General features: G+C 63.4%; 58 protein-coding genes, 1 pseudogene and 1 riboswitch (1 of these 60 only partly in view). Of the genes and pseudogenes, 33 read left to right on the top strand and 26 right to left on the bottom strand.

The window, feature by feature from the left end; all coding sequences use genetic code 11:
• Window positions 1-66: the final stretch of an SDR family oxidoreductase gene (locus tag FQP90_RS17275; RefSeq protein ID WP_144652304.1), read on the top strand. 684 nt of this gene lie to the left of the window's left edge; the window shows 66 of its 750 coding nt (coding positions 685-750); the start codon falls outside the window, past its left edge; its stop codon occupies window positions 64-66.
• Between the two features lie 121 nt (window positions 67-187).
• Here FQP90_RS17275 and FQP90_RS17270 read toward each other — a convergent pair whose 3' ends face one another.
• From FQP90_RS17270 to purB, 4 genes are all read right to left on the bottom strand, one after another.
• A complete protein-coding gene (locus FQP90_RS17270; protein WP_089596607.1) occupies window positions 188-622 on the bottom strand; it encodes an acyl-CoA thioesterase in 435 nt (144 codons plus the stop codon).
• Window positions 623-696: 74 nt separating this feature from the next.
• Window positions 697-1,200, bottom strand: coding sequence for a GNAT family N-acetyltransferase (locus FQP90_RS17265; RefSeq protein WP_144652303.1), 504 nt, complete (start codon window positions 1,198-1,200; stop codon window positions 697-699).
• Window positions 1,201-1,329: 129 nt separating this feature from the next.
• Window positions 1,330-1,986 (bottom strand): histidine phosphatase family protein, encoded by a 657-nt coding sequence (locus tag FQP90_RS17260; protein WP_144652302.1) that lies wholly within the window; start codon window positions 1,984-1,986, stop codon window positions 1,330-1,332.
• Window positions 1,987-2,250: 264 nt separating this feature from the next.
• On the bottom strand, window positions 2,251-3,657 hold the full coding sequence (purB, locus tag FQP90_RS17255) for an adenylosuccinate lyase (protein ID WP_144652301.1): 1,407 nt from the start codon (window positions 3,655-3,657) through the stop codon (window positions 2,251-2,253).
• A gap of 165 nt (window positions 3,658-3,822) precedes the next feature.
• On the opposite strand from purB, the gene FQP90_RS17250 reads away from it, so the two are divergent.
• Both FQP90_RS17250 and FQP90_RS17245 read left to right on the top strand, forming a co-directional pair.
• Window positions 3,823-4,134 carry a hypothetical protein gene (locus FQP90_RS17250; RefSeq protein WP_144652300.1) on the top strand — a complete coding sequence of 104 codons (312 nt, stop codon included), beginning with the start codon at window positions 3,823-3,825 and terminating at the stop codon, window positions 4,132-4,134.
• The gene (locus FQP90_RS17245; RefSeq protein WP_167510512.1) at window positions 4,134-5,489 is read left to right on the top strand and encodes a hypothetical protein; all 1,356 of its coding nucleotides are present in this window, start codon (window positions 4,134-4,136) and stop codon (window positions 5,487-5,489) included. Before FQP90_RS17250 ends, FQP90_RS17245 begins: the two co-directional genes overlap by 1 nt.
• A 31-nt stretch (window positions 5,490-5,520) precedes the next feature.
• On the opposite strand, the gene FQP90_RS17240 is transcribed toward FQP90_RS17245, so the two are convergent.
• Entirely contained in the window at window positions 5,521-5,949 is a 429-nt protein-coding gene (locus FQP90_RS17240) for a phage holin family protein (protein WP_144652298.1), read from the bottom strand.
• A 72-nt stretch (window positions 5,950-6,021) separates the two neighbouring features.
• On the opposite strand from FQP90_RS17240, the gene FQP90_RS17235 reads away from it, so the two are divergent.
• From FQP90_RS17235 to FQP90_RS17215, 5 genes are all read left to right on the top strand, one after another.
• Window positions 6,022-7,140, top strand: a complete 1,119-nt coding sequence (locus FQP90_RS17235; protein ID WP_208760035.1) for a histidinol-phosphate transaminase — start codon at window positions 6,022-6,024, stop codon at window positions 7,138-7,140.
• A gap of 150 nt (window positions 7,141-7,290) precedes the next feature.
• Window positions 7,291-8,484, top strand: a complete 1,194-nt coding sequence (gene pdhA, locus FQP90_RS17230; RefSeq protein WP_144652296.1) for a pyruvate dehydrogenase (acetyl-transferring) E1 component subunit alpha — start codon at window positions 7,291-7,293, stop codon at window positions 8,482-8,484.
• Window positions 8,484-9,464: an alpha-ketoacid dehydrogenase subunit beta gene (locus FQP90_RS17225; RefSeq protein ID WP_144652295.1), complete on the top strand. Its 981-nt coding sequence runs from the start codon at window positions 8,484-8,486 to the stop codon at window positions 9,462-9,464. The genes pdhA and FQP90_RS17225 overlap by 1 nt, the downstream gene beginning before the upstream one ends.
• Window positions 9,465-9,518: 54 nt before the next feature.
• Window positions 9,519-11,060 carry a dihydrolipoamide acetyltransferase family protein gene (locus tag FQP90_RS17220; RefSeq protein ID WP_144652294.1) on the top strand — a complete coding sequence of 514 codons (1,542 nt, stop codon included), beginning with the start codon at window positions 9,519-9,521 and terminating at the stop codon, window positions 11,058-11,060.
• 88 nt (window positions 11,061-11,148) lie between these two features.
• On the top strand, window positions 11,149-11,745 hold the full coding sequence (locus tag FQP90_RS17215; RefSeq protein WP_144652375.1) for a phosphatase PAP2 family protein: 597 nt from the start codon (window positions 11,149-11,151) through the stop codon (window positions 11,743-11,745).
• 28 nt (window positions 11,746-11,773) lie between these two features.
• Here the strand turns inward: FQP90_RS17215 and FQP90_RS17210 are convergent, their stop codons facing one another.
• Entirely contained in the window at window positions 11,774-12,868 is a 1,095-nt protein-coding gene (locus FQP90_RS17210; RefSeq protein WP_244296819.1) for an amidohydrolase, read from the bottom strand.
• A gap of 206 nt (window positions 12,869-13,074) precedes the next feature.
• Here FQP90_RS17210 and FQP90_RS17205 point away from each other — a divergent pair, with 206 nt between their 5' ends.
• Complete coding sequence (locus FQP90_RS17205; protein ID WP_144652293.1) at window positions 13,075-14,478, top strand: APC family permease; 1,404 nt, start codon at window positions 13,075-13,077, stop codon at window positions 14,476-14,478.
• Here FQP90_RS17205 and FQP90_RS17200 read toward each other — a convergent pair.
• From FQP90_RS17200 to FQP90_RS17190, 3 genes are all read right to left on the bottom strand, one after another.
• Window positions 14,475-14,786, bottom strand: coding sequence for a hypothetical protein (locus FQP90_RS17200; protein WP_144652373.1), 312 nt, complete (start codon window positions 14,784-14,786; stop codon window positions 14,475-14,477). The genes FQP90_RS17205 and FQP90_RS17200 overlap by 4 nt on opposite strands.
• 172 nt (window positions 14,787-14,958) lie before the next feature.
• Window positions 14,959-15,387: a universal stress protein gene (locus tag FQP90_RS17195; RefSeq protein ID WP_144652292.1), complete on the bottom strand. Its 429-nt coding sequence runs from the start codon at window positions 15,385-15,387 to the stop codon at window positions 14,959-14,961.
• Window positions 15,384-16,691 carry an aminotransferase-like domain-containing protein gene (locus FQP90_RS17190; protein ID WP_144652291.1) on the bottom strand — a complete coding sequence of 436 codons (1,308 nt, stop codon included), beginning with the start codon at window positions 16,689-16,691 and terminating at the stop codon, window positions 15,384-15,386. The genes FQP90_RS17195 and FQP90_RS17190 overlap by 4 nt, the downstream gene beginning before the upstream one ends.
• A gap of 111 nt (window positions 16,692-16,802) precedes the next feature.
• Here FQP90_RS17190 and FQP90_RS17185 point away from each other — a divergent pair, with 111 nt between their 5' ends.
• The 3 genes from FQP90_RS17185 to FQP90_RS17175 all read left to right on the top strand — a co-directional run bounded on the left by FQP90_RS17185 (window position 16,803) and on the right by FQP90_RS17175 (window position 19,287).
• Window positions 16,803-17,651: an isocitrate lyase/PEP mutase family protein gene (locus FQP90_RS17185; protein WP_144652290.1), complete on the top strand. Its 849-nt coding sequence runs from the start codon at window positions 16,803-16,805 to the stop codon at window positions 17,649-17,651.
• An 87-nt stretch (window positions 17,652-17,738) separates the two neighbouring features.
• Entirely contained in the window at window positions 17,739-18,767 is a 1,029-nt protein-coding gene (locus tag FQP90_RS17180; protein ID WP_144652289.1) for a hypothetical protein, read from the top strand.
• Entirely contained in the window at window positions 18,748-19,287 is a 540-nt protein-coding gene (locus FQP90_RS17175; RefSeq protein WP_144652288.1) for a hypothetical protein, read from the top strand. Before FQP90_RS17180 ends, FQP90_RS17175 begins: the two co-directional genes overlap by 20 nt.
• Window positions 19,288-19,417: 130 nt before the next feature.
• On the opposite strand, the gene FQP90_RS17170 is transcribed toward FQP90_RS17175, so the two are convergent.
• Complete coding sequence (locus FQP90_RS17170) at window positions 19,418-20,053, bottom strand: GerMN domain-containing protein (RefSeq protein WP_244296818.1); 636 nt, start codon at window positions 20,051-20,053, stop codon at window positions 19,418-19,420.
• Window positions 20,054-20,400: 347 nt separating this feature from the next.
• Window positions 20,401-20,967, bottom strand: coding sequence for an NAD(P)H-dependent oxidoreductase (locus FQP90_RS17165; RefSeq protein ID WP_090824260.1), 567 nt, complete (start codon window positions 20,965-20,967; stop codon window positions 20,401-20,403).
• A gap of 128 nt (window positions 20,968-21,095) precedes the next feature.
• On the opposite strand from FQP90_RS17165, the gene FQP90_RS17160 reads away from it, so the two are divergent.
• The 9 genes from FQP90_RS17160 (at window position 21,096) to FQP90_RS17120 (ending at window position 31,502) form a co-directional block, all read left to right on the top strand.
• A complete protein-coding gene (locus tag FQP90_RS17160; RefSeq protein WP_208760034.1) occupies window positions 21,096-21,701 on the top strand; it encodes a TetR/AcrR family transcriptional regulator in 606 nt (201 codons plus the stop codon).
• Window positions 21,702-22,028: 327 nt separating this feature from the next.
• Window positions 22,029-23,012, top strand: a complete 984-nt coding sequence (locus FQP90_RS17155) for an ABC transporter permease (protein ID WP_144652286.1) — start codon at window positions 22,029-22,031, stop codon at window positions 23,010-23,012.
• Window positions 23,012-23,980, top strand: a complete 969-nt coding sequence (locus FQP90_RS17150; RefSeq protein WP_144652285.1) for an ABC transporter permease — start codon at window positions 23,012-23,014, stop codon at window positions 23,978-23,980. The genes FQP90_RS17155 and FQP90_RS17150 overlap by 1 nt, the downstream gene beginning before the upstream one ends.
• A complete protein-coding gene (locus FQP90_RS17145; RefSeq protein WP_144652284.1) occupies window positions 23,980-26,139 on the top strand; it encodes a dipeptide ABC transporter ATP-binding protein in 2,160 nt (719 codons plus the stop codon). Before FQP90_RS17150 ends, FQP90_RS17145 begins: the two co-directional genes overlap by 1 nt.
• A gap of 76 nt (window positions 26,140-26,215) precedes the next feature.
• Window positions 26,216-27,943, top strand: a complete 1,728-nt coding sequence (locus tag FQP90_RS17140) for an ABC transporter family substrate-binding protein (protein WP_144652283.1) — start codon at window positions 26,216-26,218, stop codon at window positions 27,941-27,943.
• Window positions 27,944-28,149: 206 nt separating this feature from the next.
• Window positions 28,150-29,220 carry a Gfo/Idh/MocA family protein gene (locus FQP90_RS17135; RefSeq protein ID WP_144652282.1) on the top strand — a complete coding sequence of 357 codons (1,071 nt, stop codon included), beginning with the start codon at window positions 28,150-28,152 and terminating at the stop codon, window positions 29,218-29,220.
• 117 nt (window positions 29,221-29,337) lie between these two features.
• Window positions 29,338-30,057 carry a hypothetical protein gene (locus FQP90_RS17130; RefSeq protein WP_144652281.1) on the top strand — a complete coding sequence of 240 codons (720 nt, stop codon included), beginning with the start codon at window positions 29,338-29,340 and terminating at the stop codon, window positions 30,055-30,057.
• Window positions 30,058-30,144: 87 nt separating this feature from the next.
• Window positions 30,145-30,696: an RNA polymerase sigma factor gene (locus FQP90_RS17125; protein WP_144652280.1), complete on the top strand. Its 552-nt coding sequence runs from the start codon at window positions 30,145-30,147 to the stop codon at window positions 30,694-30,696.
• Window positions 30,693-31,502: a hypothetical protein gene (locus FQP90_RS17120; RefSeq protein WP_144652279.1), complete on the top strand. Its 810-nt coding sequence runs from the start codon at window positions 30,693-30,695 to the stop codon at window positions 31,500-31,502. Before FQP90_RS17125 ends, FQP90_RS17120 begins: the two co-directional genes overlap by 4 nt.
• Before the next feature lie 120 nt (window positions 31,503-31,622).
• Here FQP90_RS17120 and ald read toward each other — a convergent pair whose 3' ends face one another.
• Complete coding sequence (gene ald, locus FQP90_RS17115; RefSeq protein ID WP_144652278.1) at window positions 31,623-32,741, bottom strand: alanine dehydrogenase; 1,119 nt, start codon at window positions 32,739-32,741, stop codon at window positions 31,623-31,625.
• Window positions 32,742-32,950: 209 nt separating this feature from the next.
• On the opposite strand from ald, the gene FQP90_RS17110 reads away from it, so the two are divergent.
• Entirely contained in the window at window positions 32,951-34,165 is a 1,215-nt protein-coding gene (locus FQP90_RS17110) for a PucR family transcriptional regulator (protein WP_144652277.1), read from the top strand.
• Between the two features lie 81 nt (window positions 34,166-34,246).
• Complete coding sequence (locus FQP90_RS17105; protein WP_144652276.1) at window positions 34,247-35,167, top strand: AEC family transporter; 921 nt, start codon at window positions 34,247-34,249, stop codon at window positions 35,165-35,167.
• A 121-nt stretch (window positions 35,168-35,288) separates the two neighbouring features.
• Here the strand turns inward: FQP90_RS17105 and FQP90_RS17100 are convergent, their stop codons facing one another.
• Both FQP90_RS17100 and FQP90_RS17095 read right to left on the bottom strand, forming a co-directional pair.
• Window positions 35,289-36,536 (bottom strand): hypothetical protein, encoded by a 1,248-nt coding sequence (locus tag FQP90_RS17100; protein ID WP_144652275.1) that lies wholly within the window; start codon window positions 36,534-36,536, stop codon window positions 35,289-35,291.
• A 2-nt stretch (window positions 36,537-36,538) separates the two neighbouring features.
• Window positions 36,539-36,684: riboswitch (cyclic di-AMP (ydaO/yuaA leader) on the bottom strand.
• Window positions 36,685-36,813: 129 nt separating this feature from the next.
• Window positions 36,814-37,044, bottom strand: a complete 231-nt coding sequence (locus tag FQP90_RS17095; RefSeq protein ID WP_144652274.1) for a hypothetical protein — start codon at window positions 37,042-37,044, stop codon at window positions 36,814-36,816.
• Window positions 37,045-37,089: 45 nt separating this feature from the next.
• On the opposite strand from FQP90_RS17095, the gene FQP90_RS17090 reads away from it, so the two are divergent.
• Complete coding sequence (locus tag FQP90_RS17090) at window positions 37,090-38,154, top strand: ATP-dependent DNA ligase (protein ID WP_144652273.1); 1,065 nt, start codon at window positions 37,090-37,092, stop codon at window positions 38,152-38,154.
• Here FQP90_RS17090 and FQP90_RS17085 read toward each other — a convergent pair whose 3' ends face one another.
• The 7 genes from FQP90_RS17085 to ptsP form a co-directional block, all read right to left on the bottom strand.
• A complete protein-coding gene (locus FQP90_RS17085; protein WP_144652272.1) occupies window positions 38,155-38,430 on the bottom strand; it encodes a DUF6480 family protein in 276 nt (91 codons plus the stop codon).
• Window positions 38,431-38,544: 114 nt separating this feature from the next.
• On the bottom strand, window positions 38,545-39,366 hold the full coding sequence (locus FQP90_RS17080; RefSeq protein WP_144652271.1) for an alpha/beta fold hydrolase: 822 nt from the start codon (window positions 39,364-39,366) through the stop codon (window positions 38,545-38,547).
• Window positions 39,363-40,007, bottom strand: coding sequence for a maleylpyruvate isomerase family mycothiol-dependent enzyme (locus FQP90_RS17075; protein WP_144652270.1), 645 nt, complete (start codon window positions 40,005-40,007; stop codon window positions 39,363-39,365). The genes FQP90_RS17080 and FQP90_RS17075 overlap by 4 nt, the downstream gene beginning before the upstream one ends.
• A 4-nt stretch (window positions 40,008-40,011) precedes the next feature.
• Window positions 40,012-40,407 carry a helix-turn-helix domain-containing protein gene (locus tag FQP90_RS17070; RefSeq protein WP_144652269.1) on the bottom strand — a complete coding sequence of 132 codons (396 nt, stop codon included), beginning with the start codon at window positions 40,405-40,407 and terminating at the stop codon, window positions 40,012-40,014.
• Between the two features lie 42 nt (window positions 40,408-40,449).
• A complete protein-coding gene (locus FQP90_RS23365; RefSeq protein ID WP_167510511.1) occupies window positions 40,450-40,611 on the bottom strand; it encodes a hypothetical protein in 162 nt (53 codons plus the stop codon).
• 131 nt (window positions 40,612-40,742) lie between these two features.
• Complete coding sequence (locus FQP90_RS17060; protein WP_011776464.1) at window positions 40,743-41,021, bottom strand: HPr family phosphocarrier protein; 279 nt, start codon at window positions 41,019-41,021, stop codon at window positions 40,743-40,745.
• A gap of 32 nt (window positions 41,022-41,053) precedes the next feature.
• The gene (gene ptsP, locus FQP90_RS17055) at window positions 41,054-42,739 is read right to left on the bottom strand and encodes a phosphoenolpyruvate--protein phosphotransferase (protein ID WP_144652267.1); all 1,686 of its coding nucleotides are present in this window, start codon (window positions 42,737-42,739) and stop codon (window positions 41,054-41,056) included.
• A 129-nt stretch (window positions 42,740-42,868) separates the two neighbouring features.
• Here ptsP and FQP90_RS17050 point away from each other — a divergent pair, with 129 nt between their 5' ends.
• The 7 genes from FQP90_RS17050 (at window position 42,869) to FQP90_RS17020 (ending at window position 50,814) form a co-directional block, all read left to right on the top strand.
• A complete protein-coding gene (locus tag FQP90_RS17050; protein WP_144652266.1) occupies window positions 42,869-43,591 on the top strand; it encodes a TetR/AcrR family transcriptional regulator in 723 nt (240 codons plus the stop codon).
• A 66-nt stretch (window positions 43,592-43,657) separates the two neighbouring features.
• Window positions 43,658-45,697, top strand: a complete 2,040-nt coding sequence (locus FQP90_RS17045) for a PTS mannitol transporter subunit IICBA (protein WP_144652265.1) — start codon at window positions 43,658-43,660, stop codon at window positions 45,695-45,697.
• Window positions 45,697-46,845, top strand: coding sequence for a mannitol-1-phosphate 5-dehydrogenase (locus tag FQP90_RS17040; protein ID WP_144652264.1), 1,149 nt, complete (start codon window positions 45,697-45,699; stop codon window positions 46,843-46,845). The genes FQP90_RS17045 and FQP90_RS17040 overlap by 1 nt, the downstream gene beginning before the upstream one ends.
• Window positions 46,846-47,016: 171 nt before the next feature.
• Entirely contained in the window at window positions 47,017-47,967 is a 951-nt protein-coding gene (locus FQP90_RS17035) for a siderophore ABC transporter substrate-binding protein (RefSeq protein WP_144652263.1), read from the top strand.
• 25 nt (window positions 47,968-47,992) lie between these two features.
• The gene (locus FQP90_RS17030) at window positions 47,993-49,000 is read left to right on the top strand and encodes an ABC transporter permease (protein WP_144652262.1); all 1,008 of its coding nucleotides are present in this window, start codon (window positions 47,993-47,995) and stop codon (window positions 48,998-49,000) included.
• Window positions 48,993-50,042, top strand: a complete 1,050-nt coding sequence (locus tag FQP90_RS17025; protein ID WP_244296817.1) for an iron chelate uptake ABC transporter family permease subunit — start codon at window positions 48,993-48,995, stop codon at window positions 50,040-50,042. Before FQP90_RS17030 ends, FQP90_RS17025 begins: the two co-directional genes overlap by 8 nt.
• Window positions 50,043-50,055: 13 nt before the next feature.
• Complete coding sequence (locus FQP90_RS17020; RefSeq protein WP_144652261.1) at window positions 50,056-50,814, top strand: iron ABC transporter ATP-binding protein; 759 nt, start codon at window positions 50,056-50,058, stop codon at window positions 50,812-50,814.
• A 99-nt stretch (window positions 50,815-50,913) separates the two neighbouring features.
• Here the strand turns inward: FQP90_RS17020 and cycA are convergent, their stop codons facing one another.
• The 5 genes from cycA to FQP90_RS16995 all read right to left on the bottom strand — a co-directional run bounded on the left by cycA (window position 50,914) and on the right by FQP90_RS16995 (window position 54,768).
• Window positions 50,914-52,374 carry a D-serine/D-alanine/glycine transporter gene (gene cycA, locus FQP90_RS17015; protein WP_208760033.1) on the bottom strand — a complete coding sequence of 487 codons (1,461 nt, stop codon included), beginning with the start codon at window positions 52,372-52,374 and terminating at the stop codon, window positions 50,914-50,916.
• A gap of 163 nt (window positions 52,375-52,537) precedes the next feature.
• Complete coding sequence (locus FQP90_RS17010) at window positions 52,538-53,299, bottom strand: ABC transporter permease (RefSeq protein WP_144652259.1); 762 nt, start codon at window positions 53,297-53,299, stop codon at window positions 52,538-52,540.
• The gene (locus tag FQP90_RS17005) at window positions 53,296-54,075 is read right to left on the bottom strand and encodes an ABC transporter ATP-binding protein (RefSeq protein WP_144652258.1); all 780 of its coding nucleotides are present in this window, start codon (window positions 54,073-54,075) and stop codon (window positions 53,296-53,298) included. The genes FQP90_RS17010 and FQP90_RS17005 overlap by 4 nt, the downstream gene beginning before the upstream one ends.
• Entirely contained in the window at window positions 54,072-54,437 is a 366-nt protein-coding gene (locus FQP90_RS17000) for a DUF1048 domain-containing protein (RefSeq protein WP_144652257.1), read from the bottom strand. The genes FQP90_RS17005 and FQP90_RS17000 overlap by 4 nt, the downstream gene beginning before the upstream one ends.
• 1 nt (window position 54,438) lies before the next feature.
• Window positions 54,439-54,768, bottom strand: coding sequence for a PadR family transcriptional regulator (locus tag FQP90_RS16995; RefSeq protein WP_144652256.1), 330 nt, complete (start codon window positions 54,766-54,768; stop codon window positions 54,439-54,441).
• A 103-nt stretch (window positions 54,769-54,871) separates the two neighbouring features.
• Here FQP90_RS16995 and FQP90_RS16990 point away from each other — a divergent pair, with 103 nt between their 5' ends.
• Both FQP90_RS16990 and FQP90_RS23455 read left to right on the top strand, forming a co-directional pair.
• Entirely contained in the window at window positions 54,872-55,378 is a 507-nt protein-coding gene (locus FQP90_RS16990; protein WP_144652255.1) for a GNAT family N-acetyltransferase, read from the top strand.
• Window positions 55,379-55,471: 93 nt separating this feature from the next.
• Window positions 55,472-55,695 (top strand): annotated as a pseudogene (locus tag FQP90_RS23455) (hypothetical protein); the annotation flags it as partial.

Genomic DNA, 55,695 nt, shown 5'->3' with positions numbered 1-55,695 from the left:
GTGGGCATGCTTGAGCTCATGCCGACGTTCCAGGTACCCGGCGGCCTGACGTTTGACCGGCGCTAAGGTGCCCCACAGGTTCCGGTGACATCACTCCCGTCACCGGATATATAAGCTGGCGGCCGCGTTCTCGTGGCCGCCAGCACCCGTTGAGCAGCAGTTTGAAGGCGGTACGACGGCGGCAGGTTCAGTCTTCGTCCAGCGTTTCGGTCAGGTGATGCGTGGGGATGCGGTCGCGGTCGTACGTGATCTCCGTGTAGCCATGCGGCTGGGGACGACCGTCCGTGCCGAGGTTCACGAAAACGATCTCCTCAATGGTCAGGATCGGCTGCCGCGTGATCATGTTGCGGACCTCTGCCCGCATGGTCAGGGATGTCCGGCCGAAGCGCTTTGCCGTCAGCCCCATCTCGATCAGATCCCCTTGCACAGCGGAGCTCACAAAGTTGATTTCGGAGATGTACTTGGTCACTGCGCGGCCATTGCCCAATTGAAGGATGGCGTAGATCGCGGCCTCTTCATCGATCCACTTCAGCAGGCTGCCACCGAAGAGCGTGCCGTTGGCGTTGAGGTCCTCGGGCCGCACCCATTTACGGGTGCGAAAGGTGATGTCTGCTTTTTCCATAATCCGAGATTATCGAACCGGAGCCACTCTCTGCTTGATATTGCGCAGACGCGCCAGGCCAGTACCGTCCGTTCCTACGCCATTGCCGTGTGAGACGCACTGTGCGAGTCGAGGCGCTTGGAGTAGCAATACGATTCCTCGACCCCCACGTACGGGCCAAAGTTCGGCACCGATGCGAACCCTGCGCTCTCATAGAAGCTGCGGCCGTCCGACTGGGCCGAACCCGCTTCTGCGGCGATCACGCTGAATCCGTGGGAATGGGCCTGGGCCTCGAGTGCAGCCAGGATGGAACTCGCAACTCCCGAGCCGCGGGCGTAAGGGACCACGTACAACCTTTTGATTTCGGCCGTGTTCTCGTCCAGCATTCGGAGCCCGCCACATCCCAGCGGCTGTCCGGAGCATTTCTCGTAAGCAACAACGAAGACCGCCGTGTCAGCTTCCGAAGGCGGCGGGCCCGGCTCATGGTCCGTAGTTCCGAAGCGTGAATCCAGTTCTGCCTGCTGTGCTGCCCGGAGGTCGGCGCCCACGGGATTGGCCCACGTGACCTGCCGAATATTGAGCCGTGGGTTGGTCTGCATTGGTGCCTCAATTCGCCGGGTTTGGTCGGAGGGGTCTATGCGTATCAAGCCTACGGAGCGGTGGTTACCGTGGTGTTTCCTGCGCGTAAGCGTCGGGAGAAATGCTGGAGCGAAGGGGAGCAGCGTGCCTTACAGTGCCTCGCCCGTAGGGTCCTCGGCGGTTTGGTCTGCCAGAGCCATGCCACCCACGGGGATCTGGTCCCAGTGCAGCACCTTCCACCCATGGGCGGGGTCGCCGTCCAGGGCCACGATTCCGGTGTTGGGGAGCTGGTGCGTTTCGGCGAACAGTGTGTCAATGTCAGTGGCCCTCCTGCCTGCCCAACAGCGGATTGCGGCACCATGGCTGACGATCGCGGCTGTTGAGTGCCCTGCGGCTGCAACTTTCTCCACCGAAGCGTCGAAACGGGCGAAGAAAGCGTGCCCGTTGAAGGCCCCCGGCATCCGCACGTCCAGGTCACCGTCCGTCCAAGCGAAGACGGTGCTCATGTAGCGCATGTGAGATTCGTGGTCTGTCTTCTTTTCCAGGGCGCCGGCTTCGATTTCGTGGACGCCGTCCAGGATGGTTGGCTCCAATCCTGTGGCTTGTGCCAGCGGGGCCGCAGTGTGTTGGGTACGCAGCAACGTGGATGTATACAGGGCCTCGATGGCTTCGTCAGCCAAGGCTTCCGGCAAGGCCGCTGCCTGGCGCTTACCGAGCTCAGTCAGCCCCGGGCCAGGAAACGCCGTGTCCAGCTGGCCTGCGACGTTACCAGGGGTTTGTCCGTGCCTGATCAACAGGAGCTTCATGGTTGCTCCGCTCCTCACGTGTAGCTGCAGGGGGTGGCGGTGTTGCGCTCCAGCCCGTTTACCTCCACCCAACCAGCCCCTGGAGCCACGGAACAGCCAGACACGCCGTTTCGAGGTCAAGCGCGTGCTGTGGTCAGCAGCTGGGAAGGAGCAGACTTCCGCTGGAAAGCTGGGGCGCCGACGCGGGAGTGATACCGAGGGCGGTTAACGCCGACGGCGGACCGAGGCACCCAGCCCCGGCCCGCCGTCGTCGAGCGTTGAGCGTTACTGCAGGTGATCCACCAGTTTGTCGGCGATGCCCGTGTACTTGCCCGGAGTGAGGGCGAGCAGCCGAGCCTCGGCGTCAGCGGAAAGGCCGAGGCCCTGGACGAATTCCTGCATGCGGGCAGCGTCCACGCGCTGGCCACGGGTGAGGTCCTTGAGTCGCTCGTACGGGTTCTCCATGCCCTCGACGCCGGCAATCGCCTCGGCGCGCATGACCATCTGGATCGCCTCGCCCAGGACTTCCCAGTTGGTGTCGAGGTCGCCGGCCAGTACTTCCTCGGCCACGTCCAGAGCTTTGAGGCCCTTGGCGACATTGGAGATAGCCAGCAGGGAGTGGCCGAACGCGACGCCGATGTTGCGCTGCGAAGATGAGTCGGTGAGGTCTCGCTGCCAGCGGGAAGTGACCAGCGTTGCGCCCAGGGTGTCCAGGAGGCCGTTGGAGGTTTCCAAGTTGGCTTCAGCGTTCTCAAAGCGGATCGGGTTGACCTTGTGGGGCATGGTGGAGGAACCCGTGGCTCCCGCGACCGGAATCTGACGGAAGTAACCGATGGAGATGTAGCTCCAGATATCCGTGCAGACGTTGTGCAGGATGCGGTTGAAGCGGGCGATGTCGGCGTAGAGTTCGGCCTGCCAGTCGTGGCTTTCGATCTGCGTGGTGAGCGGGTTCCACGTGAGGCCGAGGCCTTCCACGAACGTCTTGGCGACGGTTTCCCAGTCGGCGCTCGGGACAGAAGCGACGTGTGCGGCGTAAGTACCGGTAGCACCGTTGATCTTGCCCAGGTACTCGGTCTTGGCGATGCGATCCAGCTGGCGGTTCAGGCGGTGTGCGATGACTGCCAGTTCCTTGCCGAGCGTGGTGGGCGTGGCGGGCTGGCCGTGCGTGCGGGACAGCATGGGTACCGAGCGGTTCGCTTCCGCCATGTCCTCGATCTGCTTGACGAGTGCGGCAGCGTTGGGCAGCCACACGTTCTCCACGGCACCCTTGATGCCAACAGCATAGGAGAGGTTGTTGATGTCCTCGGACGTGCAGCCGAAGTGCACCATGGCCGTGAGGTTCTCGATGCCGATAGCGGGCAGGCGGCGGCCGATGTAGTACTCCACAGCCTTGACGTCGTGGACAGTGACGGCTTCGATTTCGGCGAGTTCATTGACCGATGCGGCGTCGAATTCGGTGACGATCGCGCGCAGCTTGGCGTTCTGCTCATCGGACAGGGGACCAGCGCCCGGCAGGACGGACTGGCTGGTCAGGTGAATCAGCCACTCGACTTCAACGTGAACGCGATCGCGGTTCAGGGCCGCCTCGGACAAGTAGTCGACGAGGGGCGCAACAGCGGCACGGTAGCGGCCGTCGAGGGCGCCGAGGGCAAGGGGTTCGGAAGCGAGGGACACGCGAGGGGATTCAGCCATGGTGCCTATTCTTTCATGTTCCGTGGGACAGCCCGAGTTGGTGACGGGGTTATGTGGATGGCCATCCCTTTATCCACATAGCCGACGACGCCGCTTCCGTCGGGTTCCGCCGGTCCGTAGCGTTTTGGCTACCGATCAGCAGAACAATCCCTGGAGCAAACGGACATGAGTGTCGGCTTGATGCCTGCAGCCAACCCGCCCACCTTCGACCCCCTGGAATGTGCCTCGCGCAGCCATGAAGTCCAGAGACTGGCATGGCGTCTCACCACCTGTGTGGATCAAGTGGACGCCGTCCTGGTGTCTCTGCGGAGGACCCAGCTCGCGGACTGGCAGTCGCCGGCAGGACGCGCCTATCGGACCACCATTGCCCTGCACGCGTCTGCACTGATGCGGGCCAGGGAGTCGCTGGACGCAGCAGTTGCGCTCGTTCTCCGTCACTCCCAGAACGTCTCCGTATCGGGCGAGAGGGGTCCGTGATGGCTGATTCCGCCCCTGTGGGTGCCGGCGCGGCCCCGCTGCCTTCACCCCCGGCCCCGGATGGGACCCTTCTGATCAGGGGAGGAGTGGGCGGGATGTCCTTCCAGCTTGAGGAACTCCTTCGTGGCGCCAGCCAGCTCGACGAGCTGGTCCAGCAGCTTCTTGGGCTGGAAGAAGAAGCACTCCGTATTCAGGATGCCCTGGAGCCATTCCTATACGACTCTTATGATTCCGGCTGCCGTGCCGTCGACGCCGTGGCGGAGAGCCGGAAGGAGGTAGGGCGGGTCCGCCAGGAATTGGCGGGGGTCGGTGCAAGCGTCCGGGCAAGCCACCGGGACTATGTGGAGACGGAGGCCTATAACGCCCGGCCCCACGCACTGCGTCTTGATCAAATAAGGAGCTCCGGCATTCCTGGATTCCTGGCACTGGGGCGAGACCTCACTGAGGAGGGCTACAACCGGCTCATCCCCGATGGCTACAAGGCGGCCGACTTCATACGCCTGCTTCTTGATTCGCCACTGCTGACCCAGCACCAACCCCGTCCGGTAAGCATCGAGAAGATGGAAGAAGCCACCGAAGACGTACAGCCGACCATGGCAGAAAGCCTCCGGCGACTCGAGAGGCTGCATGCCCTGAACGATGGTGCAATCGAGGTCATTCAATTCGATAACAACGGGTCACCCTCATGGATGGTCCTGATTCCGGGAACCCAACCCCAGTCACCCTCCACAAACCCCTTTGATATCCAAGGAATCGGCGAAGCGCTGGGCTATGACTCTGAAGAGGTTGTTCCAGCCGTCGGCCAAGCGCTCCGTGAGGCGGGTGCTGCGGCCGGGGATCCAGTGGTGGCAGTGGGCCACAGCCAGGGCGGCGTTCATGCCATGAACCTCAGCCAGAACAAAGCGTTCTTGAACGAATTCGACCTCAAGTATGTTCTGACGGCAGGAGCCCCGGTTGGAGACATTACCCCCGAGCCCGGCATCGCCTCGCTCCATCTGGAACACGTTCAGGACTGGGTCCCTGGGACAGACGGCCGGATGAACGCCGATACAAAGGAGCGGGTGACTGTCACCCTGACCGACGAACTCCAAGCACCCGACGGAGAAGACCCGGGTCTGGGACCAGGACATGACCAAGAGAACTACGCGGCAGGAGCAGAGTTGGTCGCCGCCAGCCATGACGAGTCACTGCTGGCTTCAAGTGCTGCGTTTGCGGGCGTGGTCGGTGCCGGTGGCACGGCCAAAGTGACCCGTTTCAAACTGCAAAGGGCGCCCATGCCAGACCAGTCATCGGCGTTACAGCCTGCTTCGCCCCCAACGGTCCGTGAAACGAAGGCGGACGCGGGAAGCCGGTAGCGCTTCACCTGCGGGGGACGCAATCCTTCTGCTAACGCTTGCGTGCGCCTGGGATCAGGCCAGCCACCATGGAAATGATGCTGATGATGATGGACGCCAGGATGGCCGTCCAGAAGAACGAGTCGAGAGTGAGGTGCACCGGAGTGAAAGTGCTCAGCCATGCCGTGAGGTACAGCATCGCGGCGTTGATCACGATAGTGAAGAGTCCAAGCGTCAGGATGGTCACCGGGAGGGACAGCAACCGGACCAAGGGGCGAACGAAGGCGTTCACCACTCCGAAGATGAGTCCAATGAAGAGGTAGGCCAAGATAATGCCGGCTGTGTCCGCGCCTTGCGCCAGTCCCGCGTTGGAGGCGGCCGTTTCGGTGGCGGACGTGGAGATATCCATGCCTTCAAGCAGCCAAGTGGCCACCCAAAGGGCAAGTCCGTTAATCAGGACGCGAATAATGAATGAACCCATGACCCCATGGTTCCACACGCACCAGTTAAACAGCTCAGCGATGGCCGTGTGCAGGCAAGTAGGCTTGAAGCCATGACTACTACTGACAACGTACCGGAGGGCGTACTCCCTCGCCCGGTCGTGGACAGGCTCCCCAAATATGCGGCGGGTAAACCACCCGTCCCGATTGAGGGCCTTACCAGCTACAAATTGTCGTCCAACGAGAACCCGCTGCCTCCAATTCCTGCAGTGCTGCAGGCAATCGCAGACCAGTCCGATATCAACCGCTACCCGGATCCCCTTGCCACCAAGCTGCGCAACAGCCTGGCGGGCTTCCTGGATGTCCCCGCTGACGACGTCGTCACCGGTGCCGGCAGCCTGGGGGCACTGAACCAGATCCTCGCTACGTTTGCCGGCCAGAATGACGACGGCAAGCCCGACGAGGTCATCTACGCTTGGCGTTCTTTTGAGGCTTACCCCATCTGCGTTGGACTCGCGGGAGCAGCCAGCGTGCAGATCCCGTTGTTGGCCGATGGGCGCCACGACCTCGACACTATGGCCGCCTCCGTTACGGTGCGGACCAAGGTGATCCTCCTCTGCACGCCCAACAATCCCACCGGACCGATCCTCACCGCCGAGGAAACGGAACGCTTCATTCAGGCCGTGCCGCCCAATGTTGTGGTGGTCATTGATGAGGCTTACCAAGAGTTCGTTCGTGATGCGGACGCCGTGGACGGAATCAAGCTCTACCGCAAATACCCCAACGTTATTGTGCTGAGGACGTTCTCCAAGGCCCATGGACTCGCCGGCCTGCGTGTTGGCTACAGCGTTTCCGGTCCTTTGCTGACGCAACACCTCCGTGTGACCGCCACACCCTTTGCCGTTTCCCAAATCGCGGAACGCGCAGCCGTGACATCCATCGAGAATTTCGACCAGGTTGTGGAAAGGGTACAAAGCCTGGTGGACGAGAGAGACCGGGTAACGGCTGGCCTGCGGGCTTTGGGTTGGTTCGTGCCGGAAGCCCAAGGCAACTTCGTTTGGTTGAATCTTGGCGAGAACAGCGGCGAATTTGCGGCCCTTGCGGCGCAGCAGGCGTTGTCAGTGAGGGCGTTTGGAAACGAAGGCGTTCGAGTCAGCATTGGTGAAGAAGAAGCGAACACTCGATTCTTGAATCTCTGTGCAGGTTATACAAAGGCTCCGCAAGGTTCCTAGCGGTTAACAAATGCGCCAACCTTACTTACTGCCGATAAAGTAAGGGACGAAAGCCAAAAGTATGCCCGTTCCGGAATGCATTCCGGAACGGGCATATATCCCAGCGACAGACATTGCCCGGCGCTCCGCCGTGGCAAGCAAGGAGACGGAATGGGCTCGACACAACTGCCCCCCGGGACGGAAGAAACTCTCGCGGCGACCACCGCGGCAGCCGCCGCGCCAGGCGAACCTGTGGAAATGGTTCAGTTGCTCGGCCCCGACGGAAAACTGGGTACCGATCCTGTCTTCTCGGACTACGCCAAGCGCATTGATCCCGAAAAGCTCCGCGTCTTCTATGCGGACATGGCCAGGATCCGTCGTTTCGACCAGGAAGCCACCGCGCTCCAACGCCAAGGTGAACTTGCCTTGTGGGTCCCGCTGACCGGTCAGGAGGCCGCACAGATCGGCTCCGGGCACGCAAGCCAGCGCCAGGACTACATCTTCCCCACCTATCGCGAGCACGGCGTCGCGCTGGTCCGCAACGTGGACCTTGCCGAGCTTCTCAAGCAGTTCCGCGGCGTCTCCAACGGTGGCTGGGATCCGCGGGAGAACAACTTCCACCTCTACACCCTGGTTCTCGCGGCCCAGACCCTTCACGCCGTTGGCTACGCGATGGGCATCCAACGGGACCAGAAACTTGCTGCTGCCGCAGACTCCACGGATCCCAAGGCCGCCGTGATCGCCTATTTCGGTGATGGCGCCAGCTCTGAGGGCGACGTCCACGAATCCATGGTCTTCGCCGCGTCCTATGAAGCCCCCGTGGTGTTCTTCTGCCAGAACAACCACTGGGCCATCTCCGTGCCCACCGAGGTCCAGACCAAGGTCCCGCTGGCCAACCGTGCCAAAGGCTACGGGTTCCCGGGTATCCGTGTGGATGGCAACGACGTGATTGCGGTCCATGCCGTCACTGAATGGGCCCTTGAGCATGCCCGTGAGGGCCGTGGTCCCGTACTGATCGAGGCTTACACCTACCGGGTGGGTGCACACACCACGGCCGACGATCCCACCAAATACCGGGAGTCCGCAGAGGAAGCCGCGTGGCGCGAGAAGGATCCTCTGGACCGTTTGGAGAAGTACCTGCGCGCCGAGGGCCTGGCGGACGAAGCGTTCTTTGACCAGGTAAAGGCCGACGGCCATGAGCTGGCCAAGTACGTCCGCAGCACGACGCATGGCCTGGAGGTCCCCGACATCCGCGATGCGTTTGCCAATGTGTACGCCGAACAACACCCGCTGATTGCGGAGGAACTGGCCTGGTTCGAGGAATACTCGGCAGGCTTCGAAAGCGATGAGGAGGCAGCTAACTGATGGCAACCATGACCATTGCTAAGGCCATCAATGAGGGTCTTCGGGCATCGCTGACAAGCAATCCAAAGTCGCTGCTCATGGGCGAGGACATCGGGCACCTGGGCGGCGTTTACCGTGTCACCGATGGCCTGATCAAGGAGTTCGGCGACGAACGCGTCGTGGATACTCCGTTGGCTGAGTCCGGCATCGTGGGTACGGCCATTGGCCTGGCCCTCCGCGGATACTCACCGGTGTGCGAGATCCAGTTCGACGGCTTCGTCTTTCCCGCCTTCAACCAGATCACCACGCAGTTGGCGAAGATCCACTCCCGCAGCCTCGGCAAGTTGACCGTACCCGTGGTCATTCGAATTCCCTACGGCGGCGGTATTGGCTCGATTGAGCACCACTCCGAGTCGCCGGAGGCACTGTTCGCCCACACCGCCGGGCTGCGCATCATTTCGCCTTCCAACGCCCACGACGCCTACTGGATGATCCAAAAGGCCATCGAGTGCCAGGATCCCGTGATCTTCTTCGAACCCAAGCGCCGCTACTGGCTCAAGGGTGAGGTGGACGTCCAGAACCCCGGTCTGTCCGAGGACCCGTTCAAGGCGCACGTTGTCCGCGAAGGTACTGACGCCACCATCGTGGCGTACGGTCCCTTGGTTCCAGTGGCCCTCGCCGCCGCCAACGCAGCCATGGAGGACGGAAGGAGCATCGAAGTCGTCGATCTCCGTTCCATCTCGCCGGTGGATTTCGACACTGTGGAAGCGTCAGTCAAGAAGACCGGCCGCTTGATCGTTGCCCACGAGGCCCCGACCTTTGGCGGCATCGGTGGTGAGATTGCGGCGCGTATCAGCGAGAGGGCGTTCCTGCATTTGGAGGCTCCCGTGATCCGTGTGGGCGGATTCCACATGCCTTACCCCGTTGCCAAGGTGGAAGAGGACTACTTGCCTGACATCGACAAGATCCTCGAAGCGCTCGACCGCTCCCTGGCCTACTAAACCGCCCTGATCCTGCCCGCTTTGCTGCCGGGTAACCGGAAATCGAGGACCACTGTGACTGTAAAGAAATTCAACCTGCCGGACGTTGGCGAAGGCCTGACCGAGGCCGAGGTAGTGGCTTGGAAGGTCAAGCCGGGAGACGTCGTTGCCATCAACGATGTCCTGTGCGAGATCGAAACCGCTAAGTCCCTCGTCGAGCTCCCGTCGCCGTTCGCCGGCACTGTCACGGAGTTGCTCGTAGATGAAGGCATCACCGTGGAGGTCGGCACGGCGATCATCGCTGTCGCGGAAGGCCAGGACGGCGAAGCTCCGGCGACGGCCCCTGCGCCGGACGTGCCTGCCGTCGAAATGCCCCTCTACGGCAAGCTGCCCGCCGACGACGACAGCAACGACAACCGCCCGGCCGGTGGTCCGTTGGTGGGTTCAGGTCCCAAGGCCGACGCCGTCAAACGCCGGGCCCGCAAACGTCCGGCCGGCGCTGTGGTCGAGGCTGCCGCAGTAGCTGAAAACGCGGAGGGCACAGTTCAGGATCACCAGGCTGTCCTGGAAGCCAAAGCAGCCGAAGCGCCGGTACCCCACCGTACGACGCCGGCACGCGCCGTCGTCGAGCCTGTGACCCAGGTGCCGGACGGCCAAGCGCCGCAGCCCGCAGCTTCCCGGGGTGCGGCTATCAGCGGCACCATCAGTGGCCTGGTCAACAAAGTCCTGGCCAAGCCGCCGGTGCGTAAGTTCGCCCGCGATCTTGGCATTGACCTCGCAGATGTGGTGGCCACTGGTCAGCGCGGTGAGGTGACCCGCGAGGACCTGGTGAGCTACCAGGCGCAGCGGGACGCCGAACACGACCAAGCGGATAGTTTCTGGGGTGCGTCCAAGAAGCCCCAGGACCAGCGCGTGGAGCGTTTGCCGGTCAAGGGCGTACGCAAGGCGACAGCCAAGGCCATGGTGGAATCGGCGTTCTCCGCTCCCCACGTCAGCATCTTCGTGGACGTGGATGCCAGCCGCACCATGGAGTTCGTCAAGCGACTCAAGGTTTCCCGGGATTTCGAGGGCATCAAGGTCTCGCCGCTCCTCATTCTCGCCAAGGCAGTGATCTGGGCGGCTGCCCGCAACCCCAGCGTGAACGCAACGTGGGTGGATAACGCCGACGGTAATGGAAACGCTGAGATCCAGGTCAAGCACTTCATGAACCTGGGTATCGCGGCTGCAACCCCACGCGGTCTCATGGTCCCCAACATCAAGGATGCCCAGGACCTGTCGCTCAAGGAATTGGCCTTGGCGCTCAACGAGCTGGCCACCAAGGCCCGTGCAGGCAAGACGCAACCAGCTGAAATGCAGGGCGGAAGCCTCACCATCACCAATATCGGTGCCCTGGGCATTGATACAGGTACGCCAATCATCAATCCGGGCGAAGTCGCCATCATCGCGTTCGGAACCATCAAGCAGAAGCCGTGGGTTTTGGACGGTGAAGTCATTCCGCGCTGGATCACGACACTTGGCGGTTCCTTCGACCACCGAGTAGTGGACGGCGACCTGTCGGCTCGCTTCATGGCTGACGTAGCAGCCATTCTTGAAGAACCGGCGCTGTTGCTTGACTGACCAGAAGGCGGGCCCAACCTCGGGCCCCAACCCGGGTTCCGGCTTGGAGCCCGGGATCGGCATGCCCGGGCATATGCCTCCCCAGATGCTGACGGGTCCGTGGCGCACGGTTGCCCGGGTGTTGACTGAGGTCTTCCAGCCGCCGGCGGTGGTACTGGTCCTGCTGTTGATTAGTCCTGCCATTGAACCTGGATTCCCTGGGACGATGTGGTTCGGGCTGCTCGGAGCCTTGTTCGTTTGCGTCTTGCCGCTGTCCTACGTGTTGGTGATGGTCAAGCTCGGAAGGATTACGGACCACCACGTCAGCGACCGCAGGCAGCGGCCCGCGCTGCTGCTGATGGCGCTGGTATCTGTGGTGGCCGGACTGGTGGTACTCCAGGTGCTGGATGGGCCCGTCAGCGTTTCGGTGATGATCATCGCGCTGATCGGCGGCATCGCGGTCCTGGCCGTGGTTAGTGCTTTCTGGAAGATGAGCGGACACGCATCGGCCCTCGCTGCGGCCGTCGTCATAGTTGTCTTGATGTTTGGCCCCGTGTGGCTTCCGCTGCTGCTGCTCGTGCCGGCCGTGGGCTGGTCGCGATTGGTCCTGCGCGCCCACACCCTGGGCCAGGTCATTGTGGGCTCGTTGTTTGGTGGCGTGGTGATCGCCGGCTTGTGGTGGCTCTTGCGGGAGTGGATGCTCTAGCCGCTGGCCCGCTGGCCCGCTGGCCCGCTCAAGCCGGCAGGGACACCGTTCGTCCACTCCGAACAATCCGCAGCGGGGCGGGCCTGTCCACCACCAACTCAGGAATTGAGTTGGCAGCGAACTCAAGCCGGTCATCGGACCCGTGGCCGGAGAAACCGTTCACCGCGGCCGAGCCCACGAGTTCCGCCCCGGCGGCCGTGGCCATCCGGAAGCAACGTTCCAGTTCTTCATCGGTCAAAGCACCGGTACGGTAACCCAAGAGGTGTGCACGGTCCAGCATGCTGCCGGTGCCGAAGGGCGACCAGGAATCGCGGACTCCGTCTGATCCGAGGGCAACCCTGACCCCGTGGCTCTCCATGAGGTCCAATGCGGGGACTGGATCCGCACCCAGGGCACACGTCGCCATCCACATCCCTGCCTCCGCCATTGCGTCCAAGGTGGCCCCCAGCTCCGGTTGGGCGGGATCGCAGACAGCAAATGCATGCCCGATGGTGACCCGTCCCTGCAGGCCTTCCGCCAAGGTGCGCTGCGCGATCGCACGCACTTGCGCCAGTCCTTCCGGCCCCGCGTCGTGCAGGTGGATGTCCAGGTCCCTGCCGTGCTTGTTCGCGAGTCCGAAGACGGCGTCGAGATGGCCGTGAAGATCGCCGTCCACTGATACGGGGTCGATGCCGCCTACGAGATCGGCTCCCTCCGCCAAGGCGGCTTCCAGAAGCTCGAGGGTTCCGGGATTGCTCAGCAGGCCAAACTGCGGGAAGGCGACGATCTGCACGTCCAACAAAGGGGCAAGCCGTTCAGCGGCCGCCCTGACGCCGTGGATATTTTGGAGGCCGATTTGCGTGCCAACGTCCACATGCGCCCGCATGGCCATGGTCCCGTTGAGGACGGCTTGCCGCATGAGGGAGTAGGCGCGGTCCTCAACGGCGTCCTGGAACGAAAGCTGGGCCTTGAGGTCGTTCCCGATCAGGTCGGAGAGCGTATGGGCGGGTGGGCGGGACAGCCAGTCGGCGCCCCACGTGGTTTTGTCCGGGTGTATGTGCGCGTCCACGAAGCCCGATGTCAGCAGAAGAGACTCCCCTTGAGACAGTTGGGCATGATCCATCGGCATCGCAGATGTAGTCACATGGGTCCTCTCTCCAGTTCGGTATACCAAATATCCTAAGCATCGAGTGCCGGCGCAAGCAACAGCCTAAATGGCAACAAAACACTGAAGCCGGCATGACCCGATACAAATTTTGGGATACCAAAGGCTATACAAGAGCCGCAGCACCCTCTAACCTAATGAACACCATTCATTTATGTGATGCGGATCGCATCGAGGAGAACGCCATGTACACCACCCCAACCAGCGCCACGGAGGGTCCTGCATCAGGGCCAACGCTCAAGCGCGTCCTCGGTTTGCCCTCACTCGTCGCCTTCGGCCTGACCTCCATGGGGATTCTCTCGGTGGTGGCGGTGTACGGGGCCGGGACGGAGATCAGTGACGGGCATCTGCCCGCGGCCTATATGGCGGCGTTGGTTGCCATGCTGTTTACGGCCCACAGTTACGGACAGATGGCGCGACACGTCCCCGTGACCGGCGGCGCCTACGCCTATGCTTCCCGCGCCTTCGGCAAGCCTGTGGGTTTCATGGTGGGTTGGGCCATGATGCTGGATTACCTGTTCCTGCCCATGGTGAACTTCCTGCTCTTCGGCCTCTACCTCAACAGCTTGCTGCCCGGAATACCGCCTCAGCTGGCAGTCTTGGCCTGTCTTCTGGTGGTGGGACTCTTCAGCGTGATCGGCGTTGCCTGGATTAAGAAGATGAACTTTGCGGGGGTGACCGCTTCGGTCCTTGTCATCCTGGTCTTCGTTGTTTTGGCAGTCCTCAACGCCCCGGATCTCACATTTGGGAATGTCATCCGCCCCCTTACGTTGGGGGACGGGGGAATAGCGCCGGTCATGGCCGCTGCGGCCATTGTCGCCTTCGCTTTCCTGGGGTTCGACGGCGTCTCCACCTTGTCCGAGGAAGCCCGCAACCCGAAGCGGGACGTTCCTCGCGGCATCATCCTGTCCACGCTCTTCGCAGGATTGGGTTACACGCTGTTTTCGGTGGCGGGAAGCCTGATTGCACCGGAGTGGAGGTCCCTCGAAAACCTCGACGCCGCCGGCACGGAACTCATGCAACGTGCCGGAGGTGACGTACTGATGGTGGTGTTCGTGCTGGTGAACCTCGGTGGGCTGGTCCTCTGCGGTACCGCAGCCCAGATGAGTGTCAGTCGAGTCATCTATGCCATGGGGCGGGACCGGATCCTGCCTGGGGCGTTGGCCAAGCTGAACGAGCGGTTCCGCACGCCATATGTTGCCGCCCTGCTTGTCTCTGCGGTCTCCCTGGTTGCCCTGTTTATTACGTTGGAGCAGGCCGTGTACATGATCAACTTCGGAGCTTTGATCGCCTTCGCAGTGGTGAACCTGGCAACCATCAAAGTGCTGTTCTTCGATCTAAGGAAACGGGGACCCAAGGGGATACTGCGAAATCTGGTCCTGCCGCTGCTGGGCTTTGCTTCCATTGCATGGTTGTGGACATCACTGGCTTGGTTCACGTACCTGCTGGGAGCGGTTTGGCTGGCCGTGGGGTTGGCGATCCTCGTCGCGCGGCGCCGGAAGGCCGGCGGTCGCCTGGACCTGACTTTCGACGACGGCACTCCCGACGGTGAGGCAGCTCAGCCTTCCGAGGTGGCTGGCAGCCGCTAGAACGCGGGGTAGTTGACCAGCAGTGCCTGAAGTTCCGTGGTTGACATGTGATTGGCCAGCTCCACGCTGATGCCCATCGCGACGGCGGCCACCGTCATCATCGCGACGCACGCGACGGACAGGAAGCGCCAGTCCTTGCGGAATACGCTGCCAATGGTCTCCGGCATGTCGAGGCTCGGGGAGATCATGTTGGGGGCGCTGTCCCAAGAGCCGTCGTCCAGCATCGCGATGATGCGGTCGTTGGCGCGGTCGAAGCGCATGGTGCTGATGTTGTTGCCGTGGCGGGCAAGCAGGATGTCGTGTCCCACGCGCTGGCGCGGCTGCAAGGTAAGCAAGGAAGTTCCCCTGAAATCGAGAAGTGGATGGTGGCGCACGCCATTGGGAGCATCTCGATTTTATAACGGTTAGGTCTGCGCGCAGGCCCAAAATACGCCAAGCGCCGGGTGAGTCTCCCCACCCGGCGCAGTGATTCAGCTCGCTTTATGGCTGGTCGGTCTTGGCAATATAGACATCGCAAGGGGCGGTGTGGGCAACCGTGTTGGCCACACTGCCCAGCACCCGGCCCAAGCCCTGCATGCGCCGGTTGCCCACCACGATCAGGCGGGCGTCCTGCACTTCGGCTTCCTTCACCAGGGCTTCGCCCGGCTTGCCGCGGGCGGCCGAATAGGTCACCTCAAGGCGGTCATCGGCCAGCCGCTCCGCCACAGCGCGGGCAACAGCTTCAGCCTCGGCGGCGTCGGACACGATCCACTTGTCCGTGCCGATCTCAACCACCTCGGTGCGGTTGCTGTCGAAAGCACTCACCACGCGAAGGCTGGCCCCCAGTCCAATGGCCAGCTGCTGGGCTGCCCGGGCAGCCCTCATTGCTGTCTCGCTGCCGTCTACTCCGACAATCACAACTCCGGTCATTGTGCTGCTCCTTCATTGGTGGCTTTGATGGCTTCCGCCAGGACTGGTGCCAGGCGGCGGACGCCTTCGGCTATCGTATCCGGGGGTACTGCGCTGAAGGCGAGGCGGAGCTTGTTGGAGGGTCCGTCCGCCGGGGAGAATGCCGCGCCGGGGATGAAGACGACGCCGGCGTCGATCGCCTTCGCCAGCAGGGGATAGGTGTCCACGCCCTCGGGAAGCGTGACCCACACGAAGAAGCCGCCGTCCGGCCGGGTCCACGTGAGTCCTGCGGGCATGTATTCGTCCAGCGCGGACAGCAGTGACTCGCAGCGCTCCGCGTACAGCTTCCGATAGGTATCGATCTGGCCTTCCCAGTCGTATTCGCGGAGATATGCCGAGACGAGCATCTGGTTGAGCGGCGGGGGGCAGAGCGTTACGGCCTCCGACGCCAAGTAGAAGCGCCGCTGCAAATGCGCGGGAACCAAGGCCCAGCCGATGCGAAGCCCCGGAGCAAAAATCTTGGAGAACGAGCCGAGGTAGATCACGTCGTCCGGGTTCGCTGCGCGCATGGGAGCAATGGGATGGCCGTCGAACCGCAGCAGCCCGTAGGGGTTGTCCTCCAGGACGATAATATTCGCTTCGCGGCATATATTGACGATCCGCTGCCGGCGCTCCTCGGCCAGGGTGATGCCCGAAGGGTTGTTGAAGTTGGGGATCGTGTAGAGGAACTTGATGTTCTTTCCCTCTGACTGAAGCGCCGCGATCCTGGCCTCAAGAAGCTCAGGTACCAGGCCGTCGTCGTCCATTTCGATCGGTTCCACCTGCACTTGGTACGCCTCGAACGTATTCAGGGCCCCCACATAGGTGGGGTTTTCGACGAGGACAACATCGCCGGGGTTGCAGAAGACCTTGGTGGCAACGTCCTGTGCGGACTGGGATCCGGCGGTAATGACCACGTTCTCGGGGATCGCGTCCGTGATTCCCTCGGCGGCCATGATCTGGCAGATCTGTTGGCGCAGCTCTTCCGTGCCTTGGCCGCCGCCATACTGCAGGGCGGTCATGCCTTCTTCGGCGATGATCCGCGCGGCAGTCTGGCCAAGCTTCTCCAGGGGCAGCGACTGCAGGTACGGGTTGCCCCCGGCGAGGGAGACAAGGCCCGGCCGCATCGAGATGTCGAAGACATCACGAACGGCGGACTGCTTGATGTTGGCGGCCCGCGCGGAGAACAGTTCCTCGTGCGGGTGGGCGGCCGTGGCGGCCCGCTCAATGGCGTCGATGGCTTCAGCGGGCAGCGTTGCGCCGGCATCCAATGTTTCGTGGGTCACAGTGACAGGATACTCCTCGATGTTGCTAATGAGGCAACAGTTGTTTTCGAATCAATTCCATTTTCGCAGGCTGAGCTTTACGCCGGCATCGGGAGCGGCTGGAATGTAGCTATGACAGCGCACCGGGGATCCGTGACCAAGGCCGAACAGTTCCACAAACTCCACGACGCCGGGCCCACGCCGCTGGTGCTCGTGAATGTCTGGGACGCGGCCTCCGCCCGCGTCGTCCAGGAAGCAGGCGCGACGGCGATCGCCACCTCAAGCTCGGCCGTCTCCTGGAGCCTCGGGTTCCGGGATGGCGACCACGTGCCGTGGGGTTTGGCCATGGCGGCATTGGGGCGAGTGGTCGGTGCCACCACGTTGCCGGTTACCGCCGACATCGAGACAGGTTACGGGCGTACGGACGACGAACTTCGCGCCACGGTCCACGCAGTCCTGGATGCCGGAGCCGTAGGGATCAACATCGAAGACTCCGCCACGGAACCGCTCACTGACATCGACGAACAGTCGCGCAGAATCGCCCTCATCCGCGCCGCTGCGGACGATCGCGGCATTCCGCTGTTCATCAACGCCCGCACGGACACCTACCTGTCGGGCCAGTTTCCTGACACCGCCTACGTCGAAACGCTTCGCCGTGCCGAGTCCTACCTCAGGGCGGGTGCCGACGGAATCTTTGTGCCCGGCGTCGTGGATTTGCACGTCCTGCATGAGCTGTCCAGCCGCATTCCGGCGCCGCTCAACGCTTTGGCAGGCGTCGGGGATCCGTCGCCCCTGGAACTGCACGACGCCGGTGTCCGTCGCGTCAGCATCGGCGGCAACGCAGCCAAAGCCGCTTACGCCAAGGTGGCCCGGGTAGCGAAGGAAATCCTTGGCGACGGCAACTGGGCCGGGCTGGCCGGAACGCGGAGTCACGATGAGATGGACGCACTGTTCGCCCAGGGGCCCAAATACAGCCTGTGAGGCGGTGGAACGCGCGACGGCGGCACCCGGCTTTAATGTCGGACCCCACCGATAGCGTGGGTGGCGTGGAAGACGAGGGGAGGGTCCATGGCACGGCGTAGTGTGCAGTTCTGGCGGATCGAGCAGCTCAACGGTGACGAGCTCAGCCGTCCCTTTCCGGCACGCCGTGTGGCCGAGGTCCTGAAGAAGGCGAAGGACGCTGGAACGGACAGGCACTTCACCAGCGTGGACGGGACTGTGTTGCTCGCCCAGGCCGCGGCATCTTCGCCGCATCCCGTGCTGCTCTTGGACCGGGTCCGGGACACCAACCTGCCCAGTGTTGGGGACGCCCTTGGCCGGCGAAAGCCGCTGCCACTCGCTCCGGGCGACCACCTCCTGGAGACCACCTACTTCGCGTTCCTGAAGCGGAACGTCATCGCGGTCCTGACCAGTGGGAACGGTCCCAGGGCTTCGCGGCTGGGGGAGTACCTCGGAGAGATGTTGGGACTGGAACCCACTCTGGTTCCTGTGGTGAGGGAGGATATCGAGGAGATCCTCACTCGGCTCGAGGTCAGTCGCTTCGAGTTCGCTATTCCTGCCGAACGTTTGTCCGGGAAGCTTATGGAGGGCGAGTGGGCTGATGTGCTGGACAGCGCCTCCCGGCTCATGAACGAGGGAACGTTCCGGATCTCCCTGAGCGTGGGCCGGTCCGGTAAGGCGGAGGACAAGCAGCGGATCCGGGACCGCATTCAACGGTTGATCGACCTTTTCCGCAGCGCTGGCTCCGTGGAGCACTTTGACTACGTGGTGGCAGAAGGCAAAGACTCCCTGACTGGTGACCGCGAAGTGGTGGACCTGCTGAAGGAACGGTTCATTTCACACATTGAGGTGGACCCGGACGTCTTCAACGATCCGCAAAAGTCGGTGGCCGAGGCCATTGCCATCCTCAACAATCAGGCCAGGGACAACGAGGCCTTTTTTGCGAGAACCCTGCCGGACGTCAAGGGCTCCGCTGACTCGAGTCTTGTGCCGGACATCGTCGCCGGTGGGATGGCGGCCGCAAGGGAGGCCCTCCCTGTGTCTACCGCCAGTGCAGAGGCCGAGGGGGGTACGGCCCATGAGCTTGTACGAGGTTGATATCGAGCGCACTGGGCGGCGTCGAAGCGTCTGGCGGTGGTTCTTGCTGCATCCCGCTGCCGACTACCTGTGGGCTGTGCTCGGGGTCCTGCTCTGGCTGGGGATTGCGATGCTCGCGAGGCAGCCGCTGATGGTGGAAGGTGCGGATACTGACGCCCGGAGAACACTGCTTCAGACCCTTGCTACGTTGGCCGGTGCCACGGCCGGACTGACACTCACCAGTGTTTCCATGCTCATCAACGTCCTGGGCAAAAAGGCTGCGCCGGGCCAACGGGAACTTCCCTTGGAAAGGCTCTCTGCCGCCCACCGGCGCCAGATCGGCGAAGTCTTCTTGTTCGCCATTCCCGGGCTCGGCCTGCTGGTGGTTGCTGCCTTGGTAACGATTGTGCTGGAAGGAGATGCGCCCACGGGTCTTTGGATTCCCGAGGCCGTGGTGTTCGTGCTGGCGTTCGCGTCGGTGCTCGCTCTCCTGAGAGTGGCCTGGGCGCTCCGGCGGGTGCTGGCGATCGCAACGGCTTGATCATGTGGCCGGCCCGCGCCGGTTGGTCTACTGCAGCACGTCGCAGCCCCGCTATTCCGTCGCTGGCCCACCACGGAACAGCGGGCCCACCACGGAACAGCGGGCCGGCAACGTAGTAGTCAGCCAGGCTTCATCGCACGCTCAGTGCCTCCGTCAAGGTCCGGCCGTTGACGTAGATCTCGGCCCGTGTCGCACCACTGGCCGAAACGATGGTGTGCGTCAGTTGGGCCTGGATCCGTGGGATGTCGCAAATGCCCCCGGGCCGCAGTGATCCGCTGAGGTTCACCACCACCGTGGAACCGTTCATGTAGCCGGAGAGATATCTCAGCGACGAACCCGCGAGGGCGTCGTAGAGCGCGGCGTCACTGTCCAGTGGCATGCCCGCGCCCAGCAGCCGACCCAACGCCACGGACAACGGATCACCGGGAACGGCGACGCCGCGGACCGGCACCAGGCTGTCATTGCACCCGAACCGAACACCCCGCGCGCCGCCGTCGTCGATAGCCACGTAGTAGACCGCTGGCCCGTAAGCGTCCACGTCCACTGGGATCACGGTGTCGGTTGCCGAAGGTTCGGGCGCGCTGGTGCCTGGCTCCGGTGAAGGCTCGACGGCGGAACCCGGCTCAGTGGCGACTGGCGAGGGAGTGTTGGCGGGAGCAGGCGATGGTGCCGGGGTCGCGGGCGGGGGTGGCGCGGCAGGAACTGTAACCGACGGTGTGCCCGGACTGGAGGCAGCAGACGGTGGAGCAGCCGTCGCCGAAGCCACGGGCAAAGGGCTGGTGGTCGAAGGCGGTGAGCTCACCGTAACCGTCGGGAGGGGGCCTTTTTCGGCTGGAGGGGCGGCCTCCGGGACTGACGTGCAGCCAGCCACCCAGAGACTGAACGCGAGGCAGGCAGCCGCGATCGCCGTCGTACTTTTGGATCCCCGCCCGGCATGCATGACAGCCCGCGCTCCTGTCCGTCCACCTGTAACTCCAACGTTAGGCCCGGGCAGCGGGGAGCAACATGCCGCTAGGGTGACGGTTCGGACAAGAGTTGGTCACGCCCGGCCGGCAAGAACGCAAAAGCCCCCGCCCGCGAAGCTGCGGAGCGGGGGCGCTGCAAGCGAAAGGACTAGGCTGCTGCTTCTTCGTCCTGGACTGCGGTCAGGGGCTCGAAGATGCCCTTGATCTGCTCCACGACCTCGGCGTCGTCCTTCGGGTGCAGTTCAGCGAAGCGAATCATGGAACCCGGGACGGCCAGCTTGACGTCCTCCAGGACCTTGGCGCCGGCGATGCCAACAGCCTTGCGGGCCTCGTCCTGCGCCCACACGCCGCCGTACTGGCCAAAAGCGGTTCCGACGACGGCGGTCGGCTTGCCGGAGAGGGCGCCGGCGCCGAAGGGGCGGGACAGCCAGTCGATGGCGTTCTTCAGCGAAGCCGGAACGGTGCCGTTGTGCTCGGGGGTGACCAGCAGGATGGTGTCGGCGTCGGCTGCGGCGGCTCGGAGGGCAGCGGCTTCGGCGGGGACCTGGCCTTCTACGTCGATGTCCTCGTTATAGAACGGGATGTTGCCCAGGGAGTCGTGGATCTGGACGTCAACGTTCTCCGGCGCGTTCAGCTGGATGGCTTCGGCGAGCTTCTTGTTGTGGGAATCGGCACGGAGGCTGCCGACGAGGGTCAGAACGGTGCTCTTTGACATGGTGTCTCCTAAAAGTCTGGCCAGGTGCCGTGTGGTACCGGGCTTGCGTTGTCTCTGGGCTTTGGAGCCTTCACAGATACTAAACGGACTACGGTCCGTTTTCTATTCCCGGGTCTAGAATGTTTTTTGTGAGCTCCATCCCCCTCCAGCCGGACGTGCCCCTCGGCCCGCCCCACGAGCGCAGCGACGCGGCGCGGAATCGTGAGCGCCTGCTGTGTGCTGCCCGCGAACTGGTGGACGAGTTCGGGGCCGAAGCGTTGACCATGGATGCGCTCGCCTGCAAGGCCCAGGTTGGCAAGGGGACGGTCTTTCGCCGATTCGGCAGTCGGGCCGGGCTCATGATGACCCTGCTGAGTGACGCGGAGTCGGAGTTTCAGCGAGGGTTCATGTTCGGGCCGCCGCCGCTGGGTCCGGGGGCGCAACCTCTTGAGCGGCTCATTGCATTCGGGGAGGGTCGCATCTATTTTGTTCTTGAAAATGGCGAGCTCCTGAAGGCGGCCGGCGCTGCCACCCGCAATAGGTTCGAAGTCCCCGCAACGAAGCTTTCGCATCGACATATGGAGGTCCTGCTGCGGGAGGGGGGAATCGCGGATCCCTGGGTGATGGCGATGTCCCTGACCTACGCGCTGGACCCTGAGCGTATTGTCGACGACGTCCGCGCCCGCGGCATTTCACCCACGCGCCTCACCGACTCCTGGCGCGAGCTGGTAACCCGGCTGCTGAGCGGCGCCTAGCCACTCGAGCCGCGCGGGAACCCTGTTAGCGCCCCCATCGGTGCCGCTGCCCGCGCACAGTGCCTCCGGCGTCGTAATCGTGACGCAGTCTGCACATAACAATCTGGCTGCAGGCGTGAAATTGGCTGCCGTGAAGCAAAACGTGAAGCAGTTATTGTGGTAGTTTCCTCTTGAATGTGACGCATGCCATACAGGGCTGGTGATCACTGAAGGGGTGTGGGGGACCCAAGAACCCGCTGCACCAATTCGTAGCTGACGCCGGCCACAGCCGGGAACCGCGGAAGGACGAGCTTTGAGTTTTGCCACGATTCGGGGCAGCCACCCGACATGCTGAAATATCTGATGAAGCGGTCGGGAATCTACCTGATCATGATCTTCCTGACCACCAGCGCCGGGTATTTCCTGGCAGTCTCATCGCTCAAGCCAGCGGTCCTGGAGCAAGAGAAAATTCCGCGGCCAACCCCTGAACAGGTCAACGCCTCCTTCCGGGGACTCGGGCTGGACCCGGAGAAGAACGCCTGGGAACGCTATGTCGAATGGCTTGGCGGAATCATCACCCGCTGGGACTGGGGACGCAGCCCGAACGGCGCGTTCGTCAACGCCGAATTCGCGGACCGCGTGATGGTCTCCACCCGGCTGTTCATCGCCTCCATCATCCTGACCCTGGTCATCGGCGTCGCGCTCGGTGTCTATTCCGCCGCACGCCAGTACAAGTTCCAGGACCGTGTCATCACGTCCTACAGCTACCTGGTCCACATCCTCCCAGCGCCCATCGCCTACTTCCTGGTGCAGCTCGGCGCCATCAGCATTAATGAGGCCGTTGGGGAGCGCATCTTCTTCGTGACGGGAATTTCGACGCCGGGAATTGAGCCGGGCTGGCCCGCTTTCGTCGACCTTGTGGCCCACTACGCCGTGCCTACGTTCGCGATGACCATCTTCGGTTGGGCCGGTTACCAGATCGCCCAGCGGCAGTACCTCCTGGACAACGTGAACGCGGACTTCGTCCGCACTGCCCGCGCCAAGGGACTGACCCGCAACCAAGCCATCAGGAAGCACGCCCTGCGGGTCTCGTTCATCCCCGTGGCCCAGAGCATCGCCTTCACTATTCCGGCCATCTTCACAGGCGGCTTCTTCGCCGAGGCCATCTTTGCCTGGCCCGGCATCGGGCTGTGGAGCATCCAGGCCATCAGCCTGCAGGACGTCAACGTCGCCACCGCCACGCTGGCCTACGGCTCCGTCATTTTCGCGATCGGTGCCATCCTTGCCGACTTCGCCACCACGCTGGTCGATCCACGAGTGAGGGTCCAGTAATGACCAACATCATTGATCCCATTGCGGAAATCGACGAAGCCCGGGTTGCCGACCAAGACGTCGTTATTGGGAAGTCCCGGATCATCTTCCGTCGTTTCATGCGGAACCGGACCGCCGTCGCCGGCTTGTTCATTTTCCTTGCCTTGTTCCTGTTCTCGGTCTTTGGCGGGTTCCTGACCTCGTGGGACAAGGACACCATTGATCCGTTGAACATTGGTATGCCACCGTCACCGGACCACCTGCTGGGGACCACCCAGGCCGGCATCGACCTCATGGCACTCATTGTGGACGGAACCCGGACGTCGATTCTCATCGGCCTGATCGTGGGCGGCGTTTCCGTTCTGATCTCCGCTGTGTACGGCTGCACCATGGCCTTCTTTGGCGGCAAGGTGGACGCCACCATGCTGTTCATCCTGGAAGCGCTCATCATGATGCCCGCCATCCTGGTGGTGGCCGTGGCCACCAGCGGCAGCGGTGGTCTCAAGGACCTTCCCAGCTGGCTGCTGCTGATTGTCGTCTTGCTGTTCTTCAGCTGGATGGGTACCGCCCGCCTGGTTCGTTCGTTGTCGATGTCCCTCATGCAGCGTGACTACGTGAAGGCCGCCAAGTACATGGGCGTTCCGTCCCGCCGCATCGTGTGGCGCCACCTGGTTCCGAACATCGGCTCCTTGCTGGTCCTCGACTTCACCCGCGGCATCACCGGCGCGGTGCTGGCTGAGGTTGCCTTCTCCTTCATCGGCATCGGCATCAAGCTCCCGGACGTGAGCCTCGGTGTCCTGATCGGCCAGGCGACGGGCCAGGTGTCCTCCTTCCCATGGATGTTCTGGGTTCCGCTGACCGTCATGTTCCTGCTGACCGGTTCGCTGGCCATGATGAACGACGGCCTCCGTGACGCCTTCGACCCCAGCTCCAGCTCCATTGGCCGGGCGAAGCGGACCAAGCCCCAGACTGCGAAGGTGACCAACTAATGAGCACCAACACCACTCCCGCTGAGCGCCTCCGCGATGCCGGACTCTACGCCCCCGGCGATGCCGTCCTCAGCGTCCGTGACCTGAACGTCCGCTTCAACTCCGAAAACGGCGTGGTCCATGCGGTCCGTGGCGTGGACTTCGACCTCATGCCAGGCAAGACTTTGGGCATCGTGGGTGAATCCGGCTCCGGCAAATCCGTGACGTCCATGGCCGTCATGGGGCTCCTCCCCGAGACAGCGGACATCTCCGGGTCCGTACGCTTCAAGGGCAAGGAGCTCCTTGGCCTGAGCGACAAAGCCATGTGCAAGCACCGCGGTAATGACATCGCCATGGTGTTCCAGGATCCGCTGTCGTCATTGACGCCCGTCTACACCGTGGGCAACCAAATCATCGAAGCGCTGACTGTCCACAATCCGACCATGAGCAAGCAGGCGAAAGAAGCCCGCGCCGTCGACCTTTTGCGCATGGTGGGCATTCCGAGCCCCAAGGACCGGCTGAAGGCCTTCCCGCACGAATTTTCCGGCGGCATGCGCCAGCGCGTCATGATCGCCATCGCGATCGCCAACGACCCGCGCGTACTCATCGCTGATGAACCCACGACGGCGCTCGACGTCACCATCCAGGCGCAGGTGCTGGAAGTCCTGCACACCGCGCAGGAGGAGACCGGTGCCGCCGTGGTGATGATCACGCACGACCTCGGCGTCGTAGCCGGCATGGCCGACGACATCATGGTCATGTACGCAGGGAAGCCGGTGGAAACCGGCACTGTGGAGGACATCTACTACAACCCCCGGATGCCCTACACCTTGGGCCTGCTGGGTGCCGTCCCTCGCGTGGACACGGCCACCAAGCAGTCGCTGGTACCCATTGAGGGGACGCCGCCCAATTTGGCCCTGCCGGTAACGGGTTGCTCTTTTGCGGCGCGTTGCCCCCTGGTCAGCGACGCCTGCCTCCATGGCGAGCCGGAGCTCATCGCCGTCCCCGGTGTTGAGGGCCAGACGCTGGGACACCGGGCAGCCTGCATCAAATCAAACGAGCTGTCCAACGACGCGGACGCGCACAAGATCTTCCACGCGCCGCCCAAGCCGGTATCAAAGTTCGACGGCGTCGCTCGCGTCGAGCGCGAAAAGGTCCTGGAACTCAAGGACGTGAAAAAGCACTTCCCGCTGCTCAAGGGTGCACTCATCAAGCGGCGGATCGGCACGGTCAAGGCCGTGGACGGCCTGAGCTTCGACATCCGCGAGGGCGAGTGCGTGTCCATTGTGGGCGAGTCCGGTTGCGGTAAGACCACCACGCTGCTGGAAATCATGGAATTCCACCCGGACCAAGTGGGCGAGGTGGTCATCGGCGGCGTCAGCAACAAGGTGGCCACGGACCACAAGACCACGATGACCATGCGCAAGGAAATGCAGATGGTCTTCCAGGACCCCACCGGCGCCCTGGATCCACGCTTCACCGTGTATGAAGTCCTGGCTGAGCCCTTGGAAAACCTGGGAATGCCCAAGGCTGCCATCAAGAAACGCATCATGGAACTCATGAAGCTGGTGGGCCTGCAGCCGGACCACGTGAACCGGTTCCCCAACCAATTCTCCGGAGGTCAGCGCCAGCGCATTGGCATTGCCCGGGCCTTGGCGGTCAATCCCAAGCTCGTGGTCCTGGACGAACCGGTTTCTGCCTTGGACGTCTCCGTCCAAGCCGGAGTCATCAACCTGTTGGATAAGCTCCGGGCCGAGTTGGGCCTGAGCTACCTGATGGTGGCCCACGACCTCTCGGTGGTCCGCCACATTTCAGACCGCGTGGCCGTGATGTACCTGGGCAAGATCGTGGAGACCGGAGATGTGGACGATGTCTTCGACAACCCGCGCCACCCCTACACCCGGGCGCTTCTGTCCGCCATCCCGGTGCCCGACCCGAACCTGGAACGTACCCGCGAACGCATCATCCTGCAGGGTGACCTTCCAAGCCCGCTTGATGCTCCCAAGGGATGTAACTTCGCTACACGTTGTCCCGTGTTCGCCGCGCTACCTGCCGCAAAGCAGGAGAAGTGCCTTACTCTGGAGCCGCCACTTGCTTCGGAGAAGGACGGAGCGCAGGACTTCGCCTGCTTCTTCCCGGACGGAGAAATAGATGCCGACATGCTGGTGGTGCATGCCTGACGACATATGACGCATTGAATGAATCCCTGGTCTCAACTCGCAAAGATATTTCAGTCGTAAACATGAAGGGCAAACCATGAAGAAGTACACGACGATCGGCGGCGTAGCACTCGCAGCAACGCTCATGCTGACCGCTTGCGGCGGGGGAACGCCGTCGGGTCCGGCCTCGCAGAAGGCCGAAGAGAGTGGCGGCGACATCAGCAAGCTGATCAGCGTCAACGCCAAGGAAGCAAAGGACCTGGAGCAGGGCGGCACCGTCACCCTGGCTGTTGGCAGCATCGGCCCGGATTTTAATGGCTTCTCCAACGTGGGTAACAGCGCTGATACTTCGGCCCTGTTGACACCCGTCAACACGGCTGCCATCAGCAGCGGTGGCATCGGTGGCTGCTGGAAGCTGGACTTCAGCGGCAAGGCTCAGCCCAACAAGGACTTCTGCGAGGAGGTCAAGAGCGAAGTCAAGGACGGCAAGCAGACCATCACCATCAAGGTGAACGAGAAGGCGACGTGGAACGATGGAACGCCCATCGATGTCAAGACCTTCGAGAACACCTGGAACATGCTCAAGGGTGAGGACGAGTCCATCGACATCGTCACGGCCGGTAACTACGCCTTCGTTGATTCCGTCAAGGCCGGCGCCAACGACAAAGAAGTCATTGTCACCACCACCCAGCCTGTTTTCCCGCTGGATTCCCTCTTCTTCGGCCTGATCCACCCGGCCAACAACAACGCCGAAACCTTCAACAAGGGCTTTGCCGGCAACATGCATCCCGAATGGATGGCCGGCCCGTTCAAGGTGGAGAACTACGACACCACCGCCAAGACGGTCACCATGGTTCCCAACGAGAAGTGGTGGGGACAGAAGCCGGTCCTGGAAAAGGTCATTTGGCGCCAGATGGAGCCCAGCGCCACCATCGCAGCCTTCAAGAACGGTGAAATCGACGCCGCCAACGGTCGTACGCTCGGCCGTTACAAGCAGCTCGAAGGCACCAACAACTCCGAGATCCGTCGCGGCCAGCGCCTGTTCGCCGGTGGCCTGAACCTGAACGCCAAGCGTCCGGCCCTCACCGACGTCGCCGTGCGCAAGGCGATCTTCACCGCGGTCGACCGCAAGGCCATCCGCGACGTCCGCTTCAACGGCCTGAACTGGTCCGAAGAGAGCTCAGGCTCCATGATGCTCATGCCGTTCTCCGAGTACTACCAGGACAACTACCCTGTGAAGGACACCGGCGCCGAAGCTGCCAAGAAGGTCCTGACCGACGCCGGCTACACGGCCAACGACAAGGGCATCATGGCCAAGGACGGCGTTCCCGTCTCCTTCAAGATCACCAACTTCGGTGACGACCCCACCACGGCTGCAACCTCGCAGACACTGCAGAAGCAGCTCCAGGCTGCCGGTATGGATGTTTCGATTGACCAGCGCGGCGACGCCGACTTCGGCAAGGTTGTTGGCACCCGCGAATTCGATGTGACCATCTCCGGTTACACCGTGGGCCCGGATGCTACCGATGCCGTGAAGCAGTACTACGACTCCGCCACCAACGAGAATGGCCTCGGCGACGCCGAGCTCGACGCTGAAATCAAGCGCCTCTCAACCATCGCGGATGACGCGGAGCGCAACAAGGCCGCCATGGAGGTCGAGAAGAAGCACATGGAGAAGTACTTCTCCATGGGCGTCGTGATGAACGGCCCGGAGATCCAGTTCGTGCGCACGGGTCTGGCCAACTACGGCCCTTCCCTGTTCCAGAGCCTCTCCAATGTTCCGGACTGGACCACCCTCGGTTGGGAAAAGGGCGCCAAGAAGTAGCCTCCCCGCTGTAGTTGTCCAAGATGTAGTTTCCTGAAGGCCGGGAATCTCCCTGAACCTGTTCATCGGTTCGGGGAGGCTCCCGGCCTTCGCTGTCCCCACCCTCTCTCACGTCCCGCGTGCACGGGCGCCACCCTCGCTCACTCGGTGATAGAGGGTTGGCGTGAAAGGGCTGTTACGTGAGAGGGGATCGGTAGCCTAGGGGCATGACTTCCTCGCCGATCCGTACCGCCGTTGCAGGTTTCGGGCTTTCGGGCAGCGTGTTCCACGCGCCCTACATCGCCAGCAACCCCGCCTATTCGCTTGCCGTCATCTCCACCTCGGATGAGGCGCGCCAGGCGAAAGCCAAGGACCGCTACCCCCAAGCACAGATCGTCAACACCCCCGAGGACATCCTGGCGCTCGCTGACCAACTGGACCTCATCGTCATCGGCACACCGCCCGCAACCCATTACCCGCTGGCCAAAGCGGCGCTGGAAGCCGGGATCGACGTCGTCGTTGATAAACCGTTCGTGGTCCACAGCGCCCAAGGCGAGGAACTGATCCAGCTGGCAGCGAAGCTGGGCCGTGTCCTCACCGTCTACCAAAACAGGCGCTGGGATGGCGACTCGCTGACGGTCCGGAAACTGCTCGACGCCGGGACGCTGGGTACTGTGACCCGGTTTGAGATCGGCATGGAGCGCTGGGCGCCGGAGATCGCCAAGGCCTGGAAAGCCAGTGCCACGGCGGAGGACGGCGGCGGTGTCCTGTTCGACCTCGGCACCCACGTCCTTGATCTGACTCTTCGGTTCTTCGGACCAGCCACCGTCACGTTCGCAGAGATCGCGGCACGCCGCCCCCAGGAAAGCGCCGATGACGATGTTTTCCTTGTCCTGCGGCACCAGTCCGGTGTGGTCAGTCACGTCACCATCAACCTCAACAGCCATCTCCACGGCCCCCGCTTCCGCATCCTCGGCTCAGAGGGCGGCTTCGTGAAGTTCGGCACCGACCCGCAGGAGCCGTACGTGGTGTCCGGCGGGCTGCCTACGGACGCCGAGTACGGCGTCGAACCGGCTGAAAACCACGGCACGCTCGAGGCGGACGGCCAGCGCACCACTATTCCCACCGAGCGCGGCGCCTACCCGGAGTTCTACCGCATCCTCGCAGAAAAGCTCGACGACGGCGGCACCGCCTCAGCGCTTCCGGCACCGGTGGATCCGGCCGACTCGGTGGCGGTGCTGAAGCTGATCGAACAGGCCCGGGCGTTGTCGGCGAAGAAAATTACCGACGGGGCGTAACCTTACCGGCACAGCAAACGATGTAAGGGGAGTGCGGGCCACGTCCGCACGTTGATCATCCGGCAGCGACCCAACCGCTGCCGGGGCAATCCCCAAAATCGTTTGTCGGAGGGTTTCATGTCCTTGTTCACTGTCCTTGCCACCAGCAAAGTCGCCGCGGGCGTCCTGGCCGCCGGAGCCGTAGCGGCCGGCGGAACCGGTGTCGCTGCCTTCAATGGCGCGCTTCCCACCGAGATCCAGCAGAGCGCCCATGACCTCGTAGGGGCTCCCGCGCCCGTCGCTTCGAAGGCAGCGGCAGCAGCCGACGCGGCGAAGTCCGAGGTGGCCGGCGCCAGCGCCAAGGCGACCGACGCCGTCGAGTCCGCGCAGTCCACAGCAGCCGACGCAGCCGATGCCGGCCAGGCGAAGGCCGCTGACGCCGTCGATCGCGCCACGACCGACGCGGAGGACATCACGTCCCCGGAGGCGCTGGGCCTTTGCACCGCATTCCTTAACGCTGGCCTGAAGTCCGACTCCACGGTTCCGGGCTTTGAGTCCCTGACCATCGCCGCCGGTGGCGAAGCCAAGGTAGAAGCCCACTGTGCGGCTGTGGTCGAAGCAGGCAAGGCCGCCGGCGTGAAGGTGGACGGTTCGGCTCAGGCAGACGCCTCCGTGACCAGCGAGCTCCCGGCAACCCCCGCCGTCCCGGCGACGCCGGGAGTTCCGGCAGCCCCGAAGGTTCCGGCCACCCCGGCTGTCCCTGCGACCCCCGCTACCCCGGCGGCACCGGCGCTGCCGACGCAGGTTCCCACCGACGTTCCGGCTGCTCCCGGAGCACCCCTCGATTCTGTCCGCTAAGCAAGCAGCGGCTACGGTTTAAGGGCGGGGCTCCTTGGCTTAGGACAAGGAGCCCCGCTACGTGACGCGGGACGGAGGCATCCCCGGGTGCTTAACCCTTTGGCTGAAGAAGACGTGCAGGCGGAGCATGATGACCCCGCCCTGCTCTTTACAGCTGCCTACAACAGCTACGCCGGACCGGTTTTTGGCTACCTCCGCGCCCGCGGCGTGGACGATCCCGAAGCCGTCACCCAGGACGTTTTCCTGGCCCTGTATCCCAAGCTGGAATCTCTCAGTGGTGGCCTTCGTGGAGCCAAGACGTTGTTGTTTACCATCGCACACGCCCGCATGGTGGACTTCTACCGTAAGAGGGAAAGAACCCCCGTTGCCGCAGCTTTCGAGCCGGAGTTGGACCCGCGGCGGGCACCGTCCGCGGAAGACCAGGCTTTCGGGCGGGCTTCCGGGTTGGGTGTCACCGGGCTTTTGGAAGACCTCGCCCTCGAACATCGGGAGGTCTTGGCACTGCGGGTCGTCGCCGATCTGTCAGTGGAAGAAACAGCGGCCATCATGGGCAAGTCCCAGGGAGCCGTGAAACAGCTGCAACGCAGGGCATTGGGTGCACTGAAGAAGCGTGCACTACTAAGGAACGGCACACCATGAGCGAATACACCGCACCCGGTCGAGGCAGCGATCAGCAGGCCATCGATTCCCTGCTGGCCGATGCCGGGCTTGAGGGCAGCACGAACCTCCGCAGCGAACTTCTTGAGCTGCGTTCCCTGGCCGACACCGCTCCGATGCCGTCCGATGCCGTCCGCACCCTGATGGCAGGCGGGACGCTGGCTACCGGACCCTCCGCCGTCACGCCGCAGGCCCCGGCAACAGAGCAGGCCCCGGCAACCGATGAGTTGGCTGCGCGGCGACGGAAGAAGCGGCGCACGGCCATCGCGGGCCTTGCCGTGGCGGTGTCGCTGGCCGGTGGCGCGACGGCGGCCGCCGCTGCCGCCGAAGGCGGGATTCCGGGGGCTTTCCAGCATCTTGGCGCGGCCATCGGCTCGGTGGTTTCCCAGCTCACTCCAGGCGTGGGCAATGCGCCACAACCTGCCGTGCCCGCGGGATCTACGCCTGAACCCGGACCTTCACATCAGGACAGTCAACCGGCAACGGTTCCGGGCCAGGCCGGCCCCGCGGATCCCGGGAACTCCGCCGGAACACCTCACGCTGAACCGCACCCGGCGGCTCCCGGTAACCAATCCGGGGATTCCAAGAGTCCCGCGCACACGGCCCCTGGCAAGGGCGTGCTCCCCGCGGTTCCTTCGTTGCCGGTCACGCCTCAGGAGATCGACCCCTCGAAGCCTGATCCCGCACAGCGTGACCCCTCAAAACCTGGGCCATCGGACATCCCCGTTCCGGTCCCGTCCCAGGTGATCCCCCCGGTCCTGGAAGGCCCGAAAGTCCCCGCGAAGTGACAGTTAATAACAATGTTCTTCGGGAACATTGGCATTAAGTGCCAACTCGGCGGGCTTTAAACCACGACGGCGGGGTGCGGCTTCGCGTGGAAGCCGCACCCCGCCGTCGTGCTTGGTTGGCTAGGCGGAAACCAAGCTGTGCCAGTCGTTGACGAGGGGCAGGTTGTGCGCCTCGGAAACGGAGTGGTGTGCCACGTGGCCGGCGGCGATGTTGAGGCCGGCGGCGAGGGCGGGGTCGCGGTCGAACGCGGCCTTGACGCCCAGGTTGGCCAGTGCCACGGCGTAGCGCAGGGTGACGTTGGTCAGTGCGTACGTGGAGGTGTTCGGAACAGCGCCAGGCATGTTGGCAACGCAGTAGAAGATCGAGTTGTGGACCTTGTACGTCGGTTCCTGGTGGGTGGTGGGGTGCGTGTCCTCGAAGCAGCCGCCCTGGTCAACAGCGATATCCACCAGGACCGAGCCCGGCTTCATGCGGGAGACGAGTTCGTTGGTGACCAGCTTGGGAGCCTTGGCGCCCGGGATCAGGACGGAGCCGATCACGAGATCTGCGTCGATGACTGACTTCTCGATCTCGTAAGCGTTGGAGGCAACGGTCTTCAGGCGGCCCTGGTAGAGGGCATCCAGTTCGCGCAGCCGGTTGATGTTGATGTCCATGATGGTGACATCAGCACCGAGGCCCAGCGCCATGGCAGCGGCATTGGTTCCCGCAACGCCGGCACCGAGGACAACAACCTTGGCCGGACGGACGCCCGGTACGCCGCCCAGGAGGACGCCCTTGCCGCCGGCTGGAGCCATGAGCGAGGAAGCGCCGACTACGACGGACAGGCGGCCTGCGACCTCTGACATCGGGGCGAGCAGCGGAAGGGTGCGGCCTTCCTGCACGGTCTCGTAGGCGATGGCCGTGACGCCGGAGTTGATGAGCTCGGCGGTGAGCTCGGGCTCTGCGGCGAGGTGCAGGTAGGTGAAGAGGATGAGGCCCTTGCGGAAGCGGTGGTACTCGGCCGCGATGGGTTCCTTGACCTTCATGACCATGTCCGCACGACCCCAGACGTCGTCAGCATCGTTGACGATTTCTGCGCCGGCGATCGAGTATTCCTCGTCGGTGATGCCCGAGCCGAGGCCTGCGCCGCGCTCAACCAGAACGGTGTGTCCGTGGGTGCGGAACTCGTGGACGCCTGCGGCCGTGATGGCTACGCGGAACTCGTTGTTCTTGATTTCTTTGGGGACGCCGATGATCATTTGCTGGCTCCATCGTTAGCGGCCTGTTCGGCCGAATATTTGCTGCGGGCTGTGATTCCAGAATAAATCCGACTGTGAGGCAGGCGACATGGGATTTTGAATCTCCCATCGGTCGGAACCCCGGAAAATCAAGGGACTTCACTGCTACGGCTCGACATTTGTCGACCGATGGAGCGTCAGGTGTCGCCTGCTGTTGGTACGCTTTCTGGATGCAGCAGGACGTGGAACAGATCGTTGAACGCGTTGCATTGAAGCTTGGCCGCGGCCTGTCCCTTGAAGACCTGGACGGCGTCCTCCTTGCCTACAGCTCCAACCAGTCCCACGCCGACCGCGTCCGGGTGAACTTCCTCCTCAGCAAGCGCGTCCCTACCGATGTCAGTGCGTGGCAGCTCTCCCACGGAATCGCCACCGCGGTGCGTCCCGTCGTCGTTCCCGCCAACGATGAACTCGGCATGTTGGGCCGAGTCTGCGTGCCGCTCCTGGTGCGGGGTTTCCGGGTGGGCTACTTGTGGGTGCAGCTGGACCTTGAAGAGCAAAGTGCGACGGCGATCCTCGCCGAGTTGCCCGGCGTGCGTGACGAGCTGGACCTGTTGGCAGGCTTGTTGCTGGATTCAAATACCGCGGAATCGGAGTTCAGGAGGCGTCGCGAGCAGGAGTTCCTGTCGGCCTGCGGCGGCGAATCGAACGCCGTGGCGGCTGTGGCGGGGTGGAAGGAAATCCAAGGGCGTGGTCCGTGGCAATTGGTCACCATCCTGGATCCGGAAGGCGCCAGGTCCGACGTCGATCCCATCGCCGCAACACTGACCCACCGGTCAGCAGCGCTGCAGTCCACCATCGGGGTCAATGCTGCATTATTCAGTGCGGGGACGGAGACGCATTCGGTGGTCCTGTTCCGCGAGTCGGGCGGCCGGGCGGACCATGCCCAGGTGCTGGTGCACTATCAACTGGAACTTGCCAAACGCGCGGGTCGCAAGGTGGACAGGGTGATCCTGGGCATCAGCGAACCATTTCACGTCATCCGGCAATTGTCCGGCGCTTACCGCCAATCGAGGGTCGCTGCTCAAGCGGCCGCCGTGGACCAGCCGCTCGGCGAACTTGTGGACACCCGCGCGGTAGGGGTCTACCAGCTCTTTGATCGCTTGCTGGCGCCCGGCGGCTGGGACGACACAGGCTCCGTGCATTTCCGGACCCTGGAGGAGCAGGACAAGAATGGCGAGCTCCTGCCCGTCCTGGAGTTGCTGTACGACAATGACGGCTCCGTGCAGGACGTCGCCGCCAAACTCCACCTCCACCGGAGCAGCATCTACAACCGGCTTGGCCGGATCCGTCAACTCATCGGTGCTGATCCGTTGAGTGGCGCCATCCGCCTCGAGCTGCATGCGGCCCTGAAGGCCCGGCGCTGGGCAGGTCGTCCCCGAATCTGACTGCGGGTTCTCAAATGGACACTCCGGGGTGCGCGGCATACGCTGAGAAAACGGTTTCTCGACAATCCCGGAAGGAGCACCATGGGCGGCGTTGTCTCCGGCATACTCATTGTTGCCGTGGTCATCGCGGTCGGGTATTCAGCTGCGCGCTTCAAGGTTCTGACGCCGGATGTCCAAGGCGCCCTCACCCGCACGGCGTTCTACATCACCAATCCGGCCCTGCTCTTCACTGTGGTGGCGGGTAGTGACATCGGCGCTGCCCTGGGAGTCGATGCTCCTCTGGCCCTTCTGTCGGCAGCGGCAATTGGCCTTCTGTATTGCTTGCTGAGTTTCCTGTTCTTCCGGCGACCTGTCGCGGAAACGGCAGTCGGTGCGATGGCCAGCAGCTATGCCAACGCCAACAACATCGGCATACCTGTTTCGCTGTATGCGGTGGGCACTGCCCAGCACGTGGCTCCGGTCCTTCTGGTTCAACTCCTTGTGATGGCGCCCTTCTACCTCAGTGTCCTGGGTGTGGCCGGCGGCGCCAAGGTCTCCTGGAAACGAATACTGTTGCAGCCGTTCTCCAACCCCATGATCATCGCGTCGGGGCTGGGGCTGCTCGTGGCGATGACCGGGTGGGCAGTTCCGGAGCTTGTCCAGAAACCCGTTGACATGTTGGGTGGAGCCGCCGTGCCCATGGTCCTGCTGGCCTTTGGCATGTCCCTCGCAGGCAAAGCCCCGCTGCAAAAGGGTGATGGGCGCGTGGAGACAGTGGTGGCAACCTTGTTGAAGGTGGCAGGCATGCCGGTGGTTGTGTGGCTACTGGGACGATTTGTCTTCGGGCTGGAGGGCCAGCACCTCTTGGCCAGCGTCATTATGGCCGCACTCCCCACGGCGCAGAACGTCTTCCTGTTCGCTTCTCCCTATGGGCGTGGGATGACCATGGCAAGGGATGTCATTCTCTGCACCACAGTGCTGTGTGTTGGAGCCCTGCTGGTGGTGGCCTGGTTGCTCGGCTAGGAGCGCCTCAGCCGCTGGCAGCTCCAACGGCCTGGCCTGCGCCGGAACATAGCCGTTCGGCTGCTGCTGCAGTAGCGCCCGTGCCACCCGATGTGGGTGGTGGTGCGGGGGAGCCGCGTGCTCACTTCAGGGCCTTCTTGGCAGCATCAAGGAGGGCTTCCAGCGAGCTCTCCGAGGGCTGCGGCGTGGTGCTGGCATTGGGGTTGCCAGTTGGCCGCGGCTTGGAGGTCTGGGTCTCCGTCGGTGTTGGGGTGGGTGTCGGCGTTGGCGTGACTGTGGGCGTTGTTGTCGGCGTGGGCGCCGGCGGCGTGGTGATGGTGTCCGACGGCGCGTCGCTGGGTGCCGGAGCCGGTTGGGTTGGGAGCGGGGTGGTCACGCCGGGAGCGGGGTTCACTGCCGGCGCCGCTGACGGTACCCACACTGGGTCGGCGAGCGATACAACGGGCGTCGGAACCGACGACGGCGACACTGCGCCAGGTGCCCCAGGAACGGTGGCTGGCTGGCCGGCTTCGGATGACGACGAACCCGTTGCCGAGGGCGACGTCGCAGAGCCCGTGGAGGCGGACGCCGTGGCGTAGGAAGCCTTGGGCGCAGGCGCCGCTGAGGCGGACTGGCGATCTTCGCCGCTTCCGCTGGCTTCCTGGGTGGGGGTCTCCTGGCCAAAGAACGGAAGCTCAAGGGCTTGTCCAAGACCTCCGGCCGTCAGGACAAGGCCCAGGGCGCCCGCAACCACGGCCATGCGTTGGCTCATCTGCTTGACTGACGCGGCTTTGCGCAGAACCGTGTGGGGCTCGCGGCCGAACGATGACCCGCCAAAGCCGGATTTGGAGCGTGTCGGCGAGGCGGCCGATGCGGCGCCCGGGGTTGCGGTGTCCTCGAGGCCGGCCACTACGGGAATGGCTGCGGTGGCGGGTTCCGTTGTACCCGAGTGCGCGGCGGTACCCGCGTGCGCGGCGGTACCCGAGTGCGCGGCGCCAGGTTCGGCGCTTGCCGGCTGAACGATCGGGATGGCCGCGGTGGGAGGTCCGGGGGTCGTCGATGCCGGGGCTGCAGCCAGCGCGGCCTCCACGGCCGGAATCGCAGCAGTTGCGGGCTCGGTGGGCTCGATCACGGCTCGGGCTGCCCGCTCTCGCTCCGCCGCACGCGCGGCCGCGCGGGTGGTGGGTGCCGCGATGGTGGGGATGGCCGACGTGGCGGGTTCCGGCGTCGTGCTTGAAGGGTCCGGAGTCGTCACGGAGCCTTCAGCAGGCGCGCTGGTCAGGGATCCGCTGGTCAGGGATCCGCTGGGTTGGGCCCGACGGCGTCCGGTTGGTTTGGGGCGCTCGCGTTCGGTTTGGTCGCGGCGCGGCTGATCCATGGTTGGGGACATGGTGGTTGCCTCTCAACGCCTTCGAGGTTAGCTGTCGGGTTCGGACGAGGCCGTCCGGCCGCCTGGGCGGCTTCACCCCGAGGGCTTGAAAACAAGCCCGGGAACTCTGGGTCCCCCGTCTCTGCCGCGGGTCTGGCGGATCCCGGATTGCGGCAGAGCTCGGCGTCAATCCGGAAGCGGCCCAGCGGATATTCGGGTCGCCCTACGACGGTACATGAGCCGGAAAGTAAAGTCACATTAATGTAACGGGCGGTAGTTCTTCCCAAACGAGAGGCTTCTAGCGCTTAGGCTTCGGGGCCGGTGCGGGAGCCGGGAGCTCGTACTGGATCTTCAGGATCTGATGCGCATGGTGGGTTTCCGGCCGGAAAATCTCGTCTGCAATTCCGAGCATCCCACCCGCTGCGGTGCGTCGAATCCCACGGCCGTTCTGCCGCGTGATCCAGTACCAGAGGCCGGCGAGAAGAGCCGGCGCACCAAGTACTGCGGCCAACACGGCCAAGATATCCATGGCCTAAGACTAGCTTCGGCGTGCACCGGCAGGTAGACATTGTCTATGGACCTGCCTGTGATGCCGCCCGTCTCGCCCATGCTCGCCAAGTCCGTTCCGGCCATCCCCGATGTTGGGCACTACGAGCCCAAGTGGGACGGCTTCCGGACCATCGTCTTCAAGGACGGCGACGAGATCGTCCTGGGCAGCCGCAACGAAAAGCCGATGACCCGGTATTTCCCGGAAGTGGTGGATGCCCTGCGGGAGAACCTCCCGGACAAGTGTGTGATCGATGGCGAAATTGTCCTGATCCAGGGCAACAGGTTGGAGTTCGAGGTGCTGCAGCAGCGGATCCATCCCGCCGACAGCCGCGTCAGGATGCTTGCCGAGAAGACCCCTGCGTCCATGATCGCCTTCGACCTCCTTGCATTGGGCGACGAGAACCTCATGGATAAGCCGTTTTCAGAGCGGCGCGCTCTTCTGGAGAAAGCTCTCGCCAAGGCAGAACCTCCTGTCTACGTGACTCCCGCTGTGACGGACCTTGAGCGGGCGCAGGAATGGTTTGTCCAGCTCGAGGGCGCCGGCCTGGATGGGGTGCTGTCCAAGCCATTGGACGGGTTGTACCAACCCAACAAGAGGGTGATGTTCAAGACCAAGCACGAGCGGACCGCCGACTGCGTGGTGGCAGGATTCCGCTGGCACAAGACGGCGAAGGTTGTGGGGTCCATGCTGCTTGGGCTCCATGACGAGACGGGCCGGCTTCATCACGTAGGTGTGGTGGCATCGTTCCCCATGGCGCGGAGGGAAAGCCTGGTGGCCGAGCTGGAGCCATACCAGGTGGAGCTCAGTGACCACCCCTGGGGCGAGTGGGCCAACCAGGACGAGGCTGCCGGGGGTTCCAGGATGCCCGGCGCCCAGAGTCGGTGGAGCGGTGGCAAGGATTTTTCGTTCGTGCCTCTCCGCCCCGAGCTGGTAATCGAGGTGGCCTACGACTATATGGAGGGCGATCGGTTCCGGCACACCACGCAGTTCCGTCGGTGGCGGCCGGACCGGACTCCCGGGAGTTGCACCTACTCGCAGTTGGAGGAGCCTGCCGAGTATGACCTCGGCGAGATCCTCAGGTTGCCGTAACTACTCTTCATGTCCTTGGTCGCTGCTCATGCTGCCTTCGGCCGGCGGGGTTTCTCCCGGAGGAACTCCGCCTCCGGGCTCCAGTCCTGTGACGTTTCCGTCGAGGGGATCGGGGTTGGCCGAGGCTGCGGGATCCTGGTCCTCGTCCTGGCGCAGTTCCGGATCGGCGTTCACATCGCCGTTGTCGGCTGCGGGGCCCGTCGCGGCGCCATACGGCCCCGTGGCGCCTGTCGCACCGAATCCTTGCTCTGTTTCGTTCGGGTCTTTACTGGTCACGTTTCAGCCCTTTCGTAAGCAAACTTACTAATGCGTCTGCTCGGCCAGCCTAGCCGCGACGCGCTGACGCAACAAGGGCACCCACACCACCCAACCGGCGTCGTGCTTCTCTGCTTAGCGCTGCTGCGCTGTCGCGGCGACAAAACTGCGGATGGCATCAGCCACCGCCTGCGGCCGCATGTGCTGGACCACGTGGCCGACGCCCGGGACCTCCACCAAACGACCCCGCGACACCGCCCTCGAAAGCTTGAGCGACCACTCGGGACCCGCCACTTGGTCACGGCTGCCACGCAGGATCAGTACCGGTACTTCAATGCCCGCCAGCCGCTTCTCCGTGGGGTACTTCATCATCACGGGCAGCTCGGCAAGGTACCAGCGCGGTCCGCACCGAAGGTAGTCCGTGGTCACTATCAGGTTGGACGACGGACTCTCCCGCAGCAGCCCGTCAAGGGTGAGGGCCAGCGATTGTCGCCACACATTCTTATGCCGGGAATCAACAACGGGTCCCATCAGCACCAAGTGCCGGACCCGGTCCGGCCCATGCAAAGCTGCTTCGATCGCGAACTGCACGCCCATGGAATGCCCCACCAGAACATACGACTCGATGCCACGGCTCTTGAGGGCCTCGGCGATGAACGCGCCGTAGTCTTCCACCTGGAGTCGCCGGCTCGGCTTGGGAGTCCCGCCGAAACCCGGAAGGTCCAAGGAATACGTCGGTGCGCTCGCCGACAATTTCGCATGCAGCCGGGCCAAATACCGGTGGGAAACACCGATGCCGTGGATGAGGATGTACGCCGGCTGGCTGGCGGGCTCTGTGCCTTGGAACAGCGCAGCTGTTCCAGGTGCCGGGGTTCCAGGTGCAGGGGTTCCATCCGTCCAGAAGATCCGGCCGGTGAGGCCCAAAACTTCGACGTCGGTGGAGAGCAAGGTTGTCATGCCTGCCTCTGCTGCAGAAAGACGGAGGCGCCGGGGCCACTCAGTTCATGGTCTGCTACCGGCCGGCCGGATACCGCCAGCAGCAGCGCGATGGCTGGTCCTTCCACAGCGGGGCCGTCGCCGTGTTCAAAAGCGGTGTCGGTGGCTACCAAGCGCCAGCCTTGTGCGATCTCCTTGCCGCCACCCATGGCTGCGGTGGTCCTGACCTGGTAGCCGAGCGCGGTGGCAACATGCGCCGGAGGGTAGGTGCGGCTGATCCCGAGGGGGCGCCGGATATCCTCCCCGTGCACGAACGCCTCAACCAGCCGGGTGGCAAGCCCTGCCGGCGGTCCGGAAGTTCTGGAGAGCACGGCACGCAGCCTCGCCAGTGTCTGCTGCGGGTTCCCGGCCTTCTCGCGCTCCACTCCCATGGCGTTGTCGCGGTCGAAGTCCATTCGGGCGGCAACCAGGCGGCGAATGAAACCCAGGCGCGTGGTCTTCGCGGTGTCGATCACATGCGCCAGGACATCGTGGACATCCCAGCCGGCACACAGCGACGCCGTCTGCCATTGAGCCGGCGGCAGCTGCTCCAAGTCCTGGATCAGGGCCCGACGCTCTGCGTGCACCAGCGGCCACACGATGGAAGGTGAAGGTGAACCCATGGGGCTATTCTCCCGCCGCCGCTTCAGCAGCTTGCTGGCGCTTCTGCTTTTCCAGCCAAGCCATGATGGCGGCCTGCCGGATGCGGCGATGTGTTCCCCGGTATTCCACGGGGATTTCGCCGCGGTCGGTCATGTTCCGAAGGTACGTATGCGAGATGCCCGCGAGTTCCGCGGCCTGCGACGTCGTGAGCATTTCCTCCACGCTGCTCACCGTCACCGTTTCGCCACGGCCCAGTCTCGCAAGGAGGTCGACGACGGCGTCCCTCGCCTGATCGGGCAGGCGGTGGACGGTGCCGTCCACGAACACGGTGATGTCGTTGCTGTCCTGCAGGGAATGCGCCAGATTCCGGGCGTCGTCGGCGGGAAGGCCTGCCGTGACGCGGGGAGCTATCAATGCCATGGCAGAAGCCTAGCCTGCGAAGTGCTGCTGGCAGGGGTGTGGTTACAGAGAAGCCCGGAGTTCTGCGGCGTTGGCTAAGTCTGCGGCCAGGTGCCCGCGCTCCCCGGGTGTCAGCCCGCGGGCATCGCCTTGGCGGGCGGCGTTGAGGAGCACGCGGTCAAGGCGACCCCCTGAGTCCGAGCCGTCCTCCTCCGTCTCGCCCACCGCACTGATTCGCAGCCAGTTCCCGCCCGGGGCCCGAAGACGCAGGGAGTCACCCGATTCGATGCTTCGCTGCGGATCCTGCCGCGCGCACGGCACTGCCGGCAGCAAGGCATCGAAATGGTGCGCGAACGCTATTCCGCGTCCAGGTCCGTCTCCAGCAGCTTCACCAGTGCGTCCAGCGCAGCATCGGCGCCGTCGCCCTCGGCCCGCAGCACAACGACGTCGCCCTTCGCCGCGCCGAGGGTCATGAGCGAGAGGATGCTGGCGGCGTCGAGGGCGTCATCGGCAGGGTCGCCCTGCATGGCGATGGTGACTTCCACTGGCTGCTCGCCCGCCGCTTCGGCGAACAGGGCGGCGGGGCGGGCGTGCAGTCCGGAGCGGCTGGCGATGGTGGCTGTGCGTTCGGGCATGGGTTTCTCCTAAAGGTGTAGCGGTTAAGAAGCTAGAGGCCGAGCTCTTCGAGCACGGGGAGCTTGGCGCGGACCCAATCGCGGGCTTCGGTGGCACTGGGCGCGGACAAAGCCAGCCGGGCAAGTTCCTGAGCCTGCTCCAACGTGACGGTCTTCAGGACGGTCCCGACGGCGGCCAACGAGCGCGCGGTCATGGACAGTGTGGTGACACCCAGCCCGGTAAGGACGACGGCGAGGGCCGGGTCCGCGGCCGCCTCGCCACAGACGCCCACGGGCTTGTTGTTGCCCTCCATGGCCGAGCCTTCCACAGTGAGCTGCACCAGTCGAAGGACGGCGGGCTGCCACGGCGTGTTGAGCTCGGCGAGGGGGCCGAGTTGGCGGTCGGCGGCCATGGCGTACTGGGTGAGGTCGTTGGTGCCGAGCGAGGCGAACCCGACTTCCCGCAGCACGGTGGCAGCAGTCAAGGCGGCAGAGGGGACTTCCACCATCACGCCAGGTGTCTGGATTCCGGCAGCGGCGCACAATGAGGCAAAGCGTCCGGCTTCAGCGGCCGTGGAGATCATGGGTGCCATGACCCACACGTCGGCCTCGGACCCTGACGCTGCCCGGGCGATGGCCTCAAGCTGGCGCTCCAGGACGCCGGGAGTGGTGAAGTCGGTGCGGTAACCGCGAACACCCAGGGCGGGGTTGGGCTCGGTGGCGTCCGTGAGGAAGGGGAGGGGCTTGTCGGCGCCGGCATCCAAGGTACGGAGGACAACCTTCTTGCCCGGGAACGCGTCGAACACGGCCTTGTAGGCTGCGGCCTGCTCATCAACGGAGGGCTCGGTGTCGCGCTCCAGGAAGCAGAACTCGGTGCGGAAAAGGCCCACGCCCTGGGCGCCGAGGCCCGCTGCTGCCACGGCATCCTTGGCTCCACCCACATTGGCGAGCAGCGGCACCAGGTGGCCGTCCGCCGTCGTGCCGTTTCCGTCGAATTCGGCGAGCGTCGCAGAGGTTTCAGCCCACGCTGTGGCAGAAGCGCGGTGCTCTTCGGAGGGCGAAACGGCCACGAAACCGGCCGCGCCGTCGACGTACACTTCGGTTCCATCGGCAATGTCATCCACGCCATGTGCGGCGACAACAGCGGGCAGGCCAAGTGAACGCGCGATGATCGCGGTGTGCGACTGAGGACCGCCGCCGGAAGTCACCAGGGCAAGCACTACAGCGGGATTCAGTGTTGCAGTGTCAGCCGGGGCAAGGTCCTCGGCCACCAGGATGAAGGGCGTGTCGGAGGAGGGGATGCCCGGTGCGGGGACGCCGCGGAGTTCGGCAACGATGCGGGCGCGCACGTCCAGCACATCGGTGGCGCGCTCGGCCATGTAGCCACCCAGGTTGTGAAGCATTTCGGAGACGGAGGCTCCCGCTTCCCAGATGGCACGCTCTGCCGACGAGCCGGCGTTGATGAGCTTGGCCGCCGACTTCAGGAGCATGGTGTCCTTGGCCATGAGCGCAGTTGCCTCGAGGACGGCTTTGCCGTCACCGGAGGCGGTATCCGCGCGGCCCTTGAGTTCGTCGTGGACGGACTGAGCGGCGGCTTTCAAGCCGACGACGGCGTCTTCCGGACTGATTCCCTCGGCCAACCGCTCACCCGACGGCGGTTCGCTCACCGGCTTGGGCATTTGGCGGACGGAACCAATGATGCGGCCAGGGCTTACCCCTACTCCTTGGAAATTCTGCACTGAATCCTCTGTTCCTGCTTGTTGGTTCAGACCCGCCGGCGACGGCACCGGGAGCCTCGAAAAATAGCCTACAAAATTCTGTTGTGAGCCACTTCATATAGCAACGCTATAGGTGCTAGGGTAGCGGTTATGAGTTTCGATGACCAGCTTCCGCCCAAAATTCGGTTGCTTCGCGCAGCTGCCGAGTTGCTGGCGAATTCGGAGGGGTCAGCGGTCTCTACGCGTCAGATCACCAAGCTTGCCGGGGTCACGGCGCCCACGCTCTACCACCACTTTGGTGACAAAGAAGGACTGTTCGATGCCGTCGTATCGGCCGGCTTTGAAGAGTATGTGGCAGGGGAGCGTGATTTTGCGCCGTCCGGGGAGCCCTTGGAAGACGTCCGGCGGATGTGGGACAACCACGTCCAGTTCGGGCTGACCCAACCCCATCTGTATCTGGTGATGTTCGGCAACATCAGGCCGGAAAGCCGCCCAGCAATCGTGGCCGATGCTGAAGCGCTTTTGGAAGAGATGCTGAACAAGGCCGCTATCTCCGGTCAGATCAACGTGCCGCCCCGCGAAGCGGCACGCAGCATCCTGGCTGCCAACGTGGGTGTCACGCTCATGTTGATCGCTGAACCGGTGGAAGAACGGAACCTCGAGCTCTCAACGATGACCCGGGATTCCATGATTTTTGCCGTCTCCACGGAAACCGCCCGTGGCGCTGCAGCGGACGACTCCGGTAAGTCGTCAGTAGTTGTTGCGGCAATCGCCCTGAATGCGGCACTGCAGGCCTCGCATTCGGACCAACTGTCCAGCTCTGAACTGAAGCTCTTCCTTGAATGGCTTCACCGCATTTCCAGCAGCTCCTAAGGCTGTTCTCTCTCGATCTATATCGACTGACCCCGCGCCGCCGCGGGACACACGTTAGGAATTCACATGGCAACAGAGACCGTTGCGAAGCCCCGCACCAGCGCGCGCGTTGGTGTTCAAAAGTTCGGAACATTCCTGTCCGGCATGATCATGCCCAACATCGGCGCCTTCATCGCCTGGGGCCTCATCACGGCCCTGTTCATCGAGAAGGGCTGGATTCCCGTGCCTGCCCTCGGTGGCTTCGGTACAAACGCCGATGGTGATCCCAACGGAGGCATCGTTGGCCCCATGGTCACGTACCTGCTTCCGATCCTGATCGCGTATACCGGTGGACGGATGGTTTATGACGTGCGCGGCGGTGTGGTGGGCGCCATCGCAACCATGGGCGTCATTGCCGGCACGGATTCTCCTATGTTCATTGGCGCCATGATCATGGGCCCGCTGGGCGGCTGGACCATGAAGAAGATCGACGCCATCTGGGATGGCAAGATCCGCCCCGGCTTCGAGATGTTGGTTAACAACTTCTCCGCCGGAATTTGGGGTGCAGCCTTGGCCCTGGGTGGTTTCTATGGCCTGTCCTGGGTTGTCCAGCGCTTCACCGAAGGCGCGGGGGCTGTTGTCGAATTCCTGGTCAACAATGGCCTGCTGCCGCTGACCAGCATCTTCATTGAGCCCGCCAAGGTCCTCTTCCTTAACAACGCCATCAACCACGGCGTGCTGACTCCGCTGGGCATCCAGCAGTCTCTGGAACAAGGCAAGTCCATTTTGTTCCTTCTCGAGGCCAACCCCGGCCCCGGTATGGGCATTCTGTTGGCCTACATGTTCTTCGGCCGCGGTGCTGCCAGGGCTTCGGCTCCCGGTGCCGCAATCATCCACTTCCTTGGTGGCATCCACGAGATCTACTTCCCCTACGTCCTGATGAAGCCGATCCTGATCCTCGCCGCCATCGGTGGCGGCATGACGGGCATCGCCACCCTCGCCATCACCAACTCCGGCTTGGTTGCTCCGGCCGCGCCAGGTTCCATCATTGCCGTGCTGGCTCAGACGGCCCGCGACAGCTACGTCGGCGTGATCCTCTCCGTCATCCTGGCCACTGCCGTGTCCTTCCTCATTGCTTCGGTCATCCTCCGCGCTTCCAAGAACAAGGGGGAGGACGACCTCTCGGCAGCAACGTCCCGGATGGAAGCCATGAAGGGCAAGAAGAGCTCCGTCTCCTCGGCACTGACCGGTGACCGCGCCGGTGACCGCGCCGGAGCGCAGGGCGGAGCCGTCCTGACCCGTCCGGTCCGGACCATCGTGTTCGCTTGCGACGCCGGCATGGGCTCCAGTGCCATGGGTGCCTCGGTGCTGCGCAACAAGATCAAGGCCGCCGGCTTCCCGGACGTCAAGGTCACAAACTCGGCCATCGCCAACTTGAACGACACTTACGATGTTGTGGTCACCCACGAGGACCTGACCGAACGCGCACAGCCACGCACGTCCAGTGCGGTGCACTACTCAGTGGACAACTTCATGAACAGCCCCAAGTACGACGAAATCGTCGAACTGGTGAAGTCAAGCAACAGTGAAGAAGGCACGACGGCGGCCCCCGCCGAAGACGCCCGGCCCGCCGCCGCTGCCACAACTCCTGCCCACGGTGCGCATGCCGCTGAGCCGGCTGCCGCCGTCGAGGGCAAGGGTGTCCTGCTCCGCGAAAGCGTGATCCTGAATGGAACGGCAGCCGACCGCGACAGCGCGATCGACGAGGCCGGAAAACTCCTGTTGGACCGCGGCGCCGTGGATGTCAGCTACGTCCACGCCATGCACGAGCGCGAGGAATCCGTGTCCACCTACATGGGCAGCTTCCTGGCAATCCCGCACGGCACCAACGATGCCAAGGAACACATCAACCACTCGGCCGTGTCCATCATTCGGTACCCGGAGGGCATCGACTGGGGTGGCAAGCAAGTGAAGTTCGTGGTGGGCGTGGCCGGCATCAACAATGAGCACCTCCACATCCTGTCTTCCATCGCGAAGATCTTCACCAACAAGGCACAGGTGGCCCAGTTGGAGGAAGCAACCACTGTGGATGAAGTCCTGGAGCTGTTCGGAAAGGTTAACGCATAGTGAAGGCAGTCCATTTTGGGGCAGGCAACATCGGGCGCGGCTTCGTGGGGCTGTTGCTGCACGAAGCCGGCTATGAGGTGGTGTTCGCGGATGTTGCGGATGCGCTGATCAGCCAGCTTGCGTCGGCAACCAGCTACGACGTCCACGAGGTGGGCGAGAACCCTGCGGTGAAGACCGTGACGGGTTTCCGCGCACTGAACTCGAGCACGCAGGAAGCCGCTGTCGTGGAGGAAATCTCGACGGCGGAGGTGGTCACCACCGCGGTGGGGCCCCACATCCTGAAGTTCGTGGCACCGGTGATCGCCCGCGGTCTTGCCGCACGGGAACCGTCGTTGCCGCCCCTGCAGGTGATGGCGTGCGAGAACGCCATCAATGCCACGGATCTCCTGCGCACGGAGATCCGGGCGGCCTGGGACGACTCCGCAGGCGACCTGGACGCCGTCGCAGTTTTTGCAAATACCGCAGTTGACCGCATCGTTCCCAACCAGGCGCCGGGCCAGGGCCTGGATGTCACGGTGGAAACCTTCTACGAGTGGGTCATTGACCGCACACCCTTCGGTGACAACGTGCCCACCATCCCCGGAGCTACTTTCGTGGACGAGCTGGGCCCGTACATCGAGCGCAAGCTGTTCACTGTGAACACCGGGCACGCATCGGCTGCGTACTTCGGGTACGCGGCGGGGCTCGAGAAGATCTCCGACGCCATGGCCGATCCTGGCGTGGCCGCAAAGGTCAGGGCTGTGCTGGAGGAAACCAAGGAACTGCTGGTGGCCAAGCACGGGTTCGTGGAGGCGGAGCAGGAAGCGTACGTGCAGAAGATCCTGCAACGCTTCACCAACCCGCACCTGCCGGACACCGTGAACCGTGTGGGCCGTGCCCCGTTGCGGAAGCTTGGCCGGCACGAGCGCTTCGTTGGCCCGGCAGCTGAACTTGCCGAGCGGGGCATCACTCCGGTGGCGTTGCTTGAGGCGATGTCAGCAGCCCTTCGTTTCGACGACGGTGCCGACGACGAAGCCGTGGAGCTCGCCAACATGCTGTCCGAGCTGGACGCGGCTTCCGCAGTCGAACGCATCACGGAACTGACGCCAACACACCCGCTGTTCCCGGCGCTGCAGAAGCTCGTAGAGGATCGTAAAGCCGAAGCCTAGGCACTGGACCGAATTGTCACAAAGGCTCTCCAGTGGGAGAAAAACACGTGAGTTCGCTCACTTTCTCCCACTGGAGGGCCTTTCGGTTTTGAAGTTAGCCTCACCTTACTAATAGAGTCAAAAGGCAATTAGGCAACACATCTATGACTTATTAGTGAGTGGAGTAACGGCGTGAAAATGAGGCTGTCGAGCTACATTGGGGCACTGGCTGCAGGGGCAGCCTTGCTGACCGTCACGGCCTGCGGAGGCGGCGCCACCGCGTCGTCGCAGCCGGAAGAGTCCAGCACCATCACCATCGAGCACGCCCAAGGCTCCACAGCCAACGTCCCCGTGAACCCGGCCAAGGTTGTCACGTTCGACCTCGGCGTCCTGGACACCATGAACGCGCTCGGCGTCGAGCCCACCGGTGTTCCCGAGGCCAGCTACCCGGATGCGCTCAAGAAGTTCTCCGAAGCCAAGTACGCCAAGGTGGGCTCGCTCAAGGAACCCGACTTCGAAGCCGTCAGCTCCGCAGCTCCGGATCTCATCATCATCTCCGGCCGCACCTCCGGCGCCTACGAAGAGCTGAGCAAGATCGCTCCCACCATCGACCTCTCCGTGGACGCTGCCAAGCCCATGGAAAGCTTCAAGGCCCAAACGGAGAAGCTCGGCAAGATCTTCAAGAAGGAAGACGAAGTCGCCTCCAAGCTCGCCGAGGTGGACAAGACCGTTGCCGACACCAAATCCAAGGCAGCTTCCGCCGGCAAGGGCTTGATCGTCCTCACCTCCGGTGGCGAAGTCACCGCTTACGGCGCCGGCTCCCGCTTCGGCATCATCCATGACGTCCTGGGCGTCCCGACGGCTGCCACGGTCAAGTCCGAAGGCGCCCACGGCGAGGCCGTTTCCTTCGAATACATCAAGGAAACCAACCCGGACATCCTCTACGTCATCAACCGCGACACCGCCATCGGTACCGCCGGCTCCACGGCCAACCCCATCCTGGACAACGAGCTCGTGAAATCCATCAACGCCGCCAAGAACAACAAGATCGTCAACCTGGATCCCGCCGGTTGGTACATCGTGGGCTACGGCTTGAACAACGTCCAGGCCATGGTCACCGCAGTGGCCGACTCAGTCGCCTGATACTTCCCCCACCTGAAATTCCGTTGTGACAACTACAGCCGTGCGCCCCACGGCACCAGCGAGCCGCAATCGGACTGGCGAATCCGCCAGGCTGATTGCGGCTGCTGCCGTTGTGCTGGTGATTGCGGTTGGCAGTATCTTCGTGGGCGTCAGCGACGTCTCGCTGCCGGCCCTGTTGGCGAACGACGCCGGGGCCTGGGAAATCTTCTGGGTCTCCCGGGTGCCGCGCACCTTGGCCGTGGTCCTGGCCGGGATGGCCGTTGCCGTTGCCGGGTTGATCATGCAACTCATGGCCCGCAACCGGTTCGTGGAGCCGTCCACCGTGGGAACCGTGGAATCCGCGACGCTCGGAATCCTGGTGGTGACCGTGCTTGCTCCAGAGTCTCCGATCCTCACCAAAATGATCGTGGCCAGCGTCTTCGCGATCCTCGGCACGGCGCTGTTCCTGGCGATCCTCCGCCGACTCCCGGCCCGCAACACGCTGCTGATCCCGCTGGTGGGCATCATGCTGGGCGGCGTCATCGCTGCTGTCACCACGTTCTTTGCCTACCGCTTTGACCTCCTCCAAACGCTGAGCAACTGGATGATCGGTGACTTCTCGGGCGTGCTGCGTGGCCGCTACGAGCTGCTGTGGATCGTGGCCGTCCTTGTCCTTGTGGGCCTCTTTGCTGCTGACCGGTTCACCGTTGCGGGCATGGGCCAGGACTTCACCACCAACCTCGGCCTCAACTACGCGCGCACCATGCGGCTCGGCCTGATGATCGTGTCCCTGATTTCGGCCGTTGTTGTGACCACTGTGGGTGCCGTTCCGTTCCTGGGACTCGTGGTGCCCAATATCGTGTCCCTGCTGTTCGGTGACAACCTCCGCCGGGCCGTACCCTGGACCGCTTTGTTCGGTGCCGCGTTCGTGCTGGTCTGCGACATCATCGGCCGGACCATCCGGTTCCCCTACGAGGTGCCCGTCGGCATGGTCATGTCCGTCCTGGGCGCCATCTTGTTCCTCTTCCTGCTCCTGAGGAAACGCAATGCCTGAAACCCCTGTGTCCACGGCACCGGCTGCCGATTCGTCCGTTCCCTCCCGCACACGTTGGTCTGCCCCAAAGCACTGGCGTGACGCCGTCCGAAGCACCCCGCCGGGACTGGTGATCGGCATCCTGGCGGTTGCCGCCGTCGTGCTTGTTGCTGTTTTCCTGACGATCGACCTCAAGGGCAACATCGCCTACATCCTGCCGCGTCGGGCCATCAAGGTGTCCGCGATGCTCCTGGTGGCCGTAGCCGTTGGCGTCTCCACGTTGCTGTTCCAGACCGTGACGGCCAACCGTATCCTGACGCCGTCCATCATGGGCTTCGATTCGCTGTACATCCTGGTGCAGACCGCGCTGGCCTTCGTGGCGGGTGCTGCGACGCTGGCCACGGCTCCGTCCACGCTCAAGTTCGGGCTGGAAATCCTGCTGATGGTGGGGTTCAGCGCGTTCCTGTACCGGTGGATGTTCACTGGGGCCACGCGCTCGCTGCACCTGCTGCTGTTGGTGGGCATCGTGCTCGGGACGCTGTTCCGGGGGATGTCGTCGCTCCTGCAGCGGCTCATGGAACCGAGCGAATTCATCATCCTCCAGGATCTGTTCTTCGCCAGTTTCAACAACGTGGACCCGGGACTCCTGGGTGTTTCCGCACTTTTGGTCGCTGCCGTATGCGTTGGCGTGTGGCGGATGCGGCACACCCTGGATGTGCTGGCACTCGGCCGCGAGGTGGCCATCAACGTGGGCGTGGACCACAAGCGCGTTGTGATGCGCGTACTGCTGGCGTGCTCGCTGTTGGTGGCGATTTCCACGGCGCTGGTGGGCCCCGTGACGTTCTTCGGACTCCTGGTGGTCAGCCTCGGCTACCAGCTCTGCCGCGGATTCCGGCATGCGTGGCTTGTGCCGATCGTTGTGCTCATCGGGGCGATTGCGCTGGTGGGTGGCCAGTTGCTGTTGGAGCGCGTGTTCGGCTTTGCCACTGCTTTGAGCGTGATCATCGAGTTCACCGGCGGCATCCTCTTCCTTTACCTGTTGCTGAAAGGCTCACTGAAATGACCGGGGTCCGCCCATGATTACCGTCCGGAACGTTACCAAGCGCTACGGCGGCACCACCGTGCTGGACGATGTCAGCTGCGAGATTCCCCGCGGCGGAATCACGTCCATCATCGGCCCCAACGGCGCCGGCAAGTCCACGCTGCTCTCGTTGATCAGCCGCCTCCAGCCCATGGATGCCGGGGGAGTCTCCGTTGCCGGCTTGGACGTAACAGCTACGCCCAGCAAGGAGCTGGCCAAGACCATGGCCATCCTGCGGCAGGAAAACCACCTGACCATGCGGCTCACCGTCCGCGACCTCGTGGCCTTCGGGCGCTTCCCGCACAGCGGCGGCCGGCCGACGGTCGAGGACCTGGAGCACGTGGACGAAGCCATCCGACAGCTGGACCTCACGTCCATGGCGGACAAGTTCGTGGACGAGCTCTCCGGTGGGCAGCGCCAGCGCGCCTACATCGCGATGGTGCTGGCGCAGGACACCGAATACCTGCTGCTGGACGAGCCACTGAACAACCTGGACATGAAGCACTCCGTGGAGATGATGCGGCTGCTGCGGCGCTTGGCGGACGAGCTCGGGAAGACCATCGTCCTGGTGGTCCACGACATCAACTTCGCATCCTGCTACTCGGATACCATTCTGGCCATGAAGGACGGTCGGCTCATCCACCAAGGCGCACCCACGGACATCATGCGCGCCGGCATGCTGCACGACGTCTACGACATCGACATCCGCATCGAGGAAATCGATGGGAACCGCATAGGCGTCTACTTCGCCTGACGCTCGCTCACCAGCAGACAACAGAGCCCGACGTCGGCACCCACGGTGGGTGCCGACGTCGGGCTCTGTTGGTTGGAGAGTCAGCGCGCTATTGGACCGTTAGCGCGCTGCCGCGGTTTCGGCCTCTGACATGGCCTTCCATTCGGCCACGCGGGCCTGGTGGAGCGGCGTCTTGCGGACTACTGCATAGGCGACGCCGAGGATCGCGAACCAGATTGGGGTCACCAGCAGGGCGGTCAGCGTGTCCGGCTGCGTGGTCAGTGCCCAGACCAGGAACGCGAAGAACGCGAACACTACCCAGACCATCGGGATACCGCCGGGCATCTTGAACGGCGAGGCCGCGTGCAGCTCAGGGCGGCGCTTCCGGTACACGAGGTAGCTGGCAAGGATGATGGACCAGACGAACATGAAGCACACTGCGGACACGGTGGTCACCATGTCGAACGCCACGCCAACGTCCTTGCCCGCGTAAAGAAGCGCGACGCCGGCCAGCAACAGGACGCAGGAGAGGAACAGTGCGTTTTGGGGTACTTTGCGGCTGGAGAGCCGGCCGAAGAGCTTGGGTGCGTCGCCGTCGTTGGCCAGGCCGTACACCATGCGGGACGTCGAGTAGATGCCCGAGTTGGCTGACGACATTGCCGATGTGAGGACTACCAGGTTCACCACAGTCGCTGCCATGCCAAGACCGGCCAGCGAGAACATGGCGATGAATGGGCTCTGACCTGCCTTGAACTCGGTCCACGGGGTGACCGACATGAGGATGATGAGGGCGCCTACGTAGAAGAGCATGACGCGCAGGGGAATGGCGTTGATGGCGCGGGGCAGGTTGTGCTCCGGGTTCTTGGTTTCTGCAGCCGCGGTACCCACGAGTTCAATGCCCACGAACGCGAACACGGCGATCTGGAAGCCGGCCACGAAGCCCATGAATTCCTTGGGGAAGAAGCCGCCGTGGTTCCACAGGTTGGTGAAGCTTGCGGTGCCCGCGTTGGACTGGAAGCCGGTGAAGATCATCACCAGGCCCACCACGATCAGCGCCACGATGGCGATGATCTTGATCAGCGCAAACCAGAACTCGGTCTCGCCGAACGCCTTGACGGTGGGGAGGTTCAGGAGCAGCAGGATGATGATGGTGGCCAGGCCCGGGATCCACAGCTGGATTCCCGGCCAGAGTTCGTTGGCGTAGCCCGCGATGGCGATGACGTCCGCAACGCCGGTAACCACCCAGCAGAACCAGTAGGTCCAACCGGTGAAGAAGCCGGCCCACGGGCCCAAGAGGTCTCCCGCGAAGTCGCTGAAGGACTTGTAGTTCAGGTTGGAGAGCAGGAGCTGGCCCATGGCCCGCATCACGAAGAAGAGCATGAAGCCGATGATCATGTACACGAAGATCACGGAGGGGCCGGCAACCGAGATGGTCTTGCCGGAACCCATGAAGAGGCCCGTTCCGATGGCACCGCCGATGGCCAGGAGTTGGATGTGGCGGTTGCTGAGCGAGCGTGACAGGTGGGGCTCGCTGTCCCTGCTGGAGGCGCGGAGCTGCCCCTGTGTTGTCTGGTCGGACATTAGTTCAAGAACCCTTCGGAAGAACCGACACAATAGTGACGGCCGTTACAAATCTGTTCGATAAAGCTATAGCTAATGTCTGACCAATGGCGAATCGGTCTGCATGGCGAAAGCTCCGCCCGGTTCCGGGGGAGCTTCGGCCTGTGTTTCGGGCTGGTTTGTGCTAGGCGATCTGACGCTTGTACGCGGCGGTGGCGAAGGCGTAGGAGATGACGAGGATCCCCAAGCACCACGCCAGGGCTACCCAGATGTCACCACCAACCGGACGCTGGGCGAACAGATCCTGGATGGTGTTCACGATGGACGTCACCGGCTGGTTCTCGGCGAACCACCTGACGGGGCCGGGCATAGTCTCCGTCGGGACGAATGCCGAGCTGATGAACGGCAGGAAGATCAGCGGGTAGGAGAACCCGCCGGCGCCGTCCACGGACTTCGCGGAGAGGCCCGCGATGATGGCGATCCACGTCAGGGCCAGGGTGAACAGTGCCAGGATTCCTGCAACGGAGAGCCAATCCAGCACGCTGGCCGAGGTGCGGAATCCCATGAGTAGCGCAACTCCCACAATGATCACCAGCGAGAGTCCGTTGGCCACCAACGACGTCAGGACGTGTGCCCACAGGACCGAGGAACGCGCGATCGGCATGGACTGGAACCGCTCGAAGATACCGCTTTGCATATCGGTGAACAAGCGGACTGCCGTATACGCGATGCCGGACGCAATCGCGATCAGCATGATGCCCGGGAGCAGGTAGTTGACGTAGTTCTCGGTGTCGGTCCTGATAGCGCCGCCGAACACGTAGACGAACAGCAGCATCAGGGCAATCGGCGTGATCGCCGTGGTGATGATGGTGTCCACGCTGCGGAAGATGTGCCGCATGGAACGGCCCAGCAGAACAGAGGTGTCTGCGAAGAAATGGGTACTCATGACCTGTCCTTAACTGACTCGTTGTTGCCCGTGCCAACCAGGGCCAGGAAGATGTCCTCCAGGCTCGGCTGCTTTTCGACGTATTCGACCTTGGCTGGCGGAAGCAGTTGCTTGAGCTCCGCGAGGGTGCCGTTCGCAATGATTCGCCCCTCGTGAAGAATGGCGATTCTGTCTGCCAGTTGCTCGGCTTCGTCGAGGTACTGGGTAGTGAGCAGGACCGTGGTCCCTTGGTTGGCGAGCTTCTTGACGATCTGCCACACCTCCAGGCGGGCCTCCGGGTCCAGGCCGGTGGTGGGCTCATCCAGGAAGATCACTTTGGGGTTGCCGATCAGGCTCATGGCGATGTCCAAGCGGCGACGCATGCCGCCGGAGTACGTCGCCACCTTGCGGGATCCTGCCTCCGTCAGGCTGAACTGTGCCAGCAACTCATCCGCGATCTGGCCCGGATTCTTCAAGTGCCGCAGTTTCGCCACCAACACCAGGTTTTCCTTGCCGGAGAGGACCTCGTCCACCGCGGCGAACTGTCCGGTGAGGCTGATGGACTGCCTCACCTGGAGCGAGTCCGCTGCGACATCAAAACCCTCGACGGCGGCTTGCCCGCCATCCGCCTTGAGCAGCGTGGACAGGATCTTCACCATGGTGGTCTTGCCCGCGCCGTTGGAGCCCAGAAGGGCGAAGATGCTGCCCGTCGCTACCTCAAAATCCACCCCGCGGAGAACATGGAGATCCTTGTACGACTTCTCGATGCCCTGGACCCGAATTGCTGTTGCGGTCATGATTCCGCCTCCTTTGCCTTATTGATGGCCTTTTCCAGGCGCTCGCGTTCCTTGTCGATCCAGCGTTTCCCGCCGTAGGCCTGTGCGAAGCTCTCTGCGAATTCGATGGGGTCGTCGCCTACAAGCTCGCTCACCGGCGTACCGTCGATGGCGGCGCGCTCCCAGAGGTCCGCCAGATCCGTGAACATCTGGACCATGGTGTCGCCCTCGGTGACGCCGCCGTAGTACATCAAGTACCGGTTGAAGGCCGTGGCCACAGTGAGGTACGGCTCGGGCAGGGCGTCCAGCCGTGCTTTGGCTTGCTTGTACTGCTTCTTCTGCTCAAGCGATCCGGTGACCAGCTCGATCCATTTTGCCGCCATGTTATTTTCCTTCCTTGCGGAGCTGTTCAAGCCGTTCGGACAAGAAGCTCCATGTGTTCCAAAATTCGTCCAGTTCGGTTTTGCCCTGGGCGTTGAGCGTGTACACCTTGCGGGGCGGGCCCTTTTCGGACGGGCGCTTCTCCACGTCCACCAGCCCCTTTTGTTCGATCCTGACCAGCAGTGCGTACACGGTGCCCTCAGCGATCTCGGTAAAGCCCTGTGCGCGGAGCAGCGTGGTGATCTCGTATCCGTACGCCGCCTTTCCGGTCAGGAGGGCCAGAACAATGCCCTCCAATGTGCCTTTGAGCATCTCCGTCATTTGCTTGCCCATCGGACACCTCCTTCACTACTCGGTATTACTAGCTACCACTACATAGTAGAACTAAGTACCGGTACTTAGCAACACTGAGTTCCGAAAGAAATGGCAAGCTGGGGTGGTGACCGCTGACTCCGCCTCCGCGCCCGCTTTGCTGACTGCCGCCGTCGACTCCGGTACCTTCACCCTGCGGCGTGCCCGCAAGGACGACCTGCCGCGGATCCTCGCGTTACTCGCGGACGATCAGCTCGGTGCCACCCGCGAAAGTGCCGACGACCTGGCGCCGTACGAGTACGCCTTTGACGCGATCGACGGCGACCCGGCGCACCTTCTGGTGGTGGGCGAACTCGACGGCGATGTGGTGGCAACCTTCCAACTCAGCTACCTACCGGGCTTGTCCCGCAGGGGGTCTTGGCGGGCGCAGATCGAGGCCGTTCGGGTGTCCGAGGTTCTGCGTGGGCAGGGTGTTGGTGCGCTGATGATCGAGTGGGCTATTGAGCAGGCTCGGGAACGCGGCTGCTCCTTGGTCCAGCTGACCACCGACAAATCCCGCGTTGCGGCGCACCGTTTTTATGCGCGGCTGGGGTTCGTGGCGAGCCATGAGGGCATGAAGCTGAAGCTGTAGGGGCTGGCGGCCTCACAGGCTCATTAGGGCAGGTTGTCCACATAGGGCGGTTGGGGTCTGATGGTGGCTGTTGCTGGCTGGAAGAGTTGGGGCATGGGGCAGATTCGGGACGGGCACGCGGGCGTAGACGCAGTGGGCGCGGACGCAACGGGCGCGGCGCTTGCTCATGTTGCGGGTTGTTGGTCCAGTGCTTCGCCGCCGCGGGTGTCTGATCTCATCACTCTCCTGCGCTCCGTCCCTCTGGGTGCGGGCAGTGGTGAGTTGGTGGATCAGGTCCGGGGGTTGGAGGAGTTGAAGTCTGCCATCACTGGGTTGCA

The sequence above is a fragment of the Paenarthrobacter nitroguajacolicus genome (assembly GCF_007786235.1).
GTDB lineage: Bacteria > Actinomycetota > Actinomycetes > Actinomycetales > Micrococcaceae > Arthrobacter > Arthrobacter nitroguajacolicus_A.
Note: the sequence above shows the minus strand (reverse complement) of the source record. Positions and strands in the feature narration are given on the sequence as shown.

Coding starts and splice junctions, on each gene's coding strand:
- FQP90_RS17270 (WP_089596607.1), bottom strand. CDS start 622: ATGGAAAAAGCAGACATCACCTTTCGCACCCGTAAATGGGTGCGGCCC.
- FQP90_RS17265 (WP_144652303.1), bottom strand. CDS start 1,200: ATGCAGACCAACCCACGGCTCAATATTCGGCAGGTCACGTGGGCCAAT.
- FQP90_RS17260 (WP_144652302.1), bottom strand. CDS start 1,986: ATGAAGCTCCTGTTGATCAGGCACGGACAAACCCCTGGTAACGTCGCA.
- purB (WP_144652301.1), bottom strand. CDS start 3,657: ATGGCTGAATCCCCTCGCGTGTCCCTCGCTTCCGAACCCCTTGCCCTC.
- FQP90_RS17250 (WP_144652300.1), top strand. CDS start 3,823: ATGAGTGTCGGCTTGATGCCTGCAGCCAACCCGCCCACCTTCGACCCC.
- FQP90_RS17245 (WP_167510512.1), top strand. CDS start 4,134: ATGGCTGATTCCGCCCCTGTGGGTGCCGGCGCGGCCCCGCTGCCTTCA.
- FQP90_RS17240 (WP_144652298.1), bottom strand. CDS start 5,949: ATGGGTTCATTCATTATTCGCGTCCTGATTAACGGACTTGCCCTTTGG.
- FQP90_RS17235 (WP_208760035.1), top strand. CDS start 6,022: ATGACTACTACTGACAACGTACCGGAGGGCGTACTCCCTCGCCCGGTC.
- pdhA (WP_144652296.1), top strand. CDS start 7,291: ATGGGCTCGACACAACTGCCCCCCGGGACGGAAGAAACTCTCGCGGCG.
- FQP90_RS17225 (WP_144652295.1), top strand. CDS start 8,484: ATGGCAACCATGACCATTGCTAAGGCCATCAATGAGGGTCTTCGGGCA.
- FQP90_RS17205 (WP_144652293.1), top strand. CDS start 13,075: ATGTACACCACCCCAACCAGCGCCACGGAGGGTCCTGCATCAGGGCCA.
- FQP90_RS17195 (WP_144652292.1), bottom strand. CDS start 15,387: ATGACCGGAGTTGTGATTGTCGGAGTAGACGGCAGCGAGACAGCAATG.
- FQP90_RS17185 (WP_144652290.1), top strand. CDS start 16,803: ATGACAGCGCACCGGGGATCCGTGACCAAGGCCGAACAGTTCCACAAA.
- FQP90_RS17180 (WP_144652289.1), top strand. CDS start 17,739: ATGGCACGGCGTAGTGTGCAGTTCTGGCGGATCGAGCAGCTCAACGGT.
- FQP90_RS17175 (WP_144652288.1), top strand. CDS start 18,748: ATGAGCTTGTACGAGGTTGATATCGAGCGCACTGGGCGGCGTCGAAGC.
- FQP90_RS17165 (WP_090824260.1), bottom strand. CDS start 20,967: ATGTCAAAGAGCACCGTTCTGACCCTCGTCGGCAGCCTCCGTGCCGAT.
- FQP90_RS17155 (WP_144652286.1), top strand. CDS start 22,029: ATGCTGAAATATCTGATGAAGCGGTCGGGAATCTACCTGATCATGATC.
- FQP90_RS17150 (WP_144652285.1), top strand. CDS start 23,012: ATGACCAACATCATTGATCCCATTGCGGAAATCGACGAAGCCCGGGTT.
- FQP90_RS17145 (WP_144652284.1), top strand. CDS start 23,980: ATGAGCACCAACACCACTCCCGCTGAGCGCCTCCGCGATGCCGGACTC.
- FQP90_RS17140 (WP_144652283.1), top strand. CDS start 26,216: ATGAAGAAGTACACGACGATCGGCGGCGTAGCACTCGCAGCAACGCTC.
- FQP90_RS17135 (WP_144652282.1), top strand. CDS start 28,150: ATGACTTCCTCGCCGATCCGTACCGCCGTTGCAGGTTTCGGGCTTTCG.
- FQP90_RS17130 (WP_144652281.1), top strand. CDS start 29,338: ATGTCCTTGTTCACTGTCCTTGCCACCAGCAAAGTCGCCGCGGGCGTC.
- FQP90_RS17120 (WP_144652279.1), top strand. CDS start 30,693: ATGAGCGAATACACCGCACCCGGTCGAGGCAGCGATCAGCAGGCCATC.
- ald (WP_144652278.1), bottom strand. CDS start 32,741: ATGATCATCGGCGTCCCCAAAGAAATCAAGAACAACGAGTTCCGCGTA.
- FQP90_RS17110 (WP_144652277.1), top strand. CDS start 32,951: ATGCAGCAGGACGTGGAACAGATCGTTGAACGCGTTGCATTGAAGCTT.
- FQP90_RS17105 (WP_144652276.1), top strand. CDS start 34,247: ATGGGCGGCGTTGTCTCCGGCATACTCATTGTTGCCGTGGTCATCGCG.
- FQP90_RS17100 (WP_144652275.1), bottom strand. CDS start 36,536: ATGTCCCCAACCATGGATCAGCCGCGCCGCGACCAAACCGAACGCGAG.
- FQP90_RS17095 (WP_144652274.1), bottom strand. CDS start 37,044: ATGGATATCTTGGCCGTGTTGGCCGCAGTACTTGGTGCGCCGGCTCTT.
- FQP90_RS17090 (WP_144652273.1), top strand. CDS start 37,090: ATGGACCTGCCTGTGATGCCGCCCGTCTCGCCCATGCTCGCCAAGTCC.
- FQP90_RS17080 (WP_144652271.1), bottom strand. CDS start 39,366: ATGACAACCTTGCTCTCCACCGACGTCGAAGTTTTGGGCCTCACCGGC.
- FQP90_RS17075 (WP_144652270.1), bottom strand. CDS start 40,007: ATGGGTTCACCTTCACCTTCCATCGTGTGGCCGCTGGTGCACGCAGAG.
- FQP90_RS17070 (WP_144652269.1), bottom strand. CDS start 40,407: ATGGCATTGATAGCTCCCCGCGTCACGGCAGGCCTTCCCGCCGACGAC.
- FQP90_RS17060 (WP_011776464.1), bottom strand. CDS start 41,021: ATGCCCGAACGCACAGCCACCATCGCCAGCCGCTCCGGACTGCACGCC.
- FQP90_RS17050 (WP_144652266.1), top strand. CDS start 42,869: ATGAGTTTCGATGACCAGCTTCCGCCCAAAATTCGGTTGCTTCGCGCA.
- FQP90_RS17045 (WP_144652265.1), top strand. CDS start 43,658: ATGGCAACAGAGACCGTTGCGAAGCCCCGCACCAGCGCGCGCGTTGGT.
- FQP90_RS17025 (WP_244296817.1), top strand. CDS start 48,993: ATGCCTGAAACCCCTGTGTCCACGGCACCGGCTGCCGATTCGTCCGTT.
- FQP90_RS17020 (WP_144652261.1), top strand. CDS start 50,056: ATGATTACCGTCCGGAACGTTACCAAGCGCTACGGCGGCACCACCGTG.
- cycA (WP_208760033.1), bottom strand. CDS start 52,374: ATGTCCGACCAGACAACACAGGGGCAGCTCCGCGCCTCCAGCAGGGAC.
- FQP90_RS17010 (WP_144652259.1), bottom strand. CDS start 53,299: ATGAGTACCCATTTCTTCGCAGACACCTCTGTTCTGCTGGGCCGTTCC.
- FQP90_RS17005 (WP_144652258.1), bottom strand. CDS start 54,075: ATGACCGCAACAGCAATTCGGGTCCAGGGCATCGAGAAGTCGTACAAG.
- FQP90_RS17000 (WP_144652257.1), bottom strand. CDS start 54,437: ATGGCGGCAAAATGGATCGAGCTGGTCACCGGATCGCTTGAGCAGAAG.
- FQP90_RS16995 (WP_144652256.1), bottom strand. CDS start 54,768: ATGGGCAAGCAAATGACGGAGATGCTCAAAGGCACATTGGAGGGCATT.